General features: G+C 55.9%; 47 protein-coding genes, 1 tRNA gene and 3 pseudogenes (2 of these 51 only partly in view). 19 read left to right on the top strand and 32 right to left on the bottom strand.

Annotation, left to right across the window (positions count from 1 at the left end; genetic code table 11):
* The 5 genes in view from dapD to IPJ12_01755 are tightly spaced (at most 27 nt apart) and all read left to right on the top strand, a layout consistent with a single transcriptional unit that may run on beyond the window.
* Positions 1–422, top strand: partial view of a 2,3,4,5-tetrahydropyridine-2,6-dicarboxylate N-succinyltransferase gene (dapD, locus tag IPJ12_01735; protein ID MBK7645920.1) — the 3' portion only. The gene continues 397 nt to the left of window position 1, outside the view; 422 of the gene's 819 nt are visible here — the last part of the coding sequence; the start codon falls outside the window, past its left edge; its stop codon occupies positions 420–422.
* Between the two features lie 27 nt (positions 423–449).
* Entirely contained in the window at positions 450–1,637 is a 1,188-nt protein-coding gene (locus tag IPJ12_01740; GenBank protein MBK7645921.1) for a PilT/PilU family type 4a pilus ATPase, read from the top strand.
* Complete coding sequence (gene dapE, locus IPJ12_01745; GenBank protein MBK7645922.1) at positions 1,637–2,770, top strand: succinyl-diaminopimelate desuccinylase; 1,134 nt, start codon at positions 1,637–1,639, stop codon at positions 2,768–2,770. Before IPJ12_01740 ends, dapE begins: the two co-directional genes overlap by 1 nt.
* A complete protein-coding gene (gene prmB, locus IPJ12_01750; GenBank protein ID MBK7645923.1) occupies positions 2,767–3,666 on the top strand; it encodes a 50S ribosomal protein L3 N(5)-glutamine methyltransferase in 900 nt (299 codons plus the stop codon). Before dapE ends, prmB begins: the two co-directional genes overlap by 4 nt.
* Positions 3,667–3,688: 22 nt before the next feature.
* On the top strand, positions 3,689–4,558 hold the full coding sequence (locus IPJ12_01755; protein MBK7645924.1) for a spermidine synthase-like protein: 870 nt from the start codon (positions 3,689–3,691) through the stop codon (positions 4,556–4,558).
* A gap of 103 nt (positions 4,559–4,661) precedes the next feature.
* On the opposite strand, the gene IPJ12_01760 is transcribed toward IPJ12_01755, so the two are convergent.
* A complete protein-coding gene (locus IPJ12_01760; GenBank protein ID MBK7645925.1) occupies positions 4,662–6,116 on the bottom strand; it encodes an aminoacyl-histidine dipeptidase in 1,455 nt (484 codons plus the stop codon).
* Positions 6,117–6,404: 288 nt separating this feature from the next.
* On the opposite strand from IPJ12_01760, the gene IPJ12_01765 reads away from it, so the two are divergent.
* Together IPJ12_01765 and IPJ12_01770 are read left to right on the top strand one after the other, a co-directional pair.
* Positions 6,405–7,709: a site-specific integrase gene (locus IPJ12_01765; GenBank protein ID MBK7645926.1), complete on the top strand. Its 1,305-nt coding sequence runs from the start codon at positions 6,405–6,407 to the stop codon at positions 7,707–7,709.
* Between the two features lie 79 nt (positions 7,710–7,788).
* Positions 7,789–8,133, top strand: a complete 345-nt coding sequence (locus tag IPJ12_01770; GenBank protein MBK7645927.1) for a hypothetical protein — start codon at positions 7,789–7,791, stop codon at positions 8,131–8,133.
* A 662-nt stretch (positions 8,134–8,795) separates the two neighbouring features.
* On the opposite strand, the gene IPJ12_01775 is transcribed toward IPJ12_01770, so the two are convergent.
* Positions 8,796–10,070 carry a cation-translocating P-type ATPase gene (locus tag IPJ12_01775; protein MBK7645928.1) on the bottom strand — a complete coding sequence of 425 codons (1,275 nt, stop codon included), beginning with the start codon at positions 10,068–10,070 and terminating at the stop codon, positions 8,796–8,798.
* Between IPJ12_01775 and IPJ12_01780 the strand changes: the two genes are divergently transcribed.
* Positions 10,024–10,776 carry an ATP-binding protein gene (locus tag IPJ12_01780; GenBank protein MBK7645929.1) on the top strand — a complete coding sequence of 251 codons (753 nt, stop codon included), beginning with the start codon at positions 10,024–10,026 and terminating at the stop codon, positions 10,774–10,776. The genes IPJ12_01775 and IPJ12_01780 overlap by 47 nt on opposite strands.
* 300 nt (positions 10,777–11,076) lie before the next feature.
* On the opposite strand, the gene IPJ12_01785 is transcribed toward IPJ12_01780, so the two are convergent.
* The 4 genes and pseudogenes from IPJ12_01785 to IPJ12_01800 form a co-directional block, all read right to left on the bottom strand.
* Complete coding sequence (locus tag IPJ12_01785) at positions 11,077–13,290, bottom strand: TonB-dependent receptor (GenBank protein ID MBK7645930.1); 2,214 nt, start codon at positions 13,288–13,290, stop codon at positions 11,077–11,079.
* 390 nt (positions 13,291–13,680) lie between these two features.
* Positions 13,681–14,100, bottom strand: a complete 420-nt coding sequence (locus IPJ12_01790; GenBank protein MBK7645931.1) for a nitrous oxide reductase accessory protein NosL — start codon at positions 14,098–14,100, stop codon at positions 13,681–13,683.
* Between the two features lie 36 nt (positions 14,101–14,136).
* Positions 14,137–14,724: pseudogene (locus IPJ12_01795) on the bottom strand (IS1595 family transposase).
* 9 nt (positions 14,725–14,733) lie between these two features.
* Positions 14,734–15,576 (bottom strand): annotated as a pseudogene (locus IPJ12_01800) (beta-lactamase family protein).
* A 367-nt stretch (positions 15,577–15,943) separates the two neighbouring features.
* On the opposite strand from IPJ12_01800, the gene IPJ12_01805 reads away from it, so the two are divergent.
* The 3 genes from IPJ12_01805 (at position 15,944) to IPJ12_01815 (ending at position 20,733) form a co-directional block, all read left to right on the top strand.
* Positions 15,944–17,101, top strand: coding sequence for an ATP-binding protein (locus IPJ12_01805; protein ID MBK7645932.1), 1,158 nt, complete (start codon positions 15,944–15,946; stop codon positions 17,099–17,101).
* Between the two features lie 379 nt (positions 17,102–17,480).
* On the top strand, positions 17,481–19,532 hold the full coding sequence (locus IPJ12_01810) for a TonB-dependent receptor (GenBank protein MBK7645933.1): 2,052 nt from the start codon (positions 17,481–17,483) through the stop codon (positions 19,530–19,532).
* A 61-nt stretch (positions 19,533–19,593) separates the two neighbouring features.
* Positions 19,594–20,733 (top strand): PepSY domain-containing protein, encoded by a 1,140-nt coding sequence (locus tag IPJ12_01815; protein MBK7645934.1) that lies wholly within the window; start codon positions 19,594–19,596, stop codon positions 20,731–20,733.
* A 185-nt stretch (positions 20,734–20,918) separates the two neighbouring features.
* On the opposite strand, the gene IPJ12_01820 is transcribed toward IPJ12_01815, so the two are convergent.
* From IPJ12_01820 to IPJ12_01880, 13 genes are all read right to left on the bottom strand, one after another.
* Positions 20,919–21,896, bottom strand: a complete 978-nt coding sequence (locus tag IPJ12_01820; GenBank protein MBK7645935.1) for a FecR family protein — start codon at positions 21,894–21,896, stop codon at positions 20,919–20,921.
* Positions 21,897–21,940: 44 nt separating this feature from the next.
* Positions 21,941–22,126 carry a hypothetical protein gene (locus IPJ12_01825; GenBank protein MBK7645936.1) on the bottom strand — a complete coding sequence of 62 codons (186 nt, stop codon included), beginning with the start codon at positions 22,124–22,126 and terminating at the stop codon, positions 21,941–21,943.
* A gap of 44 nt (positions 22,127–22,170) precedes the next feature.
* Complete coding sequence (locus IPJ12_01830) at positions 22,171–24,069, bottom strand: TonB-dependent receptor (protein MBK7645937.1); 1,899 nt, start codon at positions 24,067–24,069, stop codon at positions 22,171–22,173.
* Between the two features lie 494 nt (positions 24,070–24,563).
* Positions 24,564–25,226: an alpha/beta hydrolase gene (locus IPJ12_01835; GenBank protein ID MBK7645938.1), complete on the bottom strand. Its 663-nt coding sequence runs from the start codon at positions 25,224–25,226 to the stop codon at positions 24,564–24,566.
* A 117-nt stretch (positions 25,227–25,343) separates the two neighbouring features.
* The gene (locus tag IPJ12_01840) at positions 25,344–25,667 is read right to left on the bottom strand and encodes a cupin domain-containing protein (protein ID MBK7645939.1); all 324 of its coding nucleotides are present in this window, start codon (positions 25,665–25,667) and stop codon (positions 25,344–25,346) included.
* A 56-nt stretch (positions 25,668–25,723) separates the two neighbouring features.
* On the bottom strand, positions 25,724–26,278 hold the full coding sequence (locus tag IPJ12_01845; GenBank protein ID MBK7645940.1) for a M15 family metallopeptidase: 555 nt from the start codon (positions 26,276–26,278) through the stop codon (positions 25,724–25,726).
* Between the two features lie 83 nt (positions 26,279–26,361).
* On the bottom strand, positions 26,362–27,036 hold the full coding sequence (locus IPJ12_01850; protein ID MBK7645941.1) for a dihydrodipicolinate reductase: 675 nt from the start codon (positions 27,034–27,036) through the stop codon (positions 26,362–26,364).
* 611 nt (positions 27,037–27,647) lie between these two features.
* The gene (locus tag IPJ12_01855) at positions 27,648–30,803 is read right to left on the bottom strand and encodes a hypothetical protein (protein MBK7645942.1); all 3,156 of its coding nucleotides are present in this window, start codon (positions 30,801–30,803) and stop codon (positions 27,648–27,650) included.
* A gap of 41 nt (positions 30,804–30,844) precedes the next feature.
* On the bottom strand, positions 30,845–33,787 hold the full coding sequence (locus IPJ12_01860; GenBank protein MBK7645943.1) for a hypothetical protein: 2,943 nt from the start codon (positions 33,785–33,787) through the stop codon (positions 30,845–30,847).
* On the bottom strand, positions 33,729–34,865 hold the full coding sequence (locus IPJ12_01865; protein MBK7645944.1) for a hypothetical protein: 1,137 nt from the start codon (positions 34,863–34,865) through the stop codon (positions 33,729–33,731). The genes IPJ12_01860 and IPJ12_01865 overlap by 59 nt, the downstream gene beginning before the upstream one ends.
* Before the next feature lie 95 nt (positions 34,866–34,960).
* Positions 34,961–35,704 (bottom strand): ATP-binding protein, encoded by a 744-nt coding sequence (locus IPJ12_01870; protein ID MBK7645945.1) that lies wholly within the window; start codon positions 35,702–35,704, stop codon positions 34,961–34,963.
* Entirely contained in the window at positions 35,694–35,990 is a 297-nt protein-coding gene (locus IPJ12_01875; protein ID MBK7645946.1) for a hypothetical protein, read from the bottom strand. Before IPJ12_01875 ends, IPJ12_01870 begins: the two co-directional genes overlap by 11 nt.
* 114 nt (positions 35,991–36,104) lie before the next feature.
* On the bottom strand, positions 36,105–36,647 hold the full coding sequence (locus tag IPJ12_01880; protein MBK7645947.1) for a hypothetical protein: 543 nt from the start codon (positions 36,645–36,647) through the stop codon (positions 36,105–36,107).
* A 1,106-nt stretch (positions 36,648–37,753) separates the two neighbouring features.
* On the opposite strand from IPJ12_01880, the gene IPJ12_01885 reads away from it, so the two are divergent.
* The gene (locus IPJ12_01885; GenBank protein MBK7645948.1) at positions 37,754–37,933 is read left to right on the top strand and encodes a hypothetical protein; all 180 of its coding nucleotides are present in this window, start codon (positions 37,754–37,756) and stop codon (positions 37,931–37,933) included.
* Here IPJ12_01885 and IPJ12_01890 read toward each other — a convergent pair.
* Positions 37,906–38,163, bottom strand: a complete 258-nt coding sequence (locus IPJ12_01890) for a hypothetical protein (protein MBK7645949.1) — start codon at positions 38,161–38,163, stop codon at positions 37,906–37,908. The genes IPJ12_01885 and IPJ12_01890 overlap by 28 nt on opposite strands.
* 792 nt (positions 38,164–38,955) lie before the next feature.
* On the opposite strand from IPJ12_01890, the gene IPJ12_01895 reads away from it, so the two are divergent.
* Entirely contained in the window at positions 38,956–39,507 is a 552-nt protein-coding gene (locus tag IPJ12_01895) for a hypothetical protein (protein MBK7645950.1), read from the top strand.
* Between the two features lie 102 nt (positions 39,508–39,609).
* Here the strand turns inward: IPJ12_01895 and IPJ12_01900 are convergent.
* The 3 genes and pseudogenes from IPJ12_01900 to guaB form a co-directional block, all read right to left on the bottom strand.
* Positions 39,610–40,885: pseudogene (locus IPJ12_01900) on the bottom strand (tyrosine-type recombinase/integrase).
* Positions 40,886–41,100: 215 nt separating this feature from the next.
* A complete protein-coding gene (guaA, locus tag IPJ12_01905) occupies positions 41,101–42,735 on the bottom strand; it encodes a glutamine-hydrolyzing GMP synthase (GenBank protein ID MBK7645951.1) in 1,635 nt (544 codons plus the stop codon).
* 61 nt (positions 42,736–42,796) lie between these two features.
* On the bottom strand, positions 42,797–44,260 hold the full coding sequence (guaB, locus tag IPJ12_01910; protein ID MBK7645952.1) for an IMP dehydrogenase: 1,464 nt from the start codon (positions 44,258–44,260) through the stop codon (positions 42,797–42,799).
* Positions 44,261–44,323: 63 nt separating this feature from the next.
* Between guaB and IPJ12_01915 the strand changes: the two genes are divergently transcribed.
* Complete coding sequence (locus IPJ12_01915; GenBank protein MBK7645953.1) at positions 44,324–44,824, top strand: DUF4124 domain-containing protein; 501 nt, start codon at positions 44,324–44,326, stop codon at positions 44,822–44,824.
* A gap of 19 nt (positions 44,825–44,843) precedes the next feature.
* Here IPJ12_01915 and IPJ12_01920 read toward each other — a convergent pair whose 3' ends face one another.
* Both IPJ12_01920 and IPJ12_01925 read right to left on the bottom strand, forming a co-directional pair.
* Positions 44,844–45,167 (bottom strand): RnfH family protein, encoded by a 324-nt coding sequence (locus IPJ12_01920; GenBank protein ID MBK7645954.1) that lies wholly within the window; start codon positions 45,165–45,167, stop codon positions 44,844–44,846.
* A complete protein-coding gene (locus IPJ12_01925; GenBank protein MBK7645955.1) occupies positions 45,160–45,603 on the bottom strand; it encodes a type II toxin-antitoxin system RatA family toxin in 444 nt (147 codons plus the stop codon). The genes IPJ12_01920 and IPJ12_01925 overlap by 8 nt, the downstream gene beginning before the upstream one ends.
* Before the next feature lie 59 nt (positions 45,604–45,662).
* On the opposite strand from IPJ12_01925, the gene smpB reads away from it, so the two are divergent.
* Positions 45,663–46,112, top strand: coding sequence for an SsrA-binding protein SmpB (smpB, locus tag IPJ12_01930; GenBank protein MBK7645956.1), 450 nt, complete (start codon positions 45,663–45,665; stop codon positions 46,110–46,112).
* A 92-nt stretch (positions 46,113–46,204) separates the two neighbouring features.
* Here the strand turns inward: smpB and IPJ12_01935 are convergent.
* Positions 46,205–46,281, bottom strand: a tRNA-Asp gene (locus tag IPJ12_01935).
* Positions 46,282–46,399: 118 nt separating this feature from the next.
* On the opposite strand from IPJ12_01935, the gene menD reads away from it, so the two are divergent.
* The 4 genes from menD (at position 46,400) to IPJ12_01955 (ending at position 52,466) form a co-directional block, all read left to right on the top strand.
* Positions 46,400–48,010, top strand: coding sequence for a 2-succinyl-5-enolpyruvyl-6-hydroxy-3-cyclohexene-1-carboxylic-acid synthase (gene menD, locus IPJ12_01940; GenBank protein ID MBK7645957.1), 1,611 nt, complete (start codon positions 46,400–46,402; stop codon positions 48,008–48,010).
* A 25-nt stretch (positions 48,011–48,035) separates the two neighbouring features.
* Positions 48,036–48,884, top strand: coding sequence for an NADPH-dependent 7-cyano-7-deazaguanine reductase QueF (queF, locus tag IPJ12_01945; protein ID MBK7645958.1), 849 nt, complete (start codon positions 48,036–48,038; stop codon positions 48,882–48,884).
* A 37-nt stretch (positions 48,885–48,921) separates the two neighbouring features.
* Positions 48,922–51,504: a DNA mismatch repair protein MutS gene (gene mutS, locus IPJ12_01950; GenBank protein MBK7645959.1), complete on the top strand. Its 2,583-nt coding sequence runs from the start codon at positions 48,922–48,924 to the stop codon at positions 51,502–51,504.
* Between the two features lie 83 nt (positions 51,505–51,587).
* Positions 51,588–52,466: a hypothetical protein gene (locus tag IPJ12_01955; GenBank protein ID MBK7645960.1), complete on the top strand. Its 879-nt coding sequence runs from the start codon at positions 51,588–51,590 to the stop codon at positions 52,464–52,466.
* Between the two features lie 48 nt (positions 52,467–52,514).
* Here IPJ12_01955 and IPJ12_01960 read toward each other — a convergent pair whose 3' ends face one another.
* The 6 genes from IPJ12_01960 to IPJ12_01985 form a co-directional block, all read right to left on the bottom strand.
* On the bottom strand, positions 52,515–53,009 hold the full coding sequence (locus IPJ12_01960) for a peptidylprolyl isomerase (protein ID MBK7645961.1): 495 nt from the start codon (positions 53,007–53,009) through the stop codon (positions 52,515–52,517).
* 2 nt (positions 53,010–53,011) lie between these two features.
* On the bottom strand, positions 53,012–53,482 hold the full coding sequence (locus IPJ12_01965) for a peroxiredoxin (protein MBK7645962.1): 471 nt from the start codon (positions 53,480–53,482) through the stop codon (positions 53,012–53,014).
* Positions 53,483–53,581: 99 nt separating this feature from the next.
* On the bottom strand, positions 53,582–53,866 hold the full coding sequence (gene ftsB / locus IPJ12_01970) for a cell division protein FtsB (protein MBK7645963.1): 285 nt from the start codon (positions 53,864–53,866) through the stop codon (positions 53,582–53,584).
* A 6-nt stretch (positions 53,867–53,872) separates the two neighbouring features.
* Positions 53,873–55,156, bottom strand: a complete 1,284-nt coding sequence (gene eno, locus IPJ12_01975; GenBank protein MBK7645964.1) for a phosphopyruvate hydratase — start codon at positions 55,154–55,156, stop codon at positions 53,873–53,875.
* Between the two features lie 73 nt (positions 55,157–55,229).
* Entirely contained in the window at positions 55,230–56,066 is an 837-nt protein-coding gene (kdsA, locus tag IPJ12_01980; GenBank protein MBK7645965.1) for a 3-deoxy-8-phosphooctulonate synthase, read from the bottom strand.
* On the bottom strand, positions 56,063–57,671 hold the 3' portion of the coding sequence (locus tag IPJ12_01985; GenBank protein ID MBK7645966.1) for a CTP synthase. 32 nt of this gene lie beyond the right edge of the window; the window shows 1,609 of its 1,641 coding nt (coding positions 33–1,641); the start codon falls outside the window, past its right edge; the stop codon is at positions 56,063–56,065. Before IPJ12_01985 ends, kdsA begins: the two co-directional genes overlap by 4 nt.

The raw sequence follows: 57,671 nt of genomic DNA on the forward strand, positions 1-57,671 counted from the left end.
ACGTCGATGAAGCCACCATGGTCGACACCTGGGTCACCGTCGGTTCCTGCGCCCAGATCGGCAAGAACGTGCACCTTTCCGGCGGTGTCGGCATTGGCGGCGTGCTTGAGCCGCTGCAGGCCAACCCGACCATCATCGAAGACAACTGCTTCATCGGCGCCCGTTCGGAAGTCGTCGAAGGCGTCATCATCGGCGAGAACTCCGTCCTCTCCATGGGCGTGTACATCGGCCAAAGCACCCCGATCTACGACCGCGAAACCGGCGAAGTCACCTACGGCCGAGTTCCGCCGGGCTCCGTCGTGATCAGCGGCACCTTGCCGAAGGCCAATGGCGCCTATAGCCTGTATGCTGCGATCATCGTCAAGAAGGTCGACGCGCAGACCCGCTCGAAGACCAGCATCAACGAGTTGCTGCGTCCGTAAGTCAATTCACCCCACGAAGGTCTTGTCATGATTCTCGACAAACTGTTCCAGTTGATGGCCGAAAAGCAGGCCTCGGATATTTTCATTTCCGCAGGTGCGCCTATCCACATCAAAATCCAGGGCAACACCATCCCGGTCAACCAGCAGGTCATGCTGCCGGACATGATCGAGAAAATCGCCTACGAACTGATGTCACCAGATCAGATCAAGACCTTCGAAGCCAGTTGGGAAATGAATCTCTCCTTCGGCGTGCCGAATGTCGGCAACTTCCGCGTCAATATTTTCCGCCAACGTGGCTCGACCAGCATCGTCATCCGCTTCATTCTGGGCAACATCCCTGCACTCGGTGATCTCGGCCTGCCGAACATCCTTGGCGAACTGATCATGGAAAAGCGCGGCCTGATCCTGATCGTTGGGGCAACCGGTTCGGGAAAATCAACGACCATCGCCTCAATGCTCGATCACCGCAACGCCAACCGTTCCGGTCACATCCTGACCGTTGAAGACCCGATCGAATTTCTGTTCAAGCACAAGAAATCCATCGTCAATCAGCGCGAAATCGGCATGGATACCCAGGACTGGCAATCGGCGCTGAAGAACGCCATGCGCCAGGCGCCGGACTGCATCCTGATCGGCGAAATCCGCGACAAGGAAACCATGCAGGCAGCCATCGCCTACGCACAAACCGGCCACCTCTGCCTGGCCACGCTGCATGCCAACAACTCGTACCATGCACTGAACCGCATCATCAGCTTCTTCCCGCTGGAAAACCGACCAGCGCTCTTCCTTGACCTTTCGGTTGCCTTGCGTGCCGTCGTCTCGCAACGTCTGGTCAAGAAGCCGGATGGCAAGCGCATCCCGACCAGCGAAATCATGCTCAACACCCGCCACATCAGCGAACTGATCGAACGCGGCGAAGTGCAGGGCATCAAGGACGCCATGGAACAAACCCTGGCGCCGGGATCGCAAACCTTCGAGCAAGATCTGTTCAATCTGTACAGCGCCGGCACCATCACCATCGACGAAGCGCTGGCCAATGCCGACTCGCCGACCAATCTATCCTGGCTGATCAACAATTCCGAATTTGGCAGCACGACCGGGAAGGAAGACCGAAAGGCCGACGTGACACTCGATTTCGACAGCACCAGCGAAGGCGGCACCTCGTTCAAGGAATTCACCCTCAGCCTGGCTGACAACGACGAAGAAACGCACTGATGTCCGACCCTACGTTTGAACTTGCCCGGCAGATCATGTCTTGCCACTCCGTCACGCCGGAAGACGGCGGCTGCATGGAAATCCTCATCGAACGCCTGAAGCCGCTGGGTTTCACAGTCGAATTCATCATCCGCAACGGCGTCACCAATCTCTGGGCCCGTCGCGGTACCACAGCTCCGCTATTCGTCTTCGCCGGCCACACCGATGTGGTGCCAACCGGCCCGCTTGAGCAGTGGACCTCGCCACCCTTCGCCCCGGAAATCCGCGACGGCATGCTTTACGGGCGCGGCGCCGCCGACATGAAATCCTCGATTGCTGCGGCAGTCACTGCGGTCGAAACCTTCATCGCTGCCAACCCGGATCATCCCGGATCGCTGGCCTTCCTGCTCACCTCCGACGAAGAAGGCGATGCCACCGACGGCACCGTCATCGTCGTCGAAGCGCTCAAGGCACGTGGCGAGATGCTCGATTTCTGCATCATCGGCGAGCCTACCTCGGTCGATACGCTGGGCGACATGATCAAGAACGGTCGCCGCGGCTCGCTATCCGGCAACTTGACGGTCAAGGGCATCCAGTGCCACATCGCCTACCCGGAAAAAGGCCGCAACCCGATCCACGAAGTTGCCCCGGCCCTGGCCGAACTGGCCGCCACCGCTTGGGACCAGGGCAACGAGTATTACCAGCCGACGACCTGGCAAATTTCGAATATCCACGGCGGCACCGGCGCGACCAACGTCATCCCCGGTCAACTGGAAATAAAGTTCAATTTTCGATTTTCCACGGCCAGCAGCCCGGAAAGCCTGCAGCAGCGACTGCTCGCCATTCTCGACAAGCACAGTCTGGACTACGACATCAAATGGACGCTGGGCGCCCGTCCCTTCCTGACCGGTCGCGGCCCGCTGGCCGATGCGGCGACAACAGCGATTCGCGATATCTGCGGCATCGAGACTGAGCTGTCGACCACCGGCGGCACCTCCGACGGTCGCTTCATCGCTGAAATCTGCAAACAGATGTTGGAGATCGGCCCGGTCAACGCGACCAGCCACAAGATCGACGAATGCATCGCCGTCGACGCACTGCCGAAGCTGTCCGCCATTTATCGCCGTATCCTCGAACAACTGATGACCGCATGAGCGATTCGCTAGCCAAAGCCGAACTGACCACCGTTCGCGACTACCTCCGTTACGCCGTCAGCCGCTTCAACGCCGCCCAGCTGTTTTTCGGTCACGGCAGCGACAACGCCTGGGACGAAGCCGTCTATCTGACACTGCATTCGTTGCACCTGCCATTAGACCGCCTCGAACCCTTCCTCGACGCCCGCTTGCTGCCGCATGAACGCGCCAACCTGCTCGATATCTATCGCCGGCGCTGCGAAGAGCGCCTGCCGGCAGCCTATCTGACCAACGAAGCCTGGCTCGGCGAGCATCGTTTCTACGTCGACGACCGCGTCATCGTGCCGCGCTCCTTCATTGCTGAACTGCTCGATGAACAACTGACGCCATGGATCGACGACCCATGGGCCATCGAGTCAGCGCTTGACCTATGCACCGGCTCCGGCTGCCTCGCCATCCTGACCGCCCTCGCTTTCCCGAATACCGAAGTCGCTGCGGTCGACCTGTCCGACGCCGCACTTGCCGTAGCCGAGCGCAATGTTGCCGACTACCACCTGACCGACCGCGTCGAGCTGATCCAGTCGGATGCCTTCACCAAACTCGAAGGTCGGAAATTCGACCTGATCATTTCCAATCCGCCTTACGTCAACGCCAAATCGGTCGCTGCGCTGCCGCCGGAATACCTGCACGAGCCTGAACTGGCGCTTGGCTCGGGTGACGACGGCCTCGATTTCACACGCATCATTCTGCGTGAAGCGAAGAAACACCTGAGTGACAACGGTATTCTGATCGTCGAAATCGGCCACAACCGCGACGACCTCGAGGCTGCCTATCCGACGCTACCCTTCACCTGGTTAGACACCGCTGCTGGCGACGAATTCGTCTTCCTGCTCCACGCCGCTGATTTACCCAGCTAAGTTCCCCAGCCAAGCTTCCAGATTGACCAAACTGTACGAATTGCCTAGCCCTTTCGAAGTCGAAACGGGCACCGTGCTCATGCACGAACCGTCATGGGCAAAAGAAGGCGAACTGCGCGCCCAGCTGCTCGACGAAAGCTACCCCAAACCTTTCGTTATCGACGATGGCAAGTCACGTTTTCTTTACTTCAACGTCCGCCTGATGCAGAGCGAAATGTCGCTCAAGGCGCCGAACGACCTGGCCATACGCTACACCCAGAAAATGATGGCCTTCCTGCTCTTCCAGCCACGCCCGAAACGCATCGTGCTAATCGGCCTCGGCGGTGGATCGTTGATCAAGTTTTGTTACCACAAGATGCCTGGCACGCAACTGACGGCCGTCGAACTCGACCCCAACGTCATCGCCTTCCGCGACACATTCATGTTGCCGCCTGACGATAGCCGCTTGCAAATATTGGAGGCCGATGGCGCAGCGTTCCTCGAAACAACTGAAAAAGGTATCGACGCCCTGCTCGTCGATGCTTTCGACAAGACCGGCTTCGCGCCCAGCCTGGCCAATCGGGAGTTTTTCGACAACGCTTTCGCCAAGCTCTCTGGCAACGGAGTACTGGTCATCAACCTGGCTGGCGAAAAGGAAACCTACGCCGGCTTGATCGGCGAGGCGATGCATGTTTTTGACGACCAGGTTATCGTCATTTCGGTACCGGACGACGGCAACCACGTGCTCTACGCCTTCAAGGAACGTCATTTCGAGCCACGCTGGCGCTGGCTGCACAACTACGCCAAGGAACTGCGCGCCAAATTCGGCCTCGATTTCCCGGCCTTCGTGCAAAAGATGGAACGCTCGACCAGGCTCGGCCTGGCCCGCCGCGAGGCAATACGGCGGCGATAATTCGCGGTTTTTGCCATGCAGGTCACCGGCAGCAGGCTCCCGCGGTCAACCGGAAAAAACAACCGAAATTGAAATTTTTCCAGCCACTCTTCACGGCCCTCAACTAACGAATTTCTTGCAAAATCGCCCGTAGCAGCCGCCAGCAACGTTCGACCGAAGCGACCTCAACCCGCTCGCCCGGCGCGTGTGCCCCGCGAATGGTCGGGCCGAACGACACAATATCCATCCCCGGATATTTGTCGCCGATGATGCCGCACTCAAGCCCGGCGTGAATGACCTGCACCTGCGAGTCCGCTGCGAATTCTCGTCTGTACACCGACTCGCACAACTTGAGCAAGGCGGACGCCGGATTCGGCGCCCAGCCAGGATAAAAGCCTTCCTTCTCTGCCTTGGTCCCGGAAAGCGCCCACAAACTGACGATTTCATCGGCTAGCGCCAGACTGCCGCTACTTATCAGCGATCGCACCATAAAATTGCATGAGCCACCATTCGGGTGCAGATCGAGCATGCCAAGATTATTGGATGTCTCGACCACGCCCGGAACATGTCTACTCATTCGACGCACGCCATGGGGTGCCGCATGCAGCGACGCCAGCCAGATATCCTGCTCGGCCGGCGTCATCACCAGCGCGGCGTCAGCCGTAGAAGCGACCAGCCGAAGACCGTCGTCGATCCCCTGCAACTCTGAACACAAGGTCGCTTCGGCCGCTGCCAGCAGCCCTGGCAAGCGACCAGCCGTTGCTGCAGGCACTGCAATGATCGCAACAGCTTCACGCGGCAAGGCATTGCGCGCCGAACCGCCCTGCAGCTCGGCTAGCCGTAACGGCATCTCCACGCTCAATTCCCGCAAGACACGAACCAGCAACTTGATTGCGTTGCCCCGTTCTTCGTGAATATCGACACCAGAATGCCCACCACGCAGGCCGCTCATTTCAATCCTGAAGACTTGATGATCCGCTGGCATTGTTGCCGGGACACCATCGCGCTGGACGTTAACATCCAGCCCACCGGCACAACCCAGGTAAAACTCGCCCCATTCCTCGGTATCCAGGTTCAGCATCAAGCTACCCTGCAGCAAGCCGGCCGCCAAGCCATGAGCCCCACCCATGCCGGCCTCTTCGTCGATAGTCAGCAAGGCTTCGAGCGGACCATGAACCAGATCCGTGTCCTCAAGCGCCGCCAAAATCAGCGCCACGCCAATGCCGTTATCCGCCCCCAGCGTTGTCTTTTCAGCCATCAGCCAGCCATCACGCCATACTGGAACAATCGGATCACTTAAAAAATCGTGGGCGCTGTCCGAGTTTTTCTGACAAACCATGTCGAGATGCGCCTGCAACACAACCCCCGGAACGCCCTCGCATCCTGGACACGCCGGCTTGCGGATAATCAGGTTCCCGACTGCATCAACCGTCGCATCCAGATTCCGCGCCGTAGCCCAGTGCAGAAGGACCGTACGCAGTGGCGCCTCATGCTTGGAAGCCCTGGGAATGCCGCAAAGGGTCGCGAAGTGCGTCCACACAATGGAAGGTTCAAGACCGGAAAACACAGAATTTGTCATCTAAAGCCAACTCCAAATGTGAAAACCCCCGCAGACCTTGCGGTGTGCGGGGGTTAAATTCTGGGGCACTGATGGGGCTCGAACCCACGACAACCGGAATCACAATACAGTTCCCAGATATTTACCACCGCTTACTGCGGGTTACTATTTAAATAAATATACTTGTTATTCCTACACTTAAGCATTACCATTAGTACAGATGTGAGGCGCTAAAAAGCTGTTTTTTACCTCACACTGCTTACCATGCGCTTACCAAGGCGAAAAGTAAGCAACAAAATAGAGGGCAAAATGGCGAGACTCACCAAGACCGAAGTCGACAATCTTAAGCCATCGGACAGGGATGTATTTGCCTGGGGCGACGACCCAAAGGGATTTGGCGTAAAGGTGTTCACTTCTGGCGTTAAGAGCTTCGTTTTCCAGTATCGAACCCAAGAAGGAAAAACCCGCCGTTACACCATCGGCAAACTGTCCGACACGCTGACGGTAGATCAAGCCAAGAAGAAGGCGAAAGAACTATTCTTCGAGGTCATGGACGGCAAAGACCCAATGGGCCACAAGCAGACGCGCCGGGAAGCAATGACCATCGAGCAACTGCTTACCAAATACGAAGCATCGCCAGCTTTCGCGGAAAAAGCAGAGACAACCAAAGCCACAGACCGCGGCAGAATTGAGCGCCATCTAAAGCCGCTAATCGGCGGCAAGCACGCCGACCTGCTGACCGCAGATGATATTCGCCGCGCTCAAGTTGCCATCAAAGAAGGCAAGACGGCCGGCAGGTTCAAGACAATTTCCCGCGGGCTGGCGAAGGTCAAGGGCGGCGCTGGCACTGCTGACAAGTCGGTTTTGATCCTGCGCGCCGCTTATTCCTGGGCAATCTCCGAAGGAATCCTGAAAGACAATCCAGCCGCTACCGTCAAAGTGGCACAACCCGGCCAACGTGAAACAATCATGGGCGGTTCAGATGACTACGCCCAATTGTTCCGAACCCTGACGAAGATGGAGAACGAGCACCGCATTCGCTCCACCGTTGCTGACGCCATTCGATTGATTGCCCTGACCGGAGCCCGGCGCGGCGAAGTGGTTGGCCTATTGTGGCAATACGTCGACCTGAAATCAGGGCTCATTACCCTCCCCCCCAAGGCGCACAAGACTGGATCTCGCACCGGCAAGCCGCGAATCATTGGACTACCGGCAGAGGCGCAGGTAATCATTGCCCGACAAGCCAAGGGCGAACCTACCGATTACGTTTTCATGCCGTCCAAGGGTGAAGGTACGCTGAACATTGCAAAACCTTGGATGGATGTACGCAAGGAAGCAGGCTTACCGGAAAACTTGGGATTGCATGGCCTTCGTCACTCCCTCGCCTCGCATCTGGCGATGGCTGGCGCATCTGCCGTGGAGCTCATGGAAGCGATGGGACACAAGCAGGTATCGACCACACAACGCTATATCCACTTTGCAGAACGCGCCCGCAGCACTCTAGCGGAGCGCGGCGCAGCAATGGCAATGGCTGGTATGAACGAAGCGAACGGCAAGCAGAAAGCAGAAGTATTGCCGATCAAGAAGCCGAGAAAGAGCAAGACCGCCGCTTAGTCGGTTACTAAGCAAAGCGGGCCGGAAAGTGCGGGAACACTGACCGACCCTGAGACATAACCACTAAGGAGCAGTAACTATGTCCTATTTACATTTTACCGATGAGCAGCAAAGAACAGGGGCGCTTGAGTGCATCGAAGCCCTTAAAGCCCTTGAGCATTCAGCCGAGAACATGCTAATTGAAGGTGACGAAGGGGCCATTTTTGCCGCCATTCAATCCGGAGATGCTGAAAAGCTGGCAGATGAATTTGGCCCAATGACACCCCACCAGAAGGGGGCCTTTCGCGCCATGGCTGAGTACATCCATCACTGCCTCAGCTCGGGAACGCCGGCATTGACTCAGTGGAAGCCATTTGTTGCAAAAACGCCGGAAGAGGTAGAGCTATGGGTTAAGTCTCTTGAGGAAGATGAGGTGGCAGCATGAGCGTTCTAGAACTAAAGAGAACAGAGCGCCAGGAATTTGCCATCCAATTGCGCGAACTGGCTAGACAAATCGAAGATGGAGCATGTGCCTATTGCCTAACGTATTCAATGGATAAGCTGGGTCACGTTGAAGAACTTACGTTCGATAAAACTACCGGCTCGCGGCATTTGTCAGCGTAGATCCACAGGAGTGCGCGCCATGAAAATCATTCGTCAATCGCACCACTTCGACCGATGGATATTCTCGGAGGATAGGAGATACTCAATCCATCGGTATCGACAAGACCCCCAAAAGGCCATCGGCTTTATTTATTAACTCAATGACGACGAAAGGGTACAGACCCCTAACCGTGACCAGGAAGGAGGCCGAGATCGTCGGCCGCCTGGTCGCGCAGCGGGCAAAACGTCTTCCTTTGGTGAATTCGCCACTTCGTTGGCTGCCTAGTGCTGGCGACAAACTTCTCAAGGCGTCTCGTCGTTCTCGTGATGGAAAGGAGATAACGCTATGGACGCTTAGCAGAGATGAGGCCCGCTCTTTGTTTCATTGGGGAGTTCTGTTTTTCCATCCGCAAACAGATCCGTCTGAAATAACCAGCGCAGAATGCAACGCTCTGAAGTCATTGATTCAAAAAATAGCTAACTGCCTGATGGCGAAACCAGGCCCTAAGCGCATGCCAGTAGAAGATGCCGAGTGGGTTGTTGGCGCCTTTGAACAACGCGAAAGCCTGTCAGTGGCGACCAGTATCCCAGATGGTGGTCAGAGTCTATGACGAGGATACCCAACGCCACCATACCGAGGAAAAGTGTTGGCACCTGAAAAGCAAAAGCTGCGGCAAACACTGGGATACAAATGATGAGCAAGAGCCCCGATAGAGTGCCACCAAGCACCCACGGTACTACGGGTGTCAGCCCGGTAAACATCTGCCGCCACCCTGACTCCGGCGATCGACTCGGAAAAATCAATGCCGCATTTGCAACAACCAAAACGACGAACGCCAATGCCCGTGCCCCATCAGTGGCAACCCCGTTCGATAAGGACCAGAAATAGAAAGTAGCAGCTGCCAGCGTTACCAGCCCCCCTTGAGCCAGGCTAAGGATAAGCTGCTGTGTTGAAACCAAATGTTCGCTGACCGACCGCGGTGGCTGTTCCATTAGTCCCGGGTTGCCGGGTTCTGCTTCAAAGACGATAGAGCATGCCGGATCAATGATCAGTTCGAGGAAAGCGATGTGAATCGGCGCCAGAATCAACGGCATCCCGAACATCACCGGCAGAACAGACAAACCGATAATCGGAATGTGGACTGCCAGGGTATAAACCATCGCCTGCCGAAGGTTGGCAAAAATACGTCGCCCCAAGCGGATAGCCGCAACGATGGCGCCAAAGTCATCTTCAAGCAATACCAGAGAGGCAGCCTCGCGAGCGACATCAGTCCCTCGTTTGCCCATGGCAATACCGATATGTGCTGCCTTCAAGGCCGGGGCATCATTGACACCATCTCCCGTCATCGCCACGACCTCGCCATTCGCTTTTAAAGCTTCGACAATGGCAAGTTTCTGCTGCGGTGTGACACGGGCAAAAATACTCACTGAGGCGATACGTGCTGAAATTGCCTTCACGTCCATTGATTCAAGTTCCGTGCCGGTAATGACCTCGCGACTGTCAATCCCTGCGCTGGTCGCGATGGCGCGAGCGGTACGCGGATGATCGCCGGTAATCATGACCACGCGAATGCCCGCTCTCAGGCACTCGGCGACTGCGCTAGGCACTTCGGGGCGGAGTGGATCAGCCAGCCCGATCAGTCCGATAAACTCGAAATCGAAATCATGCTGAATCTCTGGAAAGCCATCCTGAACACCATGTCGGGCCTTGGCCACGCTGCGCCTGCACGGCATGGCTGGTGCCTGGGAAGAGCTATCGGCCAACGGTGGCGCCGGCATCGACACTTCTCGCTGGTTGATCGAGCATCTGCTGCAGGCCGAACATACTGACCGGGTCATGCGCTCGATTGGCTACCAGATGCATGCGGCCCGCTTCCCTGTACATCGGGATCTAGCGGGATTCGACTTCGATCAATCGAAGGTAGATCAGAAACTGATTCGGCAACTGGCCGACCTGTCCTTTACCGAGGAAGCGCAGAACGTGGTGTTCATCGGTGGCACGGGAACCGGCAAGACGCACCTGGCCACGGCACTGGGTGTTTCGGGGATTGGGCACCATAACAAGCGGGTTCGGTTCTTCTCGACGGTGGATCTGGCCAATGCCCTGGAACAAGAGAAGGCGGCCGGCAAAGCTGGCCGGATTGCCTTGGGACTGCTGCGCATGGATCTGGTGATTCTCGATGAGCTGGGCTATCTGCCGTTCAGCCAGGCTGGTGGTGCCTTGCTGTTTCACTTGCTGTCGAAGCTCTACGAGCACACCAGCGTGATGATCACGACCAACCTGACCTTTGCCGAATGGCCAGGCGTCTTCGGCGATGCCAAGATGACGACGGCGCTGCTCGACCGGCTGACGCATCACTGCCACATCGTAGAAACGGGGAATGAGTCATTTCGCTTCCGGCACAGCACGGCGACCGCCAAGTCGAGGATCAAGGCAAGGGAGCAGAGCAAGCGGGGAAATCCACCCGAGGAGGACGCATTCTGATCGGGGCCGCGTTGGGAAATCCGTTCCGGACTTCGTCCTCCACGGCTTTCCCAACGCATTCATCGTGGCTCGGAAATCGGTTGTTCTGAGCTACACTTATCCACAAGCCAACCTATGTCAGGTGGCTATCACACCTGGTCAAAATTCAACGAGCACAGGTGGTCAAAATTAAACGCGCGCCGACACGTTTGGGCCGCAGAGGCACTTTGAGAATGCCATTAAAAAAATTAAAGCCCCCAATTGCTTGGAGGCTTTATCCACAGCACGAGAATGAACTACAGCACCGTTATTGTTGCTGGCTTAGAAGTCAATCGAGACACCGGCGTTTATGGAGCGCCCCATTGCACGAAGCGGTTTCGGTGCAATCCCCGCCATCATGTCCGCAGACGCATACTCCAAGCCCCCTAGAGGCAAGTTGTATTGACGGTCAAACAGATTGTCGACCCCAGCATCCAGGCGAATAGACTTGGCGATTTTGTAGCTCGTTCGGAAATTGGCAATCGCGTAACCGGCAGTCTTCTGTTCTGCCCGCACGTTGCTCACCTTGTCCTTTGAAGCAACCAAAACTGTTTCAAAGCTGCTGCTCCAGGCACCGAGGTTGTGATCCAGAGCCAGGCGTGCATTCAACGGCATGATGTTGTAGAGGTTGTCGCCATTATCTGCCTTGGCTCGGACATAACTCAGGCTGGTACGGGCTGTCCACTCCCCTGCAGCGTGCCCCAGGAACTTCCGGCCTGAGACATCGACACCGTACAACTTCGCATCCTGATTGACGAACTTCAAGGACTGACGCCCGGCCAACATGCTCATGTTGTATGGATTTGAACTCGTATTAACGGCTACGTTGATGTAGTCCTGAACATAGGTATAGAAGGGAACCACTTTCAACTGCCAGTCACGCTTTTCCGCATCGTGCCAATCAGCACTGACCTTCAGGGTGTAGGCCACTTCCGGCTTCAAGTCGAGGTTGCCGACATACGAATTGAGATCGCCAAACCAGTTATTCATCAGGCCGGCCATCATGGCTTCGTTAGCCCAGATATAGCGTTCATGCAGGTTCGGCGACCGGGTTTTACGGGAGAAGCCGATATCGTAGGTGGCGCGCTCACTATCCACGTAGCGAGCGGAAGCGGTGAGATCCCAATTCAGGTCGGTTTTCTTGTGATCCTTGGCGTTGAAGGCAGCGGCATCGGACTCATATGCATCACCCAATGGCGCGGTCGAATCATAGTAGCCCTGAACATTTCCCGTGTTCATCGTTACCCGTTCTACTCGAGCGCCAACTTGAGTCGATAGTTTTTGACTGACTTTAGTATCAAGTTCAGCAAACAGCGCGATACGATCCCGCTTACCGCCATTGACGTTCCAGAAGGTATTGGGCTCCATCCCCATTGAACCAACCAGTGGCGGCCACCAGTCGTCCAGGGTATAGCGATGGAATTCATGGCCGAAACGCGCGACTTGGCTTTCGTTCAACTGTGCGGTTGCAACAATCGAGTAACCAAGATCCACAGCCTTCGTGTCCATTGGCATATAAGAGCCATTGATCGGAGTAAAGCCCAGTGCTTGCGCTTTATCGTCAAGAACGTCCATCTTGTGCCGGACGCGTTGGCGGAAAGCGCGAGCTTCCAATGTTCCCCAATCGAACAAGCCGTTATAGCCAGCGTTAAAAGACAAGCTCTTGTTGGACGTCATGTCCATCGACTGGTTCGGATAGCCTTGGAAAGGAATATCCTGCCAGCCGATAGACAAGGTAAAAATATCCGTGCCTGCTTTTCCTGCGAGATTCAAGGCATTGTTTCGAACCCTATATCGGCTTGCCACGACTTCCTTGCCATTGCCGTCCTTGTAGTTGCCCGCATCAACGGTGTTACCCACATAGCCAATGCTGAAATTTTCCGTGGCGATTGCTGCACGTGCGCCCACACCGGTGACATCACCATTGCTGCGGTAGAAGGCATTCAGACTGCCTGAGGTTTTCAGCCCCTGGCCAGGCTCGGCAAATGCAGGCGGAACGGATTTGACGGCAATTGCGCCTCCGATGCTGTCCCCGCCTTGGCTTACCGGCACAATGCCGGCGTAGACATTGACCTGACCCAATGCGGCGGGATCAATGTAGGAGAGGGCGGGATTCATGTGATTGGGACAGGCCGACGTAATGCTCATCCCATCCACGGTGATTTTCAGTCGGTCGTCAGCCAGGCCGTTGATGACAGGCAGGCTGGAAACCCCACCCCCCGCATAAAAACTCAATCCCGGGGTACCATCCAGTAGCGTTGCCGTATCGTTTGTGGCGAATCGCCGTGCATTCAGGGTGTCGCCGCGCAAGGATGTTCCGAAAGCTGGCTGACTGGAAGCACTGCGTTCGCCAACAACCTCAATGGTTGGCAATATTGGATCCGTAGGTGCCGATTGAGCCCATGCAGTATTCGCCATCAGGGCACTTGCTACCGCGATTGCGATCGGGGTTCTGGTGGGGGAAAATTTCTCGCCAGTATTCGATGTTGATTTCATACTCAAGCTTTCTTCGCAAGACATGGGGGTAACATAAACAAGGCGTTCAGCAGATCGCTCAAAACCACTTGGTTGTGAATTCTTGGTATTGATTAAACTTTTGCATCATTCCCGTTTTGATCACAAAGCTAAATCAAGGGGGGCTGTCTATTGGCAAATGCTTGTCAATTTATAGTTATCCATCACCAAGCCATCAGGATGATCCCCAGAGAATAGCCGCCACATACTAGCGATGACAGTTCTCAGTGCAAATGCGACAAATTGTCGCACACAGGTTGGCGCAATCGCTCAGCATCAGGATCAGGGTTCCTTTGGGCTTGGCGACACTCTAGGCTACCGACCACGGCGCCCAGAATGTCAGCAGAAAAATGAGGATCAGTCGGCGCAAGATTAGCTGTTCTTCATTTCTGCAGCGCGTTTGCGGTACTTTGCCCGCAACGTACGAATCATCGTCACGTCCGAGGCCATGTCGAGATAGGATTCGCGCAAGGCATCGTCAAACTTGGCCAGCACACCACCGTGCTTGTCCTGGAACTCCTTGGCGACCTTGGCGGAAGCAAAGGAATGTTTGCTCCGCTTGGTCATGGCGTGCTTGAGTTCGGCACCCACCAGATAGGTCAGCAGATCAACGGGCAGCAGCGGGCCAGGTTCCTGTGTCGAAGCATAATCCGGCCCCCAGATGTTTTTCGGTTCACGGTCAATGTTAAGTCCGAGGCTCAGCGACAGGCAGTGGATTGAGCAGACACCATCGCTCAGTTCATCTGAATACTGGACCAACATGCGGGTACGGTGATGCTCCTTACGATTCATGCCGCAATAAGGGCACTTGGGGTACTTTTCAAATGGCTATGTACCCATAGCATGTTGAACTCCATCGATCCCCAAAGCGGCACGGAGGAAATCGTCAGAGGAAATATCGCGGTCGTGTCGCTCAATCAATCGTCGCCAGCCCAGATAGTTACCCAAGTAGCGGGTGGCGACGCCGTGGAAGCGGCGTATCCATTCCTTGAGTCGGCTATCGTAGGCATTGACGTTCTGCACATGATAGACCCCGCCACAACACGCTGACCAGCAGCCAGATTGACCGGCCGGTGGGTGATGCCCATTTCTTTGGCAACAGCCGCCAGCGCCTTTTCTCCGTCGGTGGCCAGAATGACATCGGTCGCCAAAAGCGGCTTGAGCACCGCCCCGAGGTGTGCCTTATCGGCCTTCTCCAGGATGAAGTCTGCGGTGTTGCCGGTACGATCCCGGCAAATCAGGACAGCGGTCTGTTCTTCCGACAGGCCGCGCTTACTGGCTTTTGCCGCCCCGCTTGCGGGGAGCACGACTCAAACCTTGTCTTCTGCCCTTCTGTGACTCAAGGAAATACGTCTCATCGGCTTCAGCAATGCCCGCCAGGCTGATCGCCTGCTGACCATTGGGCAAGTTCAGGAAACCTATCCATGAACTGAGCCCCAAGGGCTTCGCGATCTCATCGGCCAGGAAATGGCCAATGGATTTTCCCGAAACCCGCCGAACGACCTCTCCAATGAGATAGCCGTGCGTGGCCGAGTGATACTGATACGCCGTTTCCGGCGTCCATAGGGGCTTCATGGCCGCCAGTGCAGAGATGCAGCGCTCCCAGTCGATCAGACCCAGCATCTGGATGCCACTGTCCGGCGGAAACCACGGCAACCCCGAGGTGTGGGAGAGCAGAGAAGAAACCGGTATGTGTTCCTTGCCGTTGGCAGCGAACTCGGGCCAGTAGCGTGAAACCGGGGCGTCGATATCGACCAGCCCACGCTCGGCGAGCATATGCAGGCAGGTCGAGACCATTCCCTTGGCGGCGGAGAATATGACGGTAACGGTCTCGCTGGTGAACGGACGATTATTGGCGTTATCTCGCCCGCACCAAAGATCGACAACCGCCTTGCCATGACGATAGACGCAAAGCTGCGCGCCTCCCGGGTCATCGGCTTGGGCTGCAGCAAATGCCTCACGAACGCTTTCGTAGCCTGATGCAACGGTTCCTTCGACCTTGACGGCTTTGCTGACCGGCTTTGCCGCCTCCGCCCCGGCCTCGGCAGCAAAACCGCCGGCCTGACAACCCATGCCCAACGCAGCGGCAGCGGCCATAAAGTTCCTGCGGCTTGGCTTTTTCACGCTCATCTCAGGGTTCTCCAGTGCTGCCTTCCATCCATTTCCTGGCGCGACATCAGAACGACACCGTGCCCCGGAGACCGATCGTGCGCGGTACAGTACGGGTCGCAAAATTGACCGGGTTCGGGAAAATTTGCCCGCGATCATTCAGCAGGTTTTCACCGTAGAGCTCAACCCCGTACTGCTTCTGGCTCAACGAGAGGCGCATATTCAGCAGTTCCATCTGCTCGTTTTTAGCAGTGGCGTTGAATGTTCTCTGGGCGAAGACAGAACTGCCACGGGCTTGTTCAGATACTGCATGGGAACCCCCTCAGGTTAGATTTTGCTTACTCCTAAAGTAAGACTGGGGGAGACGCCAAGAACCGCCACTTTTTCTAAAAATAATTTCTGTGGCTCGATGCAGAGGTTGTCGATAGAAGGCGAATCGAAGCGTTTTGTCTGAATAGGTGAGGTTGTTTCTGCTAATCTTGTAAATCAGAGTCAATACTTTCGATTTGCAAGAAATGGGGTGTTCATGTATCCACGTCAAGCCCGTACTACGCTGGAACGTCTGGCCAAGGGATTTCCGGTACTGGCCCTGACCGGGCCGCGCCAGTCCGGCAAGACGACGCTGGCCCGCGCCAGTTTTCCCGACAAACCCTATGTTTCGCTGGAAAATCCAGATGAACGGGAATTCGCCGAGCATGACCCCAAGCGCTTTCTGGCGCGCTTTCCCGAGGGCGCGATTCTGGACGAGGTACAACGCTGCCCGGCGCTGCTGTCGTGGTTGCAAGGGCTGGTCGATGAACGCCCGGTGATGGGGCAGTTTGTGCTGACCGGCTCGGCACAGTTCGATCTGATTGCTGGCATGAGCCAGTCGCTGGCCGGCCGGGTTGGACGGGTGGAGCTTTTACCCTTGTCGCTGGGTGAAATGCAAGGCGCCGGCTTGCCGATCACGCTTGACCGATTGTTGCTGAATGGCGGCTATCCGGCGATTTATCAGCGCGATCTGGCGGCGAACGACTGGTTTCCCAACTATGTGGCGACGTATCTGGAGCGCGATGTCCGGCAGATCATTGCCGTACGTGATTTGTCGCAGTTCCAGCGCTTTGTCCGGATGTGTGCAGCACGTTCCGGGCAATTGCTCAATCTGGCTGCGTTGGGCGCGGATTGCGGCATCTCGGCGGTCACTGCGCGCGAGTGGCTGTCGGTGCTCGAGGCCAGTTATCTGGTCACCCGCCTGCCACCGTATTTCCAGAATTTTGGCAAACGTCTGGTGAAGTCGCCCAAGCTGTATTTTCTCGATGTGGGCCTGATGGCCTGGCTGTTGGGGATTCGTGATGAGTTGTCGATAGCAACGCATGCTGCCCGTGGTGCCTTGTTTGAAACCTGGGTGGTTTCAGAGCTGATCAAACAGCGCTTCAATGCCGGCCAGCCGGCCGACCTGAATTTCTGGCGGGATAGTGCCGGGCACGAGATCGATGTGGTGTTCGAGACGCCTGCCGGTTTGCAGGCGGTTGAGATCAAGTCCGGTAGTACCTTTGCTGCGGACTGGACAGACGGGCTGAAGAAATGGCAGAAATTCGCTGGCGACACGCCAACGCTAAAGCCGATCCTGATTTACGGCGGAACGGATAGCCATGAGCGGGAGCATTGTTTGCTGACCGGGTGGCAGGACGTGGCGCGCCGCTGAGTTTCACGAGTCGCGTAGCGGGTTACGATTTTCGGTGTTTTTTCGGGTTGACCGTAGCAATCGGGGTTCAGCGCCGGTCGGTCTGCCGGTTGTCGTGAACGAAGCAGACTCGCCACGCTATATCACCCTCCTTGGGCGCCTGAATATCACCGTCGATTGGCCACTGTGGCACATGCCTTGCTGTCCTGTCGCTCTGCTGTGACTGCGACGAAATGCCACATCTTGGCCAGAAAGCGGGTTGCTATCATCCTGCCCTCTCTTGCTATGCATCCGTTGCGGCGCTGATTCCTGACTTTTCCTGAGCAGCGCCCGAGAAGGCTGTTCCGGAAGCAGACTCAGTAGGCAATTGAACCTATACCCGAGTTTTTGGAGAAAATCGATGAAGCACCCATTCAAACCGAGCCGGATTTTCTTGGCGGTTTCGCTGATCATGTCCTGCGCGTACGCGCAGGAATCGACCGTCGTCCTTGGAGAAATCAGCGTCGGCGCGGCCAGCACCGGCTCCTTGCCCACGCGGAGCATCCTCACCTCGGTGGATATCATGGGCGCCGAACGCGTTCAGGACAAAAACGTCGCCAACAGTTGGGAACTGATCGGCCAGATGCCTGGCATCCAACTCACGGAATTCCGCCTGGGTGCAGAATCCGGCAAACCCTCCTTTCGGGCGTTCAACGGCGAGGGTTACATCAATGGCATCAAACTGCTGATCGACGGTATTCCGAGCAATATCAACAGCGGGAACATGCGCTATCTCGACATGATCTTCCCGCTCGACATCGAGTACGTCGAAGTCGTTCGCGGCACCAACGACCCGCGCTACGGCCTGCACAACATTGGCGGCAACATCAATGTCGCCACCCGTCAGGGTGGAAACTACACCGACGGCCGGGTCACTTATGGCAGTTTCAATACTCGGGAAGTGCAGGTGGCGGTAGGACGGGAGTCGAACGGCTTCTCGCAAAACTACTTCGCCGCGAAGCAGGACTCGGATGGCTATCGCGACCACTCGAAATCCGAAAAATACAGTGTTGGCGGCAAATGGTTCTTTACCTCCGACAATGGAAACCTGACAGCTGGCGTGATTGCCCGGGCTTACAACCACGAGGCTGAAGAGGCCGGATACCTGACCGCAAGCGAATTGGCAGCCGACCGCAGCCAGTCGCCGGCCAAGAATGCCAACGACCACGACAGCCGCGACATGAAGCAGGTCAGCGGCCATCTCGACTACCGCATCACCCCGGACCTCAACTACAGCAGCAAGCTCTATTTCAATTCCATCGAAGATGACCGCTACGTCACCTACACGAGCTATGCCGGCAGCAATGCACCACGCCAGCGACGCCTCTGGAATGAAGATCACTACGGCTGGACAAACTCGCTGACCTGGCAAGCCAGCAAGCAACTGGCTGTCGAAGGTGGCTTCAACTATGAGCATCAGGACAACAACTACCGACGCTATCGCTATGCCTATGCCGTGCCGACCGATTTCTCGACGCCGGTCACGACATCCAACGATGACGCCTACACACTGAATAATTTTGGTGCCTACATCCAGGCGATCATCAAGCCTTCCGACTCCTGGAAAATCGTCCCCGCCTTCCGTACCGACAACTTCAAGGGCAACACGACACTCAATACGACAGGTGCCACCGCTTCGCTACAGGACTACGGCTGGATCAACCAGCCCAAGCTGAGCGTCGTCTACAGCCCGACCCAGGCCGTCAGTATTTATGGCAACTGGGGTCGTACCTTCCAGATCGTGACCGGGTCGCGAGGTCCGGCCTACCTGACGTCGGGCACAGCCATCCTGAAGCCCTCGATCAACACCGGGATCGAACTGGGAACCAAGCTGCGCCTGGCCGACCGGACCGAAGCGCGCATTGCCATCTGGCAGCAGGATGCCACGGATGAAGTCGCCAACCTGCCCAGCGCAGGCGCAACGCAAAACCTCGGCGAAACGCGGCGCAAGGGTATCGATCTTCAGTTCACCACCAACATCCTCGACAACGTGAAATTCTGGGTTTCCCACTCCATCCAGGAAGCCAAGATCATCGGTGGCTATGCAGCCGGTGCCACTTCACTGGTCGGCAAGGAAGTTTTTTCGACACCGCGCCACATCTCGAACATCGGTGTCGAATACAAGGCCAGCGAAGCCTGGCGCTTCGACCTGCAAGGTCGGGCCCAGGGCAGCTATTACATCGACGACCTCAATGCGAAGGGCAAGTATGGTGGTTACGTCCTGTTCGACGGCGGCGCTCACTACGCGCTCACAAAAACGGTCGGCATCGACCTCCAGCTAAAGAATATCTTCGACCGGAAATACGAGTACGTCTGGTACGACAACTTCTTCTGGCCGGCCGGATCCTACCAGCCGATGTTTTCGCCCGGTCCAGGCCGCGCTGTTTATGCCTCGCTCAACGTAAAGATGTAAGGCCAGTGCCGGGAAATAACGACCTGTTGTTCCCCGGCGCCTCCTCCATCTTTTCGATCCGATGAATAGACGAGCGCTGCGCCGATTGCTGCATGGCTTGCACAAGTGGATTGGCCTGAGCATCGGTCTGCTGTTTGCACTGCTCGGCATCACCGGTAGCCTGCTCAGCTTCTATCCGGAAATCCAACTCGCACTGCATCCGGAAATCGCCGCCAGTTCACCGGGCACAACGTTGAACCTGGGCGGCATTGTCGACGCACTGCGCCAGGCCGAACCCGGGCGCCACGGGGCCTGGCGCATCGAGTTGCCGCGCCAGGACAATGCCCCGGTCACTGCCCGGTATTACAAGCCGGAGGAAACGGCACATCGCACCTTCGCGCCGCTGATCCTTACCATCGAACCCGCCACGCTGTCGATAAGCAGCAGGCATTTCTGGGGCGACGATTTCTTCACGTGGATTTATGACCTGCACTACACCCTACTGCTGGACGAGGACGGCAAGACCGTACTCGGCATCGGTTCGGTATTCATCGTTGTTCTGTTGTTGAGCGGTCTGTACCTGTGGTGGCCACATCCGGGCCGCTGGCACGGGGCGCTCGCCATCAAGTCCGGCGCTGTCTGGAAGCGGCGGATCTACGATCTGCACGTCAAGCCAGGCGTATACAGCCTACTGCTGACCCTTACGCTCTCCTTGACTGGCTTGCTACTCGTCGTCCCGGGTTGGTTTATCCCCGCCATCGAATCGTTTTCGCCTCTGACCCCGTATTTCCTGGCAAGCCCCGCATCTGTTCCGGGCAATGCCAAAATCTCGGCCGATGAAGCCGCCAGAATTGCGCTCGGGCGTTTTCCCGGTGCCGACATCCGTTGGATAGAAACCCCATCCAATGAAAAGGCCGTCTGGCGCGTCCGCATGCGCCAGGACGGCGAACCCAGCCGCCGCTTCCCGCAGACCAATGTCTGGATTGACGCCCATTCCGGCCAGATACTTGCGATTCGCGATCCCCGTCAAAACAGCGCAGGCGATACCCTGATGGACTGGCTCCACCCGCTGCACAACGGCGAGGCCTTTGGTCTGGCGGGGCGAATCATCGTCCTGCTCTGCGGCATGCTGCCGCTGCTGGCGCTCGTTACCGGGTTCACCCGCTGGCGGCACAAAAGGGGAATCAGGCCAAACAACACATCCGAACATCCCCGGAAATAAGAGAACCCGAGTGCAAGCTTATTGTTCAATCAGCCACCGTTGGTGGCGCCAGTCTCACGGTCAACCGGAATTTTCGGCCAAAAATGAAACTTTCGATTTACAAGAAACGAAATGCGTAAGGTGGACGCCGCCTGACGGATGGCGGTTTTTCGGTGTTTTGGCGGGTTGACCGCAGTACGCCGGCTTCAGCGCCGATCTATCTGCCAGCTTTGCGCGCCGGTCTGGGTGAGTTTGATCGGCAGGGCCGTGGCGATGGTCTGCATGGCCTGGGACAGGTTGTCGGTCGGAAAGATGCCACTGACCTTGGTTTCCAGGATTTTCGGCGCCGTTACGGTAACGGTTGCGCGATGATAACGGCCCAGTTCTTCAAGCACGTCCTTGAGCGGCTGCCCCTGGAAGACGAGCTTGCGCTCGCGCCAGGCTGAGAAGGTGTTGATGTCGATGGCCTGGACTGAGGTCACTTCGCCCGAGGGTTTGTAGTTGAGTTGTTGCCCGCGATGCAAGGGTTTCGGCAGTGCATCCACGCGGCCACTCACCTCAACTTCTCCGTCGAGAACCGCAACGGAGACCCAGTCGTCGTTGTGGCGGACATCGAATTGCGTGCCGACGTCGCGAATTTTTCCTTTGCCGGCATAAACCACGAACGGTCGATGGTCTTCGTGGGCGACGGTAAAAACCGCCTGGCCATGAGCCAGCCTGACTTCGCGCCCGTGACGCGAGTAGTGCACCTTGGCGGCAGAATTGGTGTTGAGTTCAAGCCGTGAGCCATCAGCGAGATTGAACGATTGGCTTTGCCCAACGGCGGTTTGATAGGTCTGGTCGTTGAGGTAACTGAGCCAGTCGGCTTGCCAGACGACCCCGGCCGTGATGAAGGCCAGCGCGGCGACGGCATAGCGTCGGCGGGCCGGCTGCTGGCGATTGTTGGCGAGGAAGGCACGCGCGTCGACGAGTTGCTGGTCGGCAATTGTATCGAGCCCACGCATCTGCTCCCACAGGGCTTCGGCTTTGGCGAATGCTGCGCGGTTGGCTTTAGTGGCGTTCAACCAAACAAGAAAAGCCCGTTGATCCTCGGCGCTGTGCTCGCCATTGTTCCGCCGGGCCAGCCATGCGGCAGCGGTGGCCTGGGTTTCTTTCGTAGCGGAGGGAGCGTCGGTTAGGGGCAAGGTTGCGCCAGATCAAAATGAGTCGGTCATTGTATAAGACCGGTTCAGTCTGGCAAAACCGCCACTCTTAGTAAAAACTTACGCGTGGACTCTTTCGAGACAATGAGCCAGCGCCTTGGCGATGTAGCGTTCGATGGTTCTTTTGGGATGCCGAGGGCTGTTGCCACGTCGCCTTGAGCCATGCCGTCAACCTGGTGCAGCAGGAAGACATGGCGATGGATTTCAGGCAATTCTGCCAGGGCCGGCGAACTCTAACCGGCCCTGCAGATGGCTACTACTTGCCAAATTCATAGCGGACGCCGACCCACGCCGTACGTGGCGCCCCCGCCGCACCGAAGGTGGACTGGACGATGGTCGAGTTATCCCCGATCGACGAGAACGGCCGGGCTATGAAGCTGCCATTCGCAGTAAAACCGGTCGCCCCCAGCTGGGCGGCTGTCGAGTACTTGTGATCGAAGAGATTGTTCACCTGGGCAAAGAAGCTCAATTGCTGCGTCGCCCGGTACTTGCCGTTCAAATCGAAGATGGCATAGCCAGCCGACTTGCCGGAGCCCAGGAAAAACGTACCATCAGACTGATGCTGGCCATTCTCATTGCCGCGGGCGGTCGAACCTGAAACTGCCAGCATCCCCAAGCCAACCGACAACCGATGGTTGATCCGCCAGTCGGTCCGCGCCTTGAAGATGTGGCGCGGAATCAGCGGCAGGCGGTTTCCTGGTTTGATTGTGATGTTTCCGTTGGCATCGCTGCTGCTGTTGGCTTCCCCGTTGATCGTTTCGCTGCTCTGGAAAGTAGCATCAAGATAGGTGTAATTGGCGGCGAACGAAAGATCGGCGATCTGGCTGTCCAGACCAAGCTCGATCCCCTGGCGGCGTGTTTTGCCGAAGTTCTTGAAATAGCCGAATCCGGCCGCGTTATCTGCGACGAACAGGATGTCGTCGAAATTGTCGGCCCTGAAAACACCTGCGTTCCAGCGTGTCTTGTCGCCCATTGCGCCGCGCAGACCGGTTTCCCAGGTCTTGGTCACGACCTGCTTGAGCGGCGGGTCGCCGGCCATCGCGTTGGGCAACTTGCAGGGATTGGCCGGGTCGGCACATCCGAGCTCGATCGAGGTCGGCGTCCGGCTACCTTCGTTGTAACCGGCATAGACATTAATCGCCCGGCTTGGGGTATAGGCCAGGCCGACGGCCGGGTTAAAGCGACTGAAGCGATGATCGCCATCGAGGGAGCCACTACCGCCGCCAGGGTTGAGCTGATCCCGATTGCTAACCCTGGTCGCGTTGTAGCGGCCAGAAACCGTCAGGTGCAAGACGTCCTTGATGCTGAGAATATCGGTACCGTAAATGCTCCAGGTGTGCGACCTGCCCTTCAAATCGACCCGGGAATCGATCGGACTGCCGTCGTCGTCAAACTCGGTACCATCGGCAAAGAAATTGACCGGCGTGATACTGCGGTCCGGATTGAGGTAACCGAACTGTGCAGTCTGCTTGAAGCTCATGCGGCTGGCGTCATAGCCGGCGCCAGCCGTGAACTGATTTTTGTTTTCGCCAATCTTGCCGAAGACAGAGAACTGTCCGTTCAGGCCATAGTTTTCCTGGGTCGTCTCGGTGCGGTTGATCAGGCCATTGCACTTTTCGGCTGGTTCGTCATTGCTTAGCACGTTGGCAATGCAGCGCCAGAACGGGAACTGGGTATTCGTGGCGTTGGCGCCGCTGGTCGGGAAACCCGAATAGCCGGCTGCGGTCAGTGCATTCCGTTCGGCAAGACTTGGCTGATAGACCGACTGATCCAGCGAGTCCTCGTTGATATCGCCGTTGAAGGTCGAGGTCTTGATCTTCCGGTAATAGGTGTTGCCGGACAGCATGAAATCTGCGTTCACACTGTGTTTGGCGGTCAGGTTGAGTAAGATGGAACGGTTCCGGGTTTCGTCCGGCTTGGTATAGACGCTGCTGTAATCGCCGTCGAGCAGACGTTTTTCCTGCAAGCCGTTACCAGTCAGCTTGCTTCTGGCCACCGCCATCGTCAGCGCCAGATCGGTCCTGGCATCCATCCAGCCAATCTTCCCGAATAGCTGGCCGACATTACTCGGCGAGGCATCGCGCCAACCGTCTTCCTTGAAGCCATTGCCGGTGATGAACCAGTGCAAGCCCTTATCGTTGTGTCCACCGTTCATTACAAGCCGAATAGTCACTTCCGACCCCGATGCGGCAGGATGACAAGTGCAAGTTGTCGGTCGGCTTCGTGCCCATTCCGGCCATCGAGCTTTCTCCAGACCGGCCACTCAGGCAATCACCGGTTCTGCGAACTTGAACGCTACAAAGCGGCCGGTGGCGACCTCACACACCCGGCCATCTGCAGCCATTCACCATTTTCCGAAAGCCGTCATCTGAATGACTGCTGCTCTCTGATACTTGCCAGAGTAGCAATTCCAGCTCGTTGGCCAAAGCCGAGGCAAGCGACTCCCGGCTAACGAATGAGGCCCCCGCGCGCGTCTTTCATCAGGGTCCGGGCATCAAGCCCAACATGACCGGTTGTAGTACCGCAGTCCTTCACCTTCTCGCACCGACACGGCAGGGAATCGATGAACAGTCAGAAAACAGGATCAGGAATGAAACGATAAAACTTCAGAACGCTTGCAGAGAATGGGGAAGCCCTTGTAGTGGAAGCTCAGCCGACGGTAAAAAGAACAGCTTTTTGACCGTCAGCTGGAGCGGATTGTTGGGCCTCTGCAGCAAGAAATTTGTCAATTAGTGGCGCAATTTCAGTAGCGTAAGTTTCGGCGAGATCGTGATCTCCAGCTTTAACAACGTACAAGCGCGCGCACGGTAGAAGCGAGGCAAGATGCTCTCCGACGGAAACGGGGCTGATGGGATCGGAATCACCCCAAAGTAAGAGCGTGGGGATGCGTATTGTCGGTAGCTTTGTCGACAGGTCCTCTTGGTAGGTAGAAAACCACCGAGGGAGCAGCGGGTTGGAATCGAGAAACGAGGGGCGCCAATCTTTGCCTCCAAGTGCCGCGACATCAATGCCACCAGATGTGGCAGCCAAGACCAAATGGGTGATTAGTTCCGGCTTCTCTAGTGCCACTCGAACTGCGATTGCCCCACCCATTGACTGAGCAACCAATGCAGTGGGTCGATCAATTTTTGCGAGAACCATCTTAACCAGATCGTCAATGCCGTTTACGAGCGGGTCCAATGGAATAGAGCTGAAGCCGGGCCAACCCACATGCTCTTTGTTAGCTGAGCAGGTCAGCAAATTTTCAACAGGTTCCCAAAGCTGGGTTCGCCCTAATGCACCGGGGAGAAAGAGGATTTGCAATGGCTGCATTTCAGGCAATTTCATGAGAGGCCCAACGTGCTAGCTGAGCCGATGGCAAAAAGCGCAGCGTTTTGACGGTCGGCTGGAGCAATTTATTGGGCAAAAGGCTGACGCTCACGATTTGGCTTAACCTTCAGGGAAAAATACAAACAGCACACAACCCTCTTGGGATTGCGGCACATGGGACGAGCCGGCAGGATGATGAATGAAGGTTCCTGCGGGATAGTTGTTTTTCCCGTCGCAGAACGTGCCGGAGACTACGAACACTTCTTCGGGGCCGGGAGAGTGAACGTCTAGCTCAGGATAGACGGCACCGGGCGCAATTTCAAATATAAGAGCTTTCCGACCATCGGGCCGTGACCAGAGTAAACGGGTACTGAAACCTGGGTGACAAAGCTCCTTTGGCGATACATCTTGCCAGTGGGCAGCGACAACGCCTTCGAGGTTCATTTCATGCGAAGAGTTTGAGGACATGACGGTTTACGGTATTGAGGCAACGTTCGAGTTCAGGCGACTGGCGCGGCTTTATACGCCAGGTCCCCTGCAACGAAGGGTTGGGCGTCTTGGAAACACCAATGCCACGGTTCATATTGATAGCCCCAGCAGTTGCCAATGGGATACGAAAGATAGTAGCCGAATTCAGCAGCGTGATTAATGAGCCAGCCATATGCGGCGGTTTGGTCGAACTCGACTTCGAGCGCGCGGCTGCCGAAGGTTGAGAGGTCGACAGCTCGCCCGGTGTGGTGTTCGCTGAAGCCCGGAGGCGCGCAGACGGCGAGAATGCTTTCAACCGCGGCCCCACTTTCAAGTTTTCGGCGAACTATCTCGGCTTGCCGGTCAACGCTGCGAAAGGCGGAAACAATGAATAGATCGATGCCATCAGCGAGCGCCGCCGCTTTGAGGCTGCGCCATGCTTCGGCGGCCTCAGGAACAAGCAAGTGATCTCGACCATCTGCCCCAACTTCAGCAACTTCAAGCGTCGCAGCCTCCTCGCATTCGCGTAAGCCACGAGCCGTTATCAATTCGCTCGAAATGCCAAGTGCGATAAGGTGCGGATTCATGCGGACTGAGAGCCCCACGTTTGAATTCACCGGGCGGCGCGGCTTTTCGCGCAGGTCCTATGGAATGATGGGTTGGGCATCGCCTACACCCAGCCATGTTCAATGAATTCATCGACTGCATACACGCGGTTCTCAAGTGGGTGAGTGGCGACGGCAGACACAATCTTGGAAACACCATCCGCATATGGTGATGATCCGTAAACTCTGGTCTCGAGCAAGACACGACAGGTGCCGTCGTCAATGGCAATGGAATGCATAGCATGGCGGCCTAAGTGCTCTGGCGGAATGCGCAGTGCCTTCAATTGTTCCTCTCGATTCCGCACGGAAATTACGTCTTGGGCCGGAAGCCCCAACGATTGCGCAATCGCAACTGCGGTGCCCGGTGTAGACCGCTTTTCGGCCTGGTGGGATTCAGTCAGTTTGATGCGGTAGCCCTTGAACAGCCTTCCGCTATTCGCCAACATGTTCATGAACTTCAGCATGATAATGTTGGTGTTTGGGCACAGGACAACAGGGAATGTAGGCGGATCACTTTCGATCTTCGATCCGGTGGCAAGCTCAACCAGAACTGAATTGGTTTCCCTGCAATAGGCAATCACATCGTCAAGCTCTCTGCCGGAGCCTGCGTGAACAACGACTGAACGACCTTGCACCGATGGTGGACTTGACCAACTGCGAACGGTGAAAGGGGCGGAAAGCGAAAGCCCTTTAAGCAACTCCGAAGCCAACTTTCCCGAACCAACTATTAGCACCTGCATTGTTCTTTATACCTTGAGACGTGACGGATCATAAGATGCGCAACAGTTATTCAACGGACCCACCGGTCCGCATATGCAATGATAGTACGGACCGGCGAAAAGTCGGTATGCCGACGGCAAGAAGGTACTGGTGCATGGCAGCTATGGAGCAGTTTCTTGAAGGACCTCTCCTGGCCGGCTCAGGGCAGCGAGGGCGTCAATTTGATCGCCGAATACCGGCCACTCAGTCCGATCACCGGTACCCAATCCACAGAAATTGAAACGTAACCCTGACCGGCGGCTCATGGCCGATTGGGTGAGTTCGACCTGGCGCCCGAAAGCAGTCGCTCACCAAAACCACAGATCTGGCAATGTCCGCTTTGGGGAATGGGCCTGACAGCGTACTCCCGGCCACAACCCGCCGTTCAGGATTTTTCTCAATTGCGGCCATTCATTTTCCCGCCCGCTCGGGAGCGGTCATTGCCCCAAAGGCGCTCAGATTTTCAGTTTGACTGGTTCTGGTCATAGTTGATCAGGGTGTCAACTTTCATGTCGGCAATAACTTTGCTCCCCAAGATGACGCTTGTGGTTGGAACAAAAATGCAACTCGTGCCCTATGAAATTCACCATTTTCAATTGGGCAATCCAACCTCCAGTATCAGCATCCGATCAGCGTCAGCGGCATGCGCCACTTTCCCGAGATTGCCCGTTCCCACGTCATCGGCGTTAATCGTTGCGAGCGGCCATGGATGGGTGCCGCCGGGCGCTCGCTGCCAAACCTTACTAAACTGGGGCATCGAATCCGGTTCCTTGGGGATATTGGCCTCCCACACTTCAAGCACCTTCAGCTTGGCAGCTTCCATCCAGTAAGGCAGCAGCTTCCGCGAAATGGGAATCTCCAGATCCGTGCCCTCGTCGGCACGCGCCCATTCGGCGGGAAAATCGGTACGGCAGCTGAGCACGACGGGGAAGCGCAGTGGCTCCGGAAGCGAACTCGCGAGCAGCAGTTTCGCTATCCCCGCGGACGCCGCGACCCGCAACGGGTCGCCACCATCACGCGCCGTGTAACGGATGCTTAGCACCACATCAGAGATGGTCGAGTAGTCGAATTGGGGATACTCGCCGGGAAGCTCAAGCCGCCACCTGCTGATGACGCCGCTGCCTTCAAACGGAAGGAATCGTTCATCGCGCAACTGGGTCTCGAACAGTCCGCTATCGTTGCTGCCGGTGCTGGTAACAATGGCTTCCGTCGCGCCAAAATAATCGGTAAATCGATCGTCATCGGCGGGCTGTCCATCGTTTTCCGTCAGATGGAGATACCGGTTCTGCTCCTTCAAACTGCTCACGTGCCGAACGTGGCTTTCCAACAGAGTGAGTTTGCAGTTGATGCTCGTATAAGGACCAACCACGCTGGGGATGCTCACACTCACAGACTTGATCCTGCGCAGATAATGCCCGGGGGTATCGAGGTCAAACAACCACTCCGGAATTACAAATTCACACCTATTTTGCTTTTGGTCTTCCTCGGTCTGGGTAATCCGCAGATTCACAAGTGCTTCTGGATTCAATCTCCTCAGTGATATGTGTTTGGTCAGTTCAAATTCGCGGCGGTTCTGGTCCAGATAGGCCACTTCCAGACGCTTGAGATCCTGATGCAGGCGCTCACCGGCCAGCAGGCCATCTCGCAGCGAATCCCAGTATGCGTTGCCCAAGATGTTCAAGGGCTTGACCCCCAGCTCACGCGAGGCCGCGCGCTCGGCTTTACGCGCCATGTCCAGCGCCATGCGGTAGGCATTGAAATACAGCTTGGAAAGCTCGGTTTTCATCCACTCATAGAGTTGCTCATTGGAGAACTTGCTGCGCATCACCTCATCAACCGCCTTGGCCTGCTCGATCTGTTCAATGTGGTTGTTGAGTTCCTTTGCTGTGATATCGATGCGGATTTGATTGGCGAGTATCTGCTTGTCGATCTGCTGCAGTTCCTTGAGCGTTTGGTTGCTTTGAAAAGCCCATTCGTCGCGACGTCGGATGTGACCAGCCATCATGCCTTGTTGCTCAGCATAACCGCGCCATCCTTGAGAAACGGTCGAAAACGCCTCGCCCAATGCACCAGAAGCTTGTCCCAAAAAATTTAGTGTCTTGGAAGCATTTGTTAGCTCATCAGCCGTTTTAGCAGGTGCAATCAGCGCTGCAGCGGCGTGACACCCTCCACCAGTTACCTTGGCTATGCCGGCTGCCATTGACCAGGTACTTGCACCTTCAAAGCCAGTATATTGCTCATTCTCTTCCTTGATTAACCCCCAGTTTGAATGTTTACTCGCTAACCCAGAATCGACATTCCCGAGCATCGACTCCTCACCCGCGCTCTTGCCCTCTTCTGGAACCTTGATGTCTTTCTTGCCGAGCAAGTGCTGGTATTGGTTATAACGCGACTCGATAGTCTTTCTGCTGCCACGCAATGACTCGATATTTCGCTCCGCTTCGGTGATTTGCAGCTTGCGAACGTCTTTCACCAATTTGAGCAGGTTGATCTCGTTTGAAGATCGCAATTGCGCCAGATGTTCCGCATCGCGCTTCTCAATGGCCGACAACATCGCCGCACCCAAGGCTTTTGCTTCATTGGTCAGTTCAGCAGCCCGAGCGGACAGAATGCCGTATCGATAGTGCGGCGGCGGCGCATAAAGACCGGCGATCACTTCGCCCAAATCCAGCCCAGCTGCGGTTGCACGGATAAGCAGTTCCGGGTCTATCGGCGCATCTGTAAAGGGCAAGCTGCGTGTGATGCCTTCAATATTGCGGCAGTTGCGAATATTGCTGAGCCGCGCATCGACCGTATTCCAGTATGACAAAATCTTGTCGTTGAACGGCATGCAGAAATACAGCATGCCATCTGGGTTCGGCTGGTTTATATTATCTTTTGGCCGCCAGGCTGTTTTTAGGTTGCTGGTTCCTTGGGCACCGACGTCGATCCAGAAGTTTGCAAAATCATCCCACTTGTCGATCTTCTCGTCGTAGGTGTACGCCTCGCGATTCGCTTTTCCTTGGTGCAGTTGCGGTCGGCGGCCCAGTATCCTTTCGGCGAGCACATACAGCATGGTTGCCTCATTGATGGATTCACGAGTATCGCGCCGGTACAGGCTATCGGCCCAGGCAATCAGATTGTCGAGATAGGCGAAGAGCGTCCGCCACAAGAACGCGATGCGCCGACGGCGCGCGATGAGGAACGGACGAAATGGCGCATCGCGCCAGCGGTCAATCAACTTTTGTACGTCCTTCAACTGTTTTACGTCGTCTTCGGAACCCGGATCATCAAACCCACCGGCTACCTGCGCGAGTAACGTCAAATCGTCGATCACCTGCTTGTTCAAGTCCAGGTCCTTGAACACCTGGAACTTCAGGAAACGCTTGGCATCAGAGCCCGTTTCACTGCTGGTGGGATCAAACACATAGCGCAGCCAGCGTTCTGCATCTTCAAATTTGTGCTGTTTGGACAACTGATCGGCGATTAGTAACGGGGCATGAAAGAAAACTTCCCAGTTGTAACAGGCGTAAGGCATCCGCGAGTCAAATGCCAACTTCCCTAACTTGACCTGACCGTATTCCTCCGAATCAACAGGGGATCCACCTCCAAGATCAAGTGCGCCGAATTTGTCTAATTGGCTGTCTAGATCAGCCCATGTTTCCTTATTCGTCGCCCAACGCAACTTCCTTTGTATTGCTGATTGATATGAGTCTGGAAAGGCTCTCAACCCAGCGTCTGTCGCACCAGGTAAGGCCCCGATATCCATGAAAAGTCTTGATGATCCTTCCTTGAAATACAATACTCGCGTCATTTCTGACGTACCCGCCGTGTACGATGACCGCCTTCGTACTTCAGGTTGATCCACGTACGGCACTTTATATTTATTCGCGAACTCTTGGCAGCAATTGCGAGCACGAATTCTTCCCATGCAGAAGTCCGGTTAATCGTGATCAAGTTTTTAGATTTGAAGTCCCCAAGGAATTCACGGATAAGGGAATCTTGGTAAGGCCATGTTGGCTGCGCTATCAGCGCTGCTCTGACCCCGTTAAAATGCTCGTTAACTTTCGTAACGGCGTCGAAATTGAAGTACTCCACATGACGGCCTTGATCGATGAGCGTCTTGTTATCCGTAAATATATCCAAGTAATCCCACCAAGCCCCTGATCCCAATTCGAAATCACGGGCTGGTGGTTTATACTTCTCCCTCAATGCATAAATTCGTAAAGTACCTTTATAGTCGTCCGGAAGATTTTCTGGGTTGGTGAGGATCAGATCTGCCAACTTATCAGCCCCATCATCCCCATAAAATTCCGGGCCCAGAACAAAAGTTGGTTGTGGGTCTGGTAGATCAGGTGCTGCTGGTACTGACGTTATATTCTCGGCAACCTTTGACTGATAATAGATCGCTATCCTAGGATGTAAGTCGACAGGTGATGGCTCATAGCGCAGAGCAAATCCAATACTGTTGTCAGAGAAAGATTCGACATCTACAGTCCTCTTGTCACGTGACAGAACTTGCTTCTTCCACGCATTTCCGCTGTATCTTGCCCAAGCTAACTGTATCTGCCATTGATCAGGACTACCGTTGGTTCCAGTTTTTCGCTGAATTACTGGCCAAGCGATGTACAGCTCTTCATTCAGCACAAAGGGTAAGACGTGATCTCCTTCGAGATCCAATTCAATCCGCTGCCACGGCTTCCACTCCATAAATCCACTACAAAAATCTACACACTGACGCCAGTAGTAGTTGTAAGGTGGATTGGCGGATCGCCCGACCACATAGAGATCGCGAATCAGATCATGTACATGCTCAAACATGCCCAACACATGGGTTTGCCCGATTTGCGCGACATCGTCCAAAAAAGCGCTGAAGGCATTTTGCGCAAGGTCTTGCGTCAGTTCACCTTGCCCCAACGCCGATTCAAGCTGCTTGAAGCTTGATGATTTGTCGTCACGCAGTTCCGGGAACAGCCAGTTTTCCGGGAACAGGAACACTTTGCGATTGGCTTCCCACACGCGGTAGTTGCGCATCCAGGTCCAGCGCTGCTTGATTATTGGATCAGCAGTGATCCCACGCTCGATGCCGAACAGGATGTGCTGCACAAACAATTGCACGGCGGTGATGGCCTCCAATATGGGCCTAGTGTCAAAGCACGGCTCCATTTGAGGATCAATCAGGAAGTGTTCGTACAATGCTTTCGCATCGCTCCATTTATCCGAGTTATTGCGACCGACGACCTGTGCCACGTGATAGGCCACCAGCTTGTCGCGCCGCTGCCGGCGCAATGAGTCGTCGATTTTCTGCAATGAGGTCTTCAAGACTTCGCCCGCCAGCTTTGATTCGAGCAACAATCTCGCCGTATCGGCTGCAAGCGCGTTGTCGGCTTGGTCGAGCAGCAGGGCAATCTGTGTTGCGTCGGCGCCCAACTGCTTGGCTAACAGCAGCCATTCGAAGGCGAGGCGCAACTTGCCAGGATTGCGCAGATCGAGTGTTGTAATTGCATTGGACTGCGCTGAAATGGCTTGCGCCATTAATTCCTTCGTCAGCGTTTCGGGCGTTTCCGAGATATCCACGCGCGCTGTCAGCGGTCGCAAGGTATCTGGAGAAACCTGTGCACCTGGAGCAACCAAACGTTTTAATAATTCACCGAGGGCCGGGCGTGAGAGTTGCTCCGGCTGTTGCAGCCACAACAGATCGAGCAATGCCTGCCATTGGGGGTTTTGCCATGCGCTGCTGCCTGCCACAGGTGCTGCACACAGCATGTCGCACCAGTTGATCCCCGGCCCCGATCCCACAACAACCCTGTCTGCAATCTGCATTAGCTCGTTGTCTATGGCCAATGCGGCGCTCAGGGCTTTCAACCGATAAAGGCGATCGATCCAATCATGGAGCTCAGAAAAGTTACCTTCGACACGGGGGGCTGTGGTGCCAGCCCAAAAACTCGACTCCAAAAAAGCAACGGACGCGAGTTCATTCGAATTGCCTTGGGGAGGGTTAAGCATCAGCCGCGAGCCAAGCAGCGGGATGACTTCTGGTTCAGCCAGGCCGCACTGCTCGGCGATTACGGTTAGCAATTCGCGCTCACGCCGCCTGGTCGCAATGTGATTCAACAGTAACGTGAATCGCTTTGTCGCGTCGCGGTTGCTTTGCCCAATGATTTCCATTGCCTGGTCGACCGTCAGCAACGGCAACCATTCACCTAATTTTCGAGAGGCTCTGGTCGCGTCGTTACCGCGCAGAATCGGCAACACATCAAGATGCTCGCCTATTGCCGCCCCTGCATCTTGAATGGCCTTAACCAATTTTGCGACGACAACTTGGTCATAAATGTCATTCAACGCTTTGACAGCCTGTGCTTCCAGGCTAACGTCTGGCTTGACAGCAACCACGGATCGCAAGCGTTGCTGGACCAATCCAAGCAGGGTTTCAATCTGTTCGTTAGTTTTGATAGACGGCGGCAGTTCATAGGCCACCTCATTCCATCGAGCTCTCGTCAGCAGGGCTTGCGACGCCTGTTCCACCGATAACCCGATTTCACGCAGACGTTTGGCAGCGTTACAAAGACCTTCCAGGGCGAGCCAGTATCTGGATTGTTTAGTAGGTGGATAGCCAGTGAGTTCTTTCAATAGTTTGAATTGCAGCAGTGAAAGCCCCAGTGCCGTTCGCACGCGAGTTTCTGAAAGTGGAATTTCAAGCAGCGTGTCGAGGGCAAGGCCATGGTCTTTGTGGAGCCGCATGATGATCGTCAATTTGACGAGAACCTCGGCCCGAGCCTGTACGGCCAGATCTTGGTCGGCTATAGGTGCGCAGCATGTGGTCGGTGGGTACCTGCACGCTGTGCCAGCTGTCTTCGGGAGACTTGGGCGATCCGAGGTGCTGGTCGCTCTCGCGGCCGGTGGCCTCGATCAGCCGGTACAGCGCGTCATAGGTGTAGTCGCAATGGGGCTCGACCTGCTGGTTGCTGAACCAGAGGGTTTGCTGCGCGTCGTCGCGGATGTGGGTGATATTGCCGGCGGGGTCGTAGGTGTAGTGCAGGCTTTGCAGGGTTTGCGTCCGGCTCGGGCGCGTGGTTAGCAGGCTGGTAAGGCGAAAATTTTTCGGGTCGTAGGTGTAGGTGGTGGCTGTGCCGTTTCCCAGCACCAAGCTCAGCTTCTGGCCTTTGGCGTCGTGGGTGACCGCCTGGATGGCCCGGGCTCGCGTGCCGGTGCTGCGGTCGTAGCCGTCGGCTGTCTTCGTTGCGCCGATGACAATCTCTTCGCTTGCTAGTCCGCCACGCTGGTTGTACCTGGGCTCGTACACCGCTACCGGTCTGCCCGGTCGGTGCCAGTTGTAGAGACGGGTCATGCGGCCGAGCGCGTCATGCTCGGTGAGTTGCGTGTAGTGCACGCCTTCCAACCGGGCGTCGTTGCCAGCGATGGGTGTGGACCAGTCCACCACCGAAGCGGTGGCGTCGCTCACCAGCGTACGCCGCACGGCCTGAACGTTGCCGCTGAAATCGCGCCCGAGGGTCTGCACACGGCCGCTGCTGTCTGCATGCGAAGTAGCTTGCGCGTTGAGATTGGCCGTGTCGGCGGCCACCGCGTCCTGGTAGTCGAAGCGCTCGATCTGCACCCGCCCTTGCGCGGTGAAGTCTTGGCCCGAACCGCTAGGCCGGCTCCAGATGCGAATCGATTGCGTCACCGGCCGATGCAGGGCATCGTAGTCGGTGGCGTAGAGGCGATGCTCCTGGTGGAAAGCGCCGGCGTCATCTTGCCGCTCGTTGTAGTCCCACGCGAGCATGGGCTTGCCGGCGGCGTCGATCAGCATCCAGCGGTCGCCGGCATCCATGCTGTGCTGGTAGAGCAGGTTGCCGGCGATGTCGTAGCACTGTCAATCAGCGTCCAATAGTTTCCAGTTGTCAGCGTCCAAATTTTCCCAGTTGCTCAGTCTGATTTGACTGATTTTTTCCGCTGTTTGAAGCGGTAGGAATCGTTGCCGGTTTCGAGGATTTCGCAGTGATGCGTGATGCGGTCAAGCAAGGCCGTGGTCATTTTTGGATCGCCGAACACGGTCACCCATTCACCGAATGACAGGTTGGTTGTGATGATCAGCGAGGTCTTCTCATAGAGCTGGCTGATCAGATGAAACAGCAGCGCCCCACCCGACACCGGGAACGGCAAATAGCCAAGCTCATCGAGAATGACCGCATCAAACAGCACCAACTGTTTGGCCAAGGTGCCGCTCTTTCCCAGTAGTTTTTCCCGCTCGAGTTGGTTTACCAGATCCACCGCATTGAAGAAACGCACCCGTTTTCGCTGATGGATGGCTGCAACACCGAGCGCAGTTGCCAGGTGGGTCTTCCCCGTCCCTGTGCCACCGACCAGAATCAGGTTGTGGGCGCTCTCCATGAAGGTGGCAGTCGCCAGTTGCTCAATCTGCGCCTGCGGCAGTGGCGTCTCTGTCCAGTCGATGCCCGTGAGATCGCGATGAATCGGGAAGCGTGCTGCTTTCATCTGGTAGCGCAGGCTGCGTACTTGCCGATCCGCCTGTTCAGCGTCAATCAAGCGATCCAGCCAGGCTTCCGGCTGCATCGGCCGGCGTGTGCCTTCTGCCAGCAACTCGGACCACGCGGCTGCCATGCCGTAGAGGTGCAGGGATTTCAGTTGGGCCAGTCGGTCAATGGACATACTGGCCTCCGCGCAGACGGTCATAACGACTGCAATCAGCCTGCGGTTCGACCTGCAAACGCAGTTGTTCCGGCAAACTGATCGCCTTGGGCTGCGGTGGCGCGGTCAGCCGCCTCAGTTCATTCATGACGACGGCCGCGGTAATCACGCCGCCATCCAGTGTCAATTCGCACGCCACTTGCAGGGCTTCCAGCCCGACTTCGCGAGCAGCCAGTAGCAGTTCTACAAAGGCCCGATCACCTTTCGGCTGCTTCAGCACACGATCTCGCACCAACTGAATCGGCACCGGCAAATCCCAGCCGATAAATGGGGCACCATTACGCAGCGACCCCGGCTTCTTCTCAAGTACCGGCAGGTAATGCCAGGGTCGCAGATCAGTTGATCACGCCCGAATCGCCGTTCATGGTCGGCAATGACTTTGCTCTCCGCAACGATCCGTACCTTGTCGGCGTATAAACGCACCGAGACTACCTTGCCAGCAAAGTCGGCCCGGCACGCTGTAGCGATTTCGTTCGACGCGGACCAGGCAGGTGCTGGAAACGCGCATCATCTGTTCGACGTAGCCATCGAAGGTGCTGGTGATAGCCCGCAGGCTGGGGCCTTCCTGAAGAAAGCAGTCAGCAATGGTGCGGGTCGTTTCGACCGGATGCTTGCGTTCCGCCAATTCCCGGCAGCGGGTGGCCAGCCAGTCGTTCAGCGCTGCAAAGCTCTCGAAGCGGGCTTTCGGCGTGAATAGCGAAAGGCTCCAACCAAGGCCGAAGGGGCCATTGCCGGCGCCCGAGTCGTAAGACAAAGCTAGTTGTGGGCCGAAGCCGCCGCGCCCTGGACTGGTCGCGATAGGAACGCTCATCGACCCGGTGCCGGTGACCGGATTGGCGGCGAACTTTTCGCCGATACCGCGAATGGCGCCACCGCCCTTGGGCAGGGAAATCGAAGGCGCCATTACCCGGAACGTATCCCTCTGTGCTCCATCACTCGCTTGAGCTTGCTGCTGCATCGTGTTGCCCCTCCCTGTACTCATCGCCAGTTAGTGGAACATTGCTTCTGCAAATTCTTACCTGCTGATTTTTGGCTACCGCGGCAGGGCACACCCGCGGACCTCAGGAAAGACGATGTCACCATACTACATGCATACACTAATGCGAAATAAATGTTCGCTTCCTTGATTGTTTTCATTGCATGCGAAGTGATGTATCTCACCAGCTCTGGGAAAATAGAAACTCAGAGACCGCTCTTTCGGCTGTAGAAATCCGTTCAGACGCCAGTCAGTTTTCCAGAAGCAAACAGCTACGAAGCATGCTTCGCGAATGCCGAATGCCGAATGCCGAATGCCGAATGCCGAATGCCGAATGCCGAACGCCGAACGCCGAACGCCGAGCAACTGCAGCGTTCAGTTTTCAATGGTCGCCCGACCGCCGACGGGAAATGTCGGGTTAGCCCGAAACCTGTCAGTGCCCTGGCCTTCGGGCCGAGCCCCACCGCTAAAACCAGCCGCACGCCTCGCAATACACGAACAGTGGCCCAGACACGACTTCTGATTCACGGTGCGGCCAATGGCCGGACCTGAAACCTGTCGTTCAAGCGTGAAACTGGAATCGCGGATCGCGAACGACTGCTCTTGCTTTTCGTAATCAACCGACGAATGGCGGCTTCCATTTCTTGCCACTGACTCCTTAGGGCACAAAGGGTGAGTAGCGGAAATCGAAAAGCTGCCGCTCAAATTCGCCATGCCTGAGCTTTCCCGCCGGACGTACTTGACCGACGGCTAACCAACATTGAGCTGCCGCTCAATCGGCTCACGCCCAATGACCGCTGAGGCCGAGGTGCCGTCGCCAGACCCGCCTTGTCAAAGGTCCTCTCGGTGATGGACAGCTGTCAATCAGATCCTATATGTCATGCAACGAGGAATGTTTCTAGCGGCCTATTTCCTGATAGCGAAATCCCCCTCTCAAGTCCGCCATTCCCACGAGACACCACAACCTCGGCGACCTATCCTCCAGTCATGTGCTCGTAAGAGCAATACGCCGCCACAGAACTGGGGAAAGCCGCATGATCACCGCCACATCAGCGACACGTCAGTATCACCTCTCACCTCCCTCGGATGAGAATAAAGCTCACGATGTCATCGAGACTCGCTTGTGGCTCGAGGAGCACGACTGGCTCTACCTCTACCTGCCGATCGTCGCCATCTGGAGCCTGGCCTATGAATGCCCTTCGTCGCGCCAGTAGTTTGCCGCCAGATCTTTCGATGAAGTGCCATCACTTGGTAACAGACTTTCGCCCCTCCCAAGGGATCGCCCGCTTTTTCCGATGCCGGCCAGTGCCCCGCCAATGGGCGCCGCGAAAAGTGCGCCAATGCCCATCATCACAAGGCGGGTTCCCCAATCGCTATTCATAACGGAGATACAACCGATCAGCGCACCCAGTCCAATGAATCCAATAAAAATGAGTTTTCTCATCTCAGCCTCCTGAATTCAGAGTACCTCTGGTGGCACTGGTTGCAAGCCTATGGCGACCTATCCAGCTAACATTTCCACTACCAAGAGAAGGCATCGAAAATGCATCTCATATGGAACTATCTTTTTCTAAGAAGCAATACCGTTCTTGGTCGAAAGCAAATGTGTAAAGCGGATACTTTGACTGCTGAACATGAAACCAATCAACAAACAGAACTCGATACACCCCCCTTTGCTCGGTAAAAATGAACTTGTTCTGCTATCTTGAAGACTCATTCACGTGTGCAATCTTGGTCAAGTTTGTCGTACTATAGAGTCCATCAACAGAAGGAGTTTTGCTTTGAAGTCCGCACACGTGGGTTCATACAACGGGTACGCCTTGTCCAAGAAGGATCGGCAAGAGGCTTTTGTTGTCCGTGCAGCAGACCAGCGCTTGTCTCAGGAGCAAGCGATTGACCAAGCTCGTCTTATCCCAAAGAGTGTCGTTTCGCAGTTCAAGGTGGTTCGCTGGGTTAGATAGCCCGCTTGCTGCATGCAGACTAGCAGCCCCTCGGATTTAGGCTGGTTTCTCCACCAGACCTTGACCTCCTCTTCACAGCACTATCCCGGTTACCCAACCCAGGCTCCGTAATACTCATCGGAGGCCAGTCACTCTCGTTCTGGGTGGATTACTTCGACATCCCTATGCCGAGGTTGGAATCCTTGTATCTGACACAAGATGCAGACTTTCTTGGCACACATCGAGATGCTGAGTTGTTGGCCAAGGAACTGGGAGCTGAGATTAGGCTTGCCACTATGGACGACAATACCTCGAACTTGGCGACATTGCTCTATCAAGGCGTTGAGGGAAAGAAGCTGCTGATCGACATTCTGAGCGTAGTCATCGGCCTCGACGAGTCGGAAGTAAAGAAACGCGCCATCATGATAGAAGGTCGGGGGCAACAACTTCATATCCTTCATCCATTACTCTGCTTGAAAAGCCGTATCGAAAATCTGAGGACGTTGCCAAGCAAGCGTAACGGCAATGGAATTTCACAAGCTCAGGTTGCCGTTGAGGTCGCTCGGAAGTACATCGGAGCCCTACTTTCTCAACCCACAGATCGGGATGCCATCAACGCCGTACACCAGATCAAGGATATGGCCTGGAGCCGCGCAGGTCTTTTCGTTTTCAAAGAGTATGGAATTGACCTTCTTCGTGCAGTCGAACTAGAAAAATTTCACTCCGTTCCTTTCAGGGAAAAGGACTGGCCGAATATTCTTCGGTGGATAACCGATAGACGAAATCGCTCTGGTCGTACGGCTCTTCGCCTCGAAGCTATGGCCCTCGCAAAGAAGCACCAAGGGTAGATAGGCCGCTCAACGGGACTCTGTGTCCGAAAATTGTGGATCTTATTCGGACATGGAAAAGCCCCCTGCCGATGCATTTGCCACTGCAAGGCAGCTAAAAAGCTACGTGCTCCTACCTGTGCGCAATGGCACCGATTTGGCACCACCAGCAACCCATTCATCAACCATATCGGCCCAATTTTGCAGCATTTCTCTGCGCTGAGCAGCGTACTCAGCCTTGTTATAGACGGCGCGTACGCCTCGCTGCTCGTGCGCCAAGCACTTCTCGATCCAGTCGGTATTAAAACCGGCCTCATGCAACAGTGTCGAAGCTGTCCGGCGTAGGTCATGGACGCAGAAGTGTGGTAGATCAAGGCCCTCCTTTTGTGCCTTCTCGACTACCGCAGTAATCACACGATTGAGCGTTGCATCGCTCATCGGTTTATCCGTCTCATATCGACCGGGGGAGCAGGTATGGGCTACTGCCGGCACAAGTCTTGAGCCCTACGAGCAAATCAAGGGCTTGTTGGCTCAAATAGACGACGTGCGGGCGACGAGCCTTCATGCGCTCGGCCGGAACCGTCCAGGTGGCTGCCTCGAAATCAACTTCCTTCCAGGTCGCCTGCAACAATTCACCCTTGCGACACATGGTTAGCAGGACCAACTTGATTCCGAGTTTAAGTGTGGGCAAAGTCCCGACGGTATCGAGTACGAAAAAAACGTCTGTATCTCCCCGGCGTCAAAGCCCGCTCACGCGGCTTGAATGTAGCAATGGCTGAAGCCTTGACACTCTCGGCTGGGTTTTCAATCTTGAGGCCGCGGGACATGGCGTGACGGTGACTTGCTGGATGATTTCGCGGGCGTGTACCGCCGTGGCCGGCGCCCCACGTTCTTTGATCTTCTCGCACAGAGCTAGCACTTGGCTTGGCGTAATTTCTTCCAGCTTGCGTTTGCCTAACTTAGGCAACACGTCGCGATCAAGGATGCTCTTACGCATCGCTGCTGTACTGTCTGCCAAACCGGCGTCGCGCAACCAGATTTCGGCAAAGGTCTGAAAAGTTCCCGATTCCCGAAGCCCCTTTTACCGTCAGCCTTATCACGTGCCGGTGACTCACCACGGCTGACAGCATTCTTGGCCCGCATCAGCAGTTCGCGGGCATCGGCCAGCGAGTGGATCCCCGTACTTGATGGTCTCGGGATCACGCTTGGGCCGGCTGGCTTGGAACTCGTCGTACTGGCCCAGGGTAAGAGTTTCGCGCCGACTGGCTAAACGGTAGTCATAACGGAAGGCGATGACCCCCTTTGGCCACACCACCACATACATGCCGTCACGATCTGCAACCTTATAGATCTTTTCCTGTGGCTTGAGGTTCTTGAGCTTCGCATCAGTCAGTGCCATTGCGTTCACCTCCATTACTCACGTCTACCGTCAGATCATCAAGACGGTGAACAGTTCACGGTTCTATATACCAATAATTCTACCGTCACATCTACCGACAAAAATGATGGGATGTCTAGATACTACATGAGACGATATAAAAGAAAAGACCCTTGTTTTATAAAGGGTCTTTATCAGAAATGAACCGCTATGGGACAGTGTGAAACGCTATCGAATCATTCCCACTCGATGGTCGCTGGCGGTTTGCCCGAAACATCATATACAACGCGGTTAAGGCCACGAACCTCATTGATGATCCGGTTCGAAACGCGACCGAGCAACTCGTACGGCAGGTGTGCCCAATGGGCCGTCATGAAATCGCTGGTAACCACGGCACGCAAGGCAACCACATTTTCATAGGTACGACCATCACCCATCACGCCGACGCTCTTGACCGGCAGGAAGACAGCAAAGGCCTGACTGGTCAGGTCGTACCAACTTTTGCCAACGTCTGAATCAGTACACAATCCCGCCAAAGCATCGCGCTCGGTCGCATGGGTGGCACGTAGCTCATCGATAAATATCGCGTCTGCGCGCTGCAGCAGGCTGGCCGATTCGCGCTTGACCTCGCCGAGAATCCGTACGCCAAGCCCTGGGCCGGGGAACGGGTGACGATAGACCATTTCACGCGGCAGTCCAAGCGAAACGCCGAGTTCGCGGACTTCATCCTTGAACAGCTCACGCAACGGCTCAAGCAGCTGGAGATGCATATCTTCGGGCAAGCCGCCGACGTTGTGGTGGCTCTTGATCGTGTGGGCGCCCTTCTTGCCCTTGCCAGCCGATTCGATCACGTCCGGGTAAATGGTGCCCTGGGCCAACCACTTGGCAGCGCTCAGTTTCTTCGATTCGGCTTGGAAGACCTCGACGAACTCCTTGCCGATGATCTTGCGCTTTTGCTCCGGATCCGAAATGCCAGCCAGTTTCCCCATGAACTCGTCGACGGCATCGACACGAATGACCTTGACACCAAGATTGCGAGCAAACATCTCCATGACCATGTCGCCTTCGTTCAGGCGCAAGAGGCCGTGATCGACGAAGACGCAGGTCAGTTGGTCACCAATGGCCTTATGGATCAGCGCCGCAGCAACACTGGAATCGACACCACCTGACAGGCCGAGAATGACTTCCTCATCACCGACCTGACGCTGAATGGCATCGACTGCTTCAGCGATGTAGTCGCCCATCACCCAGTCGGTGCCGCAGCCACAGATGCCATGCACGAAGCGTTCGAGAATGGCGCGACCCTGTTGAGTATGGGTGACCTCAGGATGGAATTGCACCGCATAGAACTTGCGACCTTCGTCAGCCATCGCAGCGATCGGACAGGAGGCGGTCGACGCCATCTTAATGAAGCCCTGTGGCAATTCCATCACCGAATCACCATGGCTCATCCATACCTTCAGCATGCCGTGGCCTTCCGGGCTGAAGAAATCGGCGATATCGTTCAACAGGGCAGTATGGCCATGAGCACGAACTTCGGAATAGCCGAACTCGCGCGCCTTGCCGGCTGCTTCGGCGGTCATCACCTTGCCGCCCAGCTGTTGCGCCATGGTCTGCATGCCGTAGCAAATACCCAGCACCGGAACACCAAGCTGGAAGACTACCTCCGGAGCGCGCGGCGTATCGCCATCGGTGACCGAATTTGGGCCGCCGGACAGGATAATCCCCTTGGCTCCATAGTTACGGATGAATTCTTCGGAAACATCGTAAGGATGAATTTCGCAGAACACCTTGGCTTCGCGGACGCGTCGGGCGATCAGCTGGGTAACCTGGGAGCCGAAATCGAGAATCAGGATTTTCTGGTGGGCCATTATTCAAAACCTTGAATGAAAAAGGCGGCTACCGGAGCCGCCCTGTGGAGCACTGAATAAATCAGTCGAGGTGGTAGTTCGGCGCTTCCTTGGTGATCTGCACGTCGTGGACGTGAGACTCGCGGATCCCAGCCGAGGTGATTTCGACAAAACAGGCATTGTCGTGCATGTGATTGATTGACGGACTGCCAAGGTAGCCCATCGATGAACGCAGACCGCCCATCAGCTGATGAATGACGGCAAGCACAGAGCCCTTGTACGGAACGCGACCCTCAATACCTTCCGGTACGAATTTGTCGACATTCGACGTATTTTCCTGGAAATAGCGGTCCGACGAACCAGCTTGCATCGCGCCCAGCGAACCCATGCCACGGTAGGACTTGTAGGAACGGCCCTGGAACAGTTCAACCTCTCCCGGAGCCTCTTCTGTACCAGCAAACAGGCCGCCCAGCATGACCGTATCGGCACCCGCTGCAATAGCCTTGGCGATGTCGCCGGAATAGCGAATGCCGCCGTCGGCAATCATCGGTACGCCAGTCCCCTTGAGCGAATCAGAGACATTCTGGATGGCAGTGATTTGTGGCACACCCACGCCAGCGACGATACGCGTCGTACAAATGGAGCCGGGGCCGATACCGACCTTGACGCCATCAGCACCCATGTCGACGAGGGCTCGCGCCGCATCTGCGGTCGCAATATTGCCGCCAATGACTTCAATTTGCGGAAAGTTTTTCTTGACCCACTGAACCCGGTCGAGCACGCCCTGCGAGTGACCATGGGCGGTATCGACGACAATCACGTCAACACCCGCTTCAGCCAGCAACTCGACACGCTCTTCGGTACCAGCACCAACGCCAACCGCAGCACCGGCACGCAAGCGCCCGGAAGAATCCTTGTTAGCCAGCGGATGCTCGGTGGACTTCAGGATGTCCTTGACCGTGATCAGGCCGCGCATATGCCATTCGTCATCGATCACCAGCACACGCTCCAGACGATGCTTGCGGATAAGCTCCTTGGCATCCTCGACGCTGGCGCCCTCCTTGACCGTCACCAAACGCTTGCGCGGCGTCATGATGGCCTTGACCGGTTGATCAAGATTGGTCTCGAAACGCAAATCGCGATTGGTGACGATACCAACCACCTTGCCAGCCCGGTCGATCACCGGCAGGCCGGAAATCTTGTATTGACGCGTGATTTCGATGACATCACGCACCGTCATCAACGGAGAAACAGTGATCGGATCTTTCAGGATACCGGATTCAAAACGCTTCACCTTGGCCACTTCGGCCGCTTGCGCTTTGGGTGACAAGTTCTTGTGGATGATACCAATCCCGCCTTCCTGTGCCATCGCAATGGCGAGGCGACCTTCCGTCACGGTATCCATCGCAGCGGAAAGCAGGGGCAGGTTCAAAGTGATATTTCTGGTAAGCCGTGTTGCCAAGCTTACGTCGCGCGGGAGGATCTGGGAATGCGCGGGGACGAGCAGCACGTCGTCAAATGTCAGGGCTTTTTGCAGCAGTCGCATGGCCTTTAGCCTTTAATCCAAGGTCACAAAATCGTATTATACAGAAAAGCCACGGAAACCCAGATGACCATGAAACCCGTTTTCATTTTTGCCATTATTTTCGCGTCGACCGCAGCAATCACCCCGAGCTACGGCGAAACCTTCCAATGGAAGGACACTAACGGCCAAACCGTTGTTTCCGACGTTCCGCCACCGGCTACCGTCAAAGGACGGCGATCAATCGGCGGCGCAAAGCCAATCGTCGTCTCGGATGCGGTAGTCGACAAGGCGGCCGACGCACCGAAAGATGCCGAAGCCCCAAAAAACATGGCTGAAAAGAATCTGGACTTCAAGAAACGTCAGCAGGAGGCCAAGGAAAAAGCCGAGAAGCAGGCTAAGGAACAGGCAAACGAATCGGAAAAGCGAGAGAATTGCCAGCGAGCCCAACGCAATCTCGCGACACTGGAGTCAAACCAGCCCGTCACCCTTTACGATGACAAGGGGCAACGCAAGTATATGGATACCGCTCAACGCGATCAGGAGATGGAGCGCGCCCGAAAATTCATGGCTGAATCCTGCAAATAAGTAACAGGATCGTCCAGAATCAACCCTCGGCGTCGGATTCCCCCGCGCCTTTTTTCATGACTTTGCCTTCGGCTGCGCGTTGCTTGCGAACCTCTTTTGGGTCAGCGATCAAGGGACGGTAGATCTCGATGCGATCCTGGTTCCGCAACAGGGAATCGAGCTTGGAAAGTTTGTTCCAGATACCAAACTTGTTTTTCTTGATATCAATTTCAGGAAATTTGGCCAACAATCCGGAAGCCTCAAGTGCCTGCTGAAGGTTCGCCCCTTCGGGCAATGTTAAACGAACAACCTCCTGCTTTGTCGCCAACGCATAACAGACATCGACATTGATCATCTCAGCCATGGCTGACTCCGTAAATCTGCGTGGCGCGACGCACGAAAGCATCGACAAACGTATTGGCGATGTGACTAAATACCGGGCCAATGATTTTTTCGAACAATTTGCTGGAAAATTCGTACTGCAATTGAAACTCGATCTTGCACGCATTTTCAGCCAACGCCTTGAAGCGCCATGACCCTTCTAGCCGGCGAAAAGGCCCATCAACCAGCCGAATCCTCATCAAACGAGGAGACTCCTTGTCGTTTTCAGTGGTAAAGCTGGATTTCACCGCGTGGTAGTTGATATGCAGCGTCGCCACCGTCTTTGTGGCATCGCGAAACTTTAACTCGGTGTGACTGCACCATGGCAGGAACGCCGGATAATCCTCACAGCGATCAACCAGTTCGAACATGCGTTTGGCAGATTGCTCAATCAAGACGGTTTTTTCAACAAGGGCCATGCAGCGTCAGCAATTTCTGTTTCCTGTAGAATTGCAATTTTAAAGGAACGTCCGGCAGCATGAGCATTACGGTCAACAAAAAAGCCTTTCACGACTATTTTGTCGAAGAAAAGTACGAGGCTGGCATTGCGCTCGAAGGCTGGGAGGTCAAAGCCATTCGCGCCGGACGGATGAATATCAAGGAATCCTACGTCATCATCAAAAGTGGCGAGATTTACTTGATCGGGATGCACATCAGCCCGTTGGCAACTGCCTCAACGCACAATCAGCACGACCCGATTCGTACGCGCAAGCTGCTGCTTCACGCCAACGAAATCGGCAAGTTGATCGGCAAGGTTGAACGGGCCGGTTATACCCTGGTGCCGATTGATTTGCACTTCGTGCGTGGTCGCATCAAGCTTGAAATCGGCCTTGCCAAAGGCAAGAAACAACACGACAAGCGTGCCGACGCACTCGACAAAGACTCAAAACGCGAAGCACAACGTGCCATGAAAGAGCGACTGCATTAATCGGCTGCGAAGCCGGAAGCAGAAAAAACTGCGGCACGAACTGAAGGACAGAAAGCAAAAAACCCCCGAAAAATCGGGGGTCTTTTTGAAATTGGCGGAGTGGACGGGACTCGAACCCGCGACCCCCGGCGTGACAGGCCGGTATTCTAACCAACTGAACTACCACTCCATTCAAGACATCCCGAACCTGCCGGGCTGCAGTGAGCGGCGAATATTACCATGGGTCTGTGGTTCCGGGTGGCTGGGTGCGACTACAATTTGGCACTTTTACTGCTTAATCGTGAACCATGATCGATAACGGTACGCTCAATTATTGCTGGTCACAGGCCATGGTCGCCGGCTTTGTTGCGGCGGGAATCACCGATGCGATCATTTCGCCCGGTTCGCGCTCCACGCCACTAGCCTTAGCCATGCTGCGGCAAACGCGGCTTCGCTGCCATGTTGTGATCGACGAACGCAGCGCAGCATTTTTCGCACAGGGGATTGCCAAAGCCAGCCATCGCCCAACGCTATTGCTCGCGACTTCCGGCACGGCACCCGCCAACTGGCTGCCAGCCGTGATTGAGGCCAGCCAATCCGGTATTCCGTTGATTCTCCTTTCAGCTGACCGCCCACCAGAGCTTCAGGATTGCGGCGCCAATCAAACCATAGATCAGCTCAACCTGTTTGGCGTATACGTTCGTGCCAGCCATGCCCTAGGAACGCCAGAGCAAGGATTCGACCCCGACTATCTGCACCGTCTCGCAGCACGCGCTTGCGCCAAGGCAAGTTGGCCCCATCCCGGCCCGGTACATATCAATCAGCCGTTCCGCGAACCCTTGATTCCGGAAACAACGCCACCTATCCCCGACATTCCAGAAAAAATCGGCGTTTCTCCCCCTGAACAATTGCCTGCAGTCGAGGATATTCGCGATTTGTCCCAACGCATCAGCGGGCGGCCCGGCATCATTGTCTGCGGTGAAATGCCGACAACCGATGCAGAGCGCAACGCCATAGCGATATTGGCAGATCGACTGAACTGCCCGATTCTGGCCGAGCCATTGTCAGGTATGCGCTTCGGCAAGCATGACCGTTCACATGTTTTTGTCCGATATAACGCCTGGCTCGCCACTCAAGGCATTGCCGATCAGCCCCCAGAGTGGATATTACGCTTCGGTGCCTTTCCTGTTACCCGTCACCTGCAAAACTTCATCGCCGGCATCAGTTCGACGCATGCACTGGCTGAAGCATGGCCACGCTGGACCGATCCGGGGCATCGGATCACTCATCTGCTTCGCGCCAACCTCCTTGAGCTCTGTGCCGCTCTGCTCTCGGAAAATATGACGCCAGCGCCCAACGGGTGGCTGCATCAATTCATCCAGAAAGAAGAAATCGAAGCCGAGAAAGCAGAGTCCAACCATATCGGCGTTTTGCTGGATGTACTGCCCGACCAAACCGCATTATTCGTCGGCAACTCGTTGGCGATACGACAACTGGACAATCATTCCGGCCACGCCGGCAAAGTCATCCACATTTATGGAAACCGAGGGGCCAGTGGCATTGATGGCAACATATCGACCGCTATGGGCATCGCCTCAGTACACGGTACTGCAGTCGCCCTCATCGGCGATCTAAGCTGCCAGCACGACCTCGGCGGTTTGGCGCTCGCACAGGGGCGCAACGTGGTAATTGTCGTGGTCAACAACGCCGGTGGCGGCATTTTCGATCACCTGCCCCAACGTAACCTGCCTGAATTCGAGCAAGGCTGGCGCACACCCCAACAGATCAGTTTCGAACATGCAGCGCTGACTTTTTACCTCGGCTATTGCCGCGCCGAATCCCATGATGAATTCCGAAACAAGCTAACCGCTGCAATTCAAACTGGCGGTCCGCATCTCATCGAACTAAAGCTGCCCTGAGGGGTTGCAGGTAAAATCAGGCCCCATGAACACATCGAACAACATGCTCGATCCAAGTTTGGCCTCCCCTTTGGGCAAAGCCACCGAATACCAGAGCCACTACACCCCAGAGTTGCTCTACCCTATTCCGCGCCAACTCAAGCGCAGCGAACTTGGCATTGCCGACGGTGCCCTGCCTTTCGTCGGTGAAGATTTGTGGAATGCCTATGAACTCTCCTGGCTCAATCCAAAGGGCAAACCGGTTGTTGCCGTTGGCACTTTCCGCTTTCCCGTTGATAGCCCGAACCTGATCGAATCAAAGTCATTCAAGCTCTACCTGAACTCCTTCAATCAAACCCGCTTTGATAGCCTCGAGGCAGTTGAAGTAGCTCTGGTAAGCGACCTCTCTGCAGCCGCTGGCAAATTGATCAGCGTTACCCTCGAACCACTTTCTACACACCCCAAAGCCATCATCGGCATACCGTCCGGTGTTCTTCTGGACGACCTAGATATCGATTGCGATTGCTACCAACCAGCCCCGCAGTTTTTGACGGCCGATACCGGCCGGGTTGTGGAAGAAACACTGTTCTCCCATTTACTCAAATCGAATTGTCTCGTCACTGGCCAACCCGATTGGGCCATGGTTGTCATTCGTTATCGTGGCCATGTCATCGACCGGGCAGGATTGCTGCGCTATATCGTTTCATTCCGCAATCACAACGAATTCCACGAGCAATGCGTTGAACGAATTTTTGTCGACATCCGAAAGCATTGTTCACCAGAAGCACTGTCTGTCTACGCCCGTTACACACGCCGGGGTGGACTCGATATCAACCCGTTCCGCAGCACCGGCGAATACGCCACACCCGATAACACTCGGGAAATTCGGCAGTAATCCTCGCTCGCCAACCAAAGCAAACAACACCAAACTCATGGTTAAAGACGCCGCACCCGACCTTGCCAAGCACACGCCGATGATGAAGCAGTATATGGCACTCAAGGCTGGTCATCCGAATACGCTGCTCTTCTACCGGATGGGCGATTTCTACGAACTGTTTCACGAAGATGCGGAAAAGGCGGCGCGCCTGCTCGATATCACACTAACCACGCGCGGCCAGTCGGCCGGGGTGCCGATCAAGATGTGTGGCATCCCTTTCCATTCGCTGGAGCCGTACCTCGCCCGTTTGGTCAAACAGGGCGAATCAGCAGTGATTTGCGAGCAAATTGGCGATCCGGCCACCAGCAAGGGGCCGGTCGAGCGCGCCGTGGCGCGCATTGTCACACCCGGTACGCTGACCGATGCAGCGCTGATTGACGACAAGCAGGACATTTGGCTACTGGCCGTTACCACGCTGCGCAATACCGCCGGGCTGGCTCGCCTGAATCTCGCCAGTGGCGAATTTATATTGCTCGAAGTACCCGCCGATCAGATTTCATCCACCCTGGAACGCATTCGCCCGGCAGAAATTCTCTACCCGGAAAGCTGGACACCCAATTTCGCTCTGGATGTTGCCCGCACTCGTCAGCCGGACTGGTATTTCGAATTCGACTCGGCTCGCCGCCTGCTTTGCGACCAATTCGAAGTGGCTTCGCTGGCCGGCTTCGGCGCTGAAGGGCTGAAACCGGCCATCGCCGCCGCCGGCGCCCTGCTGCAATACGCGCAGGCGACGCAGGCCGGGAGATTGACGCATTTGCGCGGATTGACCGTGGAACTTGAAGGCGCCTACCTAGGCCTCGACCTCGCTACACGACGCAACCTGGAACTGACGGAAACCCTGCGCGGCCAGCCGTCGCCAACGCTGTTTTCTTTGCTCGACAATTGCGTCACCAGCATGGGGTCGCGCCTGTTGCGCCACAGCTTGCACCATCCGCTGCGCGACCGTGATATCCCGGCGGCTCGCCATGGCGCCGTCGAATTTTTGCTCGATGATTACGGCCATATCGCTGGCGAAATCCGCCGAGGCCTGCGCGGCATTGCCGACATTGAACGTATTGCCGGCCGCATTGCCTTGCGCAATGCACGGCCGCGCGACCTCGCCAGCCTGCGCGAATCGCTGGCCCGACTTGATGGCCTGCGGGCGCCATTGGGCAGCACCGTCTCACCGCTGGTCATCCAACTGTTTGCCAATCTCGACACGCCACACGCCACGCTAGATCTTCTGGTTCGCTCAATAGGCGCCGAACCAGCCGCCCAGATTCGCGATGGTGGCGTCATTGCGCCCGGCTATGATGCTGATCTTGACGAGTATCGCTCGCTGAACGACAACTGCGGCACTTACCTGGTCGACATGGAAGCCCGCGAACGTGAACGCTCGGGCATCAACAGCCTGAAGGTCGAGTACAACAAGGTGCATGGCTTTTACATTGAGGTCACGCACGCCAACACCGACAAAATCCCGGAAGACTACCGCCGCCGGCAAACACTGAAGAATGCCGAACGCTACATCACGCCGGAGTTGAAAGCCTTCGAGGACAAGGCATTGTCAGCGCAAGAGCGTGCGCTAGCTCGCGAAAAGCTGCTTTATGAAGCGATTCTCGACGAACTGATGCCAGCGGTACCCATCCTGCAAACCATCGCCCGCGCTATCGCCCACCTCGACTTGCTGGCCGGCTTCGCCGAAACAGCCCTGAAGCGAAACTGGTGCAAGCCCGAATTTGCCGCAGAAATCGGGTTGACCGTGGAAGGTGGCCGCCACCCGGTGGTGGAAGGCGAACTCACCAACAACGCCGAAACTTTCATCGCCAATGACTGCCTGCTGGCCGAAAGCCGCCGATTGCTGCTGATCACCGGCCCTAACATGGGCGGAAAATCAACTTACATGCGGCAGGTCGCGCTAATTGCCTTGCTAGCCCATATCGGCTGTTACGTTCCCGCCGATCGCTGCGTCCTCGGCCCACTCGACCGTATTTTCACCCGCATTGGCGCCTCCGATGACCTTGCCTCTGGTCGCTCGACCTTCATGGTCGAAATGACCGAAGCTGCCGCCATCCTGCATCACGCCACCGCCAACAGTCTGGTTCTGATGGACGAAATCGGACGCGGAACGTCGACGTTCGACGGCATGGCCCTGGCCTTTGCCATCCTCCGTCACCTGATCGACAAGAACCGCTGCCTGACGCTGTTTGCCACGCACTATTTCGAGATGACCCGGCTATCGCACGAATACACCGAACTAGCCAACGTCCATCTCGGCGCGGTCGAGCACAATGACCGCATCGTCTTCATGCACGCTGTCGAGGAAGGCCCGGCCAACCAGAGCTACGGCATTCAGGTAGCAGCATTGGCCGGCATACCCACAGCCGTGGTGCGCGCCGCACGCAAGCAACTGCGTGAATTTGAACAGCGCGCCACGGTCGATCCGCTGCAACCTGATCTTTTCGCCCAAAGCGAACCAGAACCTGCCGAACCCGAACCCCACCCGGCACTTGATCAACTCGCTGCCATTGATCCAGACAGCCTGACGCCCCGCGAGGCACTCGATGCGCTTTACGCGCTGAAAGGTTTGCTGCGGTGAATGCCAAGCGGCACAGTGCTGCGGTCAACTGGAAATTTTGCCTGAAAATCATATTTTCATTAGCGTTTGCCGGTTGGATCACCTTGGCGAATGCCGAAATCTGGCGCTTTGTGCTAATCGGCGATGTTCCTTATTCCGACTTCGAACGCGCCCAGCTTCCAAAAATGCTGGAGAAAATTGCCGAGAGCCACGTTGAATTCGTCGCTCACATAGGTGATTTCAAGCATGGCAAGGATCGTTGCGACGATGCTCTCTTCGAAGATCGCCTGCAGCTCTTCAACGCCAGCCGCATTCCCTTTATTTTCGTTCCTGGCGACAACGAATGGACGGACTGCTATCGCAAAAGCAATGGTGCCTTTGACCCGCTGGAGCGCCTCGGCAAACTGCGCAGTATGTTCTGGAACAAGGATCAGTCGCTTGGCCAGAAAAAAATAGCACTTGTCCGCCAGTCCGAGAGCATTCCGGAGAACGCCAGATTTCGACTTGGACCGGTACTTTTTGTCAGCCTCAACATCCCCGGCAGCAATAACAACTGGACCAGGACCGGCGAGCCAAGCCCCGAATATCTGGCCCGCAACCCGCTCGTTTTACAATGGCTGAAAGAGGGATTCGCAATCGCCCAACATCAAGGTTTGGCCGGAATCGTGCTCCTCTTCCAAGCCGATCCAGACTTCACCAATTTTGCGCTAGGCATGCCACAACCCAGCTACCGGGACTTTCTCGATCTGCTGCGCGAGGAAACAATCAAATTCCCCGGTCAAGTCGTTGCCGTGCACGGGGACAGCCATATCAGCTTGATCGACAAGCCGCTGCGCGACAAGCGCGGCGGTCAAATCACCAATTTTACGCGCGTAGAAACCTTTGGTTATCCAGCCATGGGTTGGACACGCTGCATCATCGACACCGAATCATCCGCACTACTCCGATTTGAGACCCATCCCTGGCCACCCGGGCGTCCATAAAAAATACCCGCATTAGCGGGTATTCGATGATTCAATTTCAGACTACGATCAGTGGCAGGTTTCTTCGTCACCATCGGGATGGTGGACGTGTCCGTGTTCGATTTCCTCTTCACTGGCCGGGCGAATCGACGTCACCGTGCAGGTGAACACCAGCGCCATACCAGCCAGCGGATGGTTTCCATCAAGCACGACCTTGTCATCGGCAATCTCCGTAACGCGGTAGATGACGAAGTCGTCTTCGCCACCCTCCTCCGGGCCACCTTCGAATTGCATGCCAACTTGCAGTTCTTTCGGGAAATCCTTACGTGGTTCTACCTGAACCATTTCGGCATCGTAGTCGCCAAAAGCCTCATCCGGCTGCAATTTGACCTGAATCGACTCGCCGACTTTCTTGCCCTGCAGCTCTTCCTCGATTCTCGGAAAAATATCGTCGTACCCGCCATGCAAGTAAACGAGCGGCTCACGCCCTTCGTCAACGACTTCGCCATCCGGATCGGTAACGTGGTAATCGAGGGTGATGACGGAATTTTTGGCAACCTGCATGTTCATGAATTTAGTTCCTTGACGAGGCGCAGCACATCCAGTGCATGACCTTTGTAATTAACGTTGTAGAGCGCATGGCGAATAGTGCCACTGCGATCAATGATAAAGGTAGAGCGAGAAACGCCGAACTTCCGGTGGCCATCTACCTCCCTGGCCTGCCAGACACCGTATTGCTTGCAGACCGTTCCTTCAGCATCTGACAGCAACTCTATACCGATGCCTTCCTTGTCGCGAAACTCCGCGTGTTTCAGGCAATCGTCACGGCTGATACCGAATAGTATGCAGTCCTGCCGCAGGAACTCATCCTCGTGATCAGAGAAATCCGTCGCCTCCTTGGTACAACACGGCGTTCCATCCTTGGGGTAGAAAAACAGCACAATGTGCTTCTGCCCTTGATAATTGGCCAGATCGACTGTCGCCATGTCGGCATCTGGCAGAGAAAATACTGGTGCTTTCTCGCCAACCTTGAGCAGCATGTTGTTCTCCTTGAGCGCTCTGCGTGGGGCAATACCGAGAACGATTCTAACGGAGGCCAATACGGGTGACTACTACGGTCGACGGGAATTTGTGATTTATTTTCCGGGAACTTTTTCCGGGATCTGCACGAAGGTTTCGTCCTGCCTGACCATCCCCAGCTCAAAGCGGGCACGCTCTTCGATGGCGTCGTAACCCTGTTTCAAGTCACGAACCTCGGCATCAAGGCCCGCGTTCCTGATCTCCAGCTTTTTGGTCACTTCCTTCTGTGCCTGCAATTGACGGTCGTATTCCCATACCTTCAACCAGCCCCCCTTTCCCACCCAAAGCGGGAACTGGAGGAGGCCAATGGCTACGAGAAGGCCGACCGTCAGCCAGCGCATAACGCGTTAACGCAGGTTGTAAAAGGTTTCGCGACCAGGATAAGAAGCGGTATCGCCCAGATCTTCCTCAATGCGAATCAGCTGGTTGTACTTGGCAATACGGTCAGAGCGTGACAGCGAACCAGTCTTGATCTGACCGGCATTCAAGCCTACGGCGATGTCGGCGATGGTGCTGTCTTCGGTTTCACCGGAACGATGCGAAATCACGGCGGTGTAACCAGCGCGCTTGGCCATTTCAACGGCTGCGAAGGTCTCGGACAGGGTGCCGATCTGGTTGATCTTGACCAGAATGGAGTTACCGATGCCCTTCTTGATACCCTCCTTGAATATCTTGGTGTTGGTCACGAAGATGTCGTCACCAACGATCTGCACAGACTTGCCCAAGCGGTCCGTGAGCAGCTTCCAGCCATCCCAATCGGCTTCTGACATACCGTCTTCGATGGAAACGATCGGAAACTGGTCAGCCAGGTTGGCCAGATAGTCAACAAACTGAGCCGAGGTCAGTTGCAGGCCTTCACCGGACAAGTGGTACTTGCCATCCTTGTAGAACTCGGAAGCAGCGCAGTCCAGCGCCAGCAGAACATCCTTGCCAGGCACATAGCCAGCAACCTCAATCGCTTCCATGATGATCTGCAAGGCTTCGGCATGGCTGCCGAGGTTTGGAGCGAAGCCACCTTCGTCGCCGACAGCGGTCGAATGTCCCTTCTTGTTCAGCAGCTTCTTCAACGCATGGAAAATCTCAGCGCCGCAACGGATGGCTTCACGAATATTGGCAGCGCCGACCGGCATCACCATGAATTCCTGAATATCCAGGCTGTTGTTGGCGTGCTCGCCGCCGTTGATGATATTCATCATCGGCACCGGCATTTGCATCGGACCCATGCCGCCGAAGTAGCGGTAGAGCGGCAGGCCGGACTCTTCAGCGGCAGCCTTGGCAACTGCCATCGACACGGCAAGAATGGCATTGGCGCCGAGGCGGGACTTGTTGTCGGTACCATCGAGATCGATCATCGTCTGATCGATAAAGGCCTGTTCCTGAGCATCCAGGCCAATGATGGCTTCGGAAATTTCAGTATTGACGTTCTCAACCGCCTGCATGACGCCCTTGCCAAGGTAACGACTGGCATCACCGTCGCGCAGTTCGATGGCTTCGCGGGAACCGGTAGAGGCTCCTGAGGGAACAGCCGCACGCCCCATGACGCCGGACTCCAGCAGGACGTCCGCTTCGACTGTGGGATTGCCACGGGAATCCAGAATTTCGCGTGCTACAACATCAACGATTGAACTCATACTACTTCCTTATTATCAGAAGGTTAAATAAACAACTTAAACTAAATTATCCATACCGGAAGTCAGTACCGGCTCACTTCAATTCCTCGAAACCGGCCGCCTTCACCGCCTTGTCGAGTGCAACCAGGGTTGCCAGCAGGCTTTCCATGCGATCCAGCGGCCAGCTATTCGGTCCATCCGACCAGGCTTTTTCTGGGCATGGATGGGTTTCCATGAACAATCCCGAGATACCAACAGCAACCGCTGCCCTTGCCAAAACGGGCACAAATTCGCGTTGACCGCCAGAAGTCGTACCTTGCCCACCCGGTAACTGAACACTGTGCGTGGCATCAAAAACAACCGGACAACCGGTCTCACGCATGATCGCCAGGCTACGCATGTCTGATACCAGATTGTTGTAGCCAAAGGAGGCGCCACGCTCGCAGACCATGATGTTGTCAGCGCCGATGTTCACTTCGCGCGCCTTGTCGACCACATTCTTCATGTCGCCCGGCGCCAGGAACTGGCCCTTCTTGATATTCACCGGTTTACCGCAGGTGGCAACCGCATGGATGAAATCGGTCTGGCGACACAGAAACGCTGGCGTCTGCAATACATCGACCACTGCCGCTACGGCAGGAATGTCTTCGATGGTGTGGACATCGGTCAGCACCGGCACGCCGATCTGGCGTTGCACTTCGGAGAAGATACGTAACCCCTCTTCCAGACCAAGGCCGCGAACCGATTTGCCTGAACTGCGATTAGCCTTGTCGTATGAGGCTTTAAAAATGTAAGGAATTCCCAGTCGACCGCAGACTTCCTTCATGTGGCCAGCCACATCAAGGCAAAGTTGCTCGGACTCCGCAGTACAAGGACCAGCAATCAGGAAAAAAGGCTGGTCAAGACCAGCCTCGAAACCACAGAGCTTCATTTGCCGTTGACCTTTTGATTGGCCAGTGCCGCCTTCACGTATGACGTAAATAGCGGATGGCCCTGACGCGGGTTGGAGGTAAATTCAGGATGGAACTGGCAACCGACGAACCACGGATGGACATCAGAGGGCAGCTCGACCATTTCGCACAAATTCGTACCCGGCGCACGTCCGGAAACCTTGAGGCCCTTCTCTTCGAGTTGGGCCAGCAAGGTATTGTTAACTTCGTAACGGTGACGATGGCGCTCGGTAATTTCTGCCGCACCGTAGATTTCCCGGGCCAGTGAGCCTTCTGCCAACTGGCAGATCTGGCCGCCCAGCCGCATTGTGCCGCCGAGATCGGAGTCTTCACCGCGCTTCTCGACCTTGCCGGATGCATCCAGCCATTCAGTAATCAATCCAATCACCGGGTAAGGCGTATCCTGGACAAACTCGGTGGAGTGAGCGTCAGTCATGCCGGCGACATCACGGGCAAACTCGACGACGGCAAGTTGCATACCGAGGCAAATGCCAAGATAAGGCACCTTGTTTTCGCGTGCATAGCGAATGGCAGCAATTTTGCCTTCCGTGCCACGCCGGCCAAAACCACCGGGGACCAGAATGGCATCAACGCCTTTCAGCACGCCGCAACCGTCGCGCTCGATATCCTCGGAATCGAGATAGACAATCTCGACTTCGCTACGGGTGTGAATGCCGGCATGCTTGATCGCTTCGATCAACGACTTGTACGACTCGGTCAGATCAACATACTTGCCGACAAAAGCAACCTTGACCTGATGCAACGGGTGTTCCAGCGCCACAATCAGGTTTCGCCAGACGGTCAGATCAGCCGCCTTGGCCAGGATATTCAGCTTGTGGCAGACGATTTCGTCGAGCATCTGCTCATGCAGCATGCCCGGGATCTTGTAGATTGAATCCGCGTCCAGACATTCAATGACCGCTTCCGGCATTACATTGCAGAACAGCGCGATCTTGCGACGCTCTTCAACAGGAATCGAGCGGTCGGCGCGACACAACAGAATGTCGGGCTGAATACCGATTTCACGCAATTCCTTTACCGAATGCTGCGTCGGCTTGGTCTTCAATTCGCCTGCGGTCGGAATGTAGGGCAGCAAGGTCAGGTGCATGTAGCAAACGTTGTTGCGACCTTCTTCAAAACCGATCTGGCGGATGGCCTCCAGGAACGGCAGCGACTCAATGTCGCCCACCGTACCGCCAACTTCGACGATGGCGACGTCAGCACCTTCGGCACCGGCCTTGATCTTGTTTTTGATCTCATCGGTGATATGCGGAATGACCTGCACCGTCTTGCCGAGATACTCGCCACGACGCTCTTTCTTGAGCACAGTGTCGTAGATCTGGCCGGTCGTGAAGTTGTTGCGCTTGGCCATCTTGGCGCTGGTGAAACGCTCATAATGACCGAGATCTAGATCGGTTTCGGCGCCGTCCTCGGTGACGAAAACCTCGCCATGCTGGAAAGGGCTCATCGTACCGGGATCGACGTTGATGTAGGGGTCAAGCTTGAGATGGGTGACTTTGATGCCGCGGGATTCCAGAATGGCCCCGAGCGACGCGGCGGCGATGCCTTTGCCCAATGAGGACACG

This window comes from Betaproteobacteria bacterium (genome assembly GCA_016709965.1).
GTDB lineage: Bacteria > Pseudomonadota > Gammaproteobacteria > Burkholderiales > Rhodocyclaceae > Azonexus > Azonexus amarohabitans.

What these genes read in the sequence shown, in the direction of transcription:
- IPJ12_01740 (MBK7645921.1), top strand. Translation starts at nt 450, where the DNA reads ATGATTCTCGACAAACTGTTCCAGTTGATGGCCGAAAAGCAGGCCTCG.
- dapE (MBK7645922.1), top strand. Translation starts at nt 1,637, where the DNA reads ATGTCCGACCCTACGTTTGAACTTGCCCGGCAGATCATGTCTTGCCAC.
- prmB (MBK7645923.1), top strand. Translation starts at nt 2,767, where the DNA reads ATGAGCGATTCGCTAGCCAAAGCCGAACTGACCACCGTTCGCGACTAC.
- IPJ12_01760 (MBK7645925.1), bottom strand. Translation starts at nt 6,116, where the DNA reads ATGACAAATTCTGTGTTTTCCGGTCTTGAACCTTCCATTGTGTGGACG.
- IPJ12_01765 (MBK7645926.1), top strand. Translation starts at nt 6,405, where the DNA reads ATGGCGAGACTCACCAAGACCGAAGTCGACAATCTTAAGCCATCGGAC.
- IPJ12_01770 (MBK7645927.1), top strand. Translation starts at nt 7,789, where the DNA reads ATGTCCTATTTACATTTTACCGATGAGCAGCAAAGAACAGGGGCGCTT.
- IPJ12_01780 (MBK7645929.1), top strand. Translation starts at nt 10,024, where the DNA reads ATGGCTGGTGCCTGGGAAGAGCTATCGGCCAACGGTGGCGCCGGCATC.
- IPJ12_01775 (MBK7645928.1), bottom strand. Translation starts at nt 10,070, where the DNA reads ATGCCGGCGCCACCGTTGGCCGATAGCTCTTCCCAGGCACCAGCCATG.
- IPJ12_01785 (MBK7645930.1), bottom strand. Translation starts at nt 13,290, where the DNA reads ATGAAATCAACATCGAATACTGGCGAGAAATTTTCCCCCACCAGAACC.
- IPJ12_01790 (MBK7645931.1), bottom strand. Translation starts at nt 14,100, where the DNA reads ATGAATCGTAAGGAGCATCACCGTACCCGCATGTTGGTCCAGTATTCA.
- IPJ12_01805 (MBK7645932.1), top strand. Translation starts at nt 15,944, where the DNA reads ATGTATCCACGTCAAGCCCGTACTACGCTGGAACGTCTGGCCAAGGGA.
- IPJ12_01810 (MBK7645933.1), top strand. Translation starts at nt 17,481, where the DNA reads ATGAAGCACCCATTCAAACCGAGCCGGATTTTCTTGGCGGTTTCGCTG.
- IPJ12_01815 (MBK7645934.1), top strand. Translation starts at nt 19,594, where the DNA reads ATGAATAGACGAGCGCTGCGCCGATTGCTGCATGGCTTGCACAAGTGG.
- IPJ12_01830 (MBK7645937.1), bottom strand. Translation starts at nt 24,069, where the DNA reads ATGAACGGTGGACACAACGATAAGGGCTTGCACTGGTTCATCACCGGC.
- IPJ12_01835 (MBK7645938.1), bottom strand. Translation starts at nt 25,226, where the DNA reads ATGCAGCCATTGCAAATCCTCTTTCTCCCCGGTGCATTAGGGCGAACC.
- IPJ12_01840 (MBK7645939.1), bottom strand. Translation starts at nt 25,667, where the DNA reads ATGAACCTCGAAGGCGTTGTCGCTGCCCACTGGCAAGATGTATCGCCA.
- IPJ12_01845 (MBK7645940.1), bottom strand. Translation starts at nt 26,278, where the DNA reads ATGAATCCGCACCTTATCGCACTTGGCATTTCGAGCGAATTGATAACG.
- IPJ12_01850 (MBK7645941.1), bottom strand. Translation starts at nt 27,036, where the DNA reads ATGCAGGTGCTAATAGTTGGTTCGGGAAAGTTGGCTTCGGAGTTGCTT.
- IPJ12_01855 (MBK7645942.1), bottom strand. Translation starts at nt 30,803, where the DNA reads ATGGATATCGGGGCCTTACCTGGTGCGACAGACGCTGGGTTGAGAGCC.
- IPJ12_01865 (MBK7645944.1), bottom strand. Translation starts at nt 34,865, where the DNA reads ATGGATGCCGGCGACCGCTGGATGCTGATCGACGCCGCCGGCAAGCCC.
- IPJ12_01870 (MBK7645945.1), bottom strand. Translation starts at nt 35,704, where the DNA reads ATGTCCATTGACCGACTGGCCCAACTGAAATCCCTGCACCTCTACGGC.
- IPJ12_01880 (MBK7645947.1), bottom strand. Translation starts at nt 36,647, where the DNA reads ATGGCGCCTTCGATTTCCCTGCCCAAGGGCGGTGGCGCCATTCGCGGT.
- IPJ12_01885 (MBK7645948.1), top strand. Translation starts at nt 37,754, where the DNA reads ATGATCACCGCCACATCAGCGACACGTCAGTATCACCTCTCACCTCCC.
- IPJ12_01890 (MBK7645949.1), bottom strand. Translation starts at nt 38,163, where the DNA reads ATGAGAAAACTCATTTTTATTGGATTCATTGGACTGGGTGCGCTGATC.
- IPJ12_01895 (MBK7645950.1), top strand. Translation starts at nt 38,956, where the DNA reads ATGGACGACAATACCTCGAACTTGGCGACATTGCTCTATCAAGGCGTT.
- guaA (MBK7645951.1), bottom strand. Translation starts at nt 42,735, where the DNA reads ATGGCCCACCAGAAAATCCTGATTCTCGATTTCGGCTCCCAGGTTACC.
- guaB (MBK7645952.1), bottom strand. Translation starts at nt 44,260, where the DNA reads ATGCGACTGCTGCAAAAAGCCCTGACATTTGACGACGTGCTGCTCGTC.
- IPJ12_01915 (MBK7645953.1), top strand. Translation starts at nt 44,324, where the DNA reads ATGACCATGAAACCCGTTTTCATTTTTGCCATTATTTTCGCGTCGACC.
- IPJ12_01920 (MBK7645954.1), bottom strand. Translation starts at nt 45,167, where the DNA reads ATGGCTGAGATGATCAATGTCGATGTCTGTTATGCGTTGGCGACAAAG.
- IPJ12_01925 (MBK7645955.1), bottom strand. Translation starts at nt 45,603, where the DNA reads ATGGCCCTTGTTGAAAAAACCGTCTTGATTGAGCAATCTGCCAAACGC.
- smpB (MBK7645956.1), top strand. Translation starts at nt 45,663, where the DNA reads ATGAGCATTACGGTCAACAAAAAAGCCTTTCACGACTATTTTGTCGAA.
- menD (MBK7645957.1), top strand. Translation starts at nt 46,400, where the DNA reads ATGATCGATAACGGTACGCTCAATTATTGCTGGTCACAGGCCATGGTC.
- queF (MBK7645958.1), top strand. Translation starts at nt 48,036, where the DNA reads ATGAACACATCGAACAACATGCTCGATCCAAGTTTGGCCTCCCCTTTG.
- mutS (MBK7645959.1), top strand. Translation starts at nt 48,922, where the DNA reads ATGGTTAAAGACGCCGCACCCGACCTTGCCAAGCACACGCCGATGATG.
- IPJ12_01960 (MBK7645961.1), bottom strand. Translation starts at nt 53,009, where the DNA reads ATGCAGGTTGCCAAAAATTCCGTCATCACCCTCGATTACCACGTTACC.
- ftsB (MBK7645963.1), bottom strand. Translation starts at nt 53,866, where the DNA reads ATGCGCTGGCTGACGGTCGGCCTTCTCGTAGCCATTGGCCTCCTCCAG.
- eno (MBK7645964.1), bottom strand. Translation starts at nt 55,156, where the DNA reads ATGAGTTCAATCGTTGATGTTGTAGCACGCGAAATTCTGGATTCCCGT.
- kdsA (MBK7645965.1), bottom strand. Translation starts at nt 56,066, where the DNA reads ATGAAGCTCTGTGGTTTCGAGGCTGGTCTTGACCAGCCTTTTTTCCTG.